Source organism: uncultured Lentibacter sp. (genome assembly GCF_937123735.1).
In the GTDB taxonomy this organism is placed as follows: Bacteria; Pseudomonadota; Alphaproteobacteria; order Rhodobacterales; family Rhodobacteraceae; genus Lentibacter.
The window spans coordinates 1-55,035 of the sequence record NZ_CAKZKL010000030.1 but is presented as its reverse complement, the minus strand read 5'-3'; the positions used below and the strand labels follow the sequence as shown (position 1 = coordinate 55,035).

General features: G+C 62.1%; 56 protein-coding genes and 1 tRNA gene (1 of these 57 only partly in view). 17 read left to right on the top strand and 40 right to left on the bottom strand.

Annotation, left to right across the window (positions count from 1 at the left end):
* The 15 genes from ftsH to ruvC form a co-directional block, all read right to left on the bottom strand.
* Positions 1-1,883, bottom strand: the 5' portion of a protein-coding gene (ftsH, locus tag Q0478_RS09740; RefSeq protein ID WP_298678764.1) for an ATP-dependent zinc metalloprotease FtsH. The gene continues 40 nt to the left of window position 1, outside the view; 1,883 of the gene's 1,923 nt are visible here — the first part of the coding sequence; the start codon lies at positions 1,881-1,883; its stop codon lies off the left edge, out of view.
* Between the two features lie 123 nt (positions 1,884-2,006).
* On the bottom strand, positions 2,007-3,203 hold the full coding sequence (gene tilS, locus Q0478_RS09735; protein ID WP_298678762.1) for a tRNA lysidine(34) synthetase TilS: 1,197 nt from the start codon (positions 3,201-3,203) through the stop codon (positions 2,007-2,009).
* Positions 3,200-4,021, bottom strand: coding sequence for a tetratricopeptide repeat protein (locus Q0478_RS09730; protein ID WP_298678760.1), 822 nt, complete (start codon positions 4,019-4,021; stop codon positions 3,200-3,202). Before Q0478_RS09730 ends, tilS begins: the two co-directional genes overlap by 4 nt.
* Before the next feature lie 12 nt (positions 4,022-4,033).
* Positions 4,034-4,543 carry a peptidoglycan-associated lipoprotein Pal gene (gene pal / locus Q0478_RS09725; protein ID WP_298678758.1) on the bottom strand — a complete coding sequence of 170 codons (510 nt, stop codon included), beginning with the start codon at positions 4,541-4,543 and terminating at the stop codon, positions 4,034-4,036.
* Positions 4,544-4,639: 96 nt separating this feature from the next.
* Positions 4,640-5,956, bottom strand: coding sequence for a Tol-Pal system beta propeller repeat protein TolB (tolB, locus tag Q0478_RS09720; protein WP_298678756.1), 1,317 nt, complete (start codon positions 5,954-5,956; stop codon positions 4,640-4,642).
* A 4-nt stretch (positions 5,957-5,960) separates the two neighbouring features.
* Entirely contained in the window at positions 5,961-6,968 is a 1,008-nt protein-coding gene (locus Q0478_RS09715; protein WP_298678754.1) for an energy transducer TonB, read from the bottom strand.
* Positions 6,969-6,974: 6 nt separating this feature from the next.
* Positions 6,975-7,469 (bottom strand): protein TolR, encoded by a 495-nt coding sequence (tolR, locus tag Q0478_RS09710; RefSeq protein WP_298678752.1) that lies wholly within the window; start codon positions 7,467-7,469, stop codon positions 6,975-6,977.
* A gap of 1 nt (position 7,470) precedes the next feature.
* Positions 7,471-8,166, bottom strand: coding sequence for a protein TolQ (gene tolQ / locus Q0478_RS09705; RefSeq protein ID WP_298678750.1), 696 nt, complete (start codon positions 8,164-8,166; stop codon positions 7,471-7,473).
* A 95-nt stretch (positions 8,167-8,261) separates the two neighbouring features.
* Entirely contained in the window at positions 8,262-8,651 is a 390-nt protein-coding gene (gene ybgC, locus Q0478_RS09700; protein WP_298678748.1) for a tol-pal system-associated acyl-CoA thioesterase, read from the bottom strand.
* Positions 8,648-9,679, bottom strand: coding sequence for a transporter substrate-binding domain-containing protein (locus tag Q0478_RS09695; protein ID WP_298678746.1), 1,032 nt, complete (start codon positions 9,677-9,679; stop codon positions 8,648-8,650). Before Q0478_RS09695 ends, ybgC begins: the two co-directional genes overlap by 4 nt.
* Before the next feature lies 1 nt (position 9,680).
* On the bottom strand, positions 9,681-10,757 hold the full coding sequence (locus tag Q0478_RS09690) for a transporter substrate-binding domain-containing protein (protein ID WP_298678744.1): 1,077 nt from the start codon (positions 10,755-10,757) through the stop codon (positions 9,681-9,683).
* 120 nt (positions 10,758-10,877) lie between these two features.
* Positions 10,878-11,510 carry a hypothetical protein gene (locus Q0478_RS09685; protein ID WP_298678742.1) on the bottom strand — a complete coding sequence of 211 codons (633 nt, stop codon included), beginning with the start codon at positions 11,508-11,510 and terminating at the stop codon, positions 10,878-10,880.
* Positions 11,507-12,526, bottom strand: a complete 1,020-nt coding sequence (gene ruvB, locus Q0478_RS09680; RefSeq protein WP_298678740.1) for a Holliday junction branch migration DNA helicase RuvB — start codon at positions 12,524-12,526, stop codon at positions 11,507-11,509. The genes Q0478_RS09685 and ruvB overlap by 4 nt, the downstream gene beginning before the upstream one ends.
* A 3-nt stretch (positions 12,527-12,529) precedes the next feature.
* Positions 12,530-13,183, bottom strand: coding sequence for a Holliday junction branch migration protein RuvA (gene ruvA, locus Q0478_RS09675; RefSeq protein WP_298678738.1), 654 nt, complete (start codon positions 13,181-13,183; stop codon positions 12,530-12,532).
* Between the two features lie 6 nt (positions 13,184-13,189).
* Complete coding sequence (ruvC, locus tag Q0478_RS09670) at positions 13,190-13,687, bottom strand: crossover junction endodeoxyribonuclease RuvC (RefSeq protein WP_298678736.1); 498 nt, start codon at positions 13,685-13,687, stop codon at positions 13,190-13,192.
* Between the two features lie 328 nt (positions 13,688-14,015).
* Between ruvC and Q0478_RS09665 the strand changes: the two genes are divergently transcribed.
* On the top strand, positions 14,016-14,225 hold the full coding sequence (locus Q0478_RS09665; RefSeq protein WP_298678734.1) for a DUF1127 domain-containing protein: 210 nt from the start codon (positions 14,016-14,018) through the stop codon (positions 14,223-14,225).
* Positions 14,226-14,344: 119 nt separating this feature from the next.
* Here the strand turns inward: Q0478_RS09665 and Q0478_RS09660 are convergent, their stop codons facing one another.
* The 3 genes from Q0478_RS09660 to Q0478_RS09650 all read right to left on the bottom strand — a co-directional run bounded on the left by Q0478_RS09660 (position 14,345) and on the right by Q0478_RS09650 (position 16,917).
* Entirely contained in the window at positions 14,345-14,689 is a 345-nt protein-coding gene (locus Q0478_RS09660) for a hypothetical protein (RefSeq protein ID WP_298678732.1), read from the bottom strand.
* 103 nt (positions 14,690-14,792) lie between these two features.
* Positions 14,793-15,659 (bottom strand): 50S ribosomal protein L11 methyltransferase, encoded by an 867-nt coding sequence (locus Q0478_RS09655; RefSeq protein WP_298678730.1) that lies wholly within the window; start codon positions 15,657-15,659, stop codon positions 14,793-14,795.
* 22 nt (positions 15,660-15,681) lie between these two features.
* Positions 15,682-16,917, bottom strand: a complete 1,236-nt coding sequence (locus Q0478_RS09650; RefSeq protein ID WP_298678729.1) for an MFS transporter — start codon at positions 16,915-16,917, stop codon at positions 15,682-15,684.
* Positions 16,918-17,047: 130 nt separating this feature from the next.
* Between Q0478_RS09650 and Q0478_RS09645 the strand changes: the two genes are divergently transcribed.
* Positions 17,048-18,118 carry a YeeE/YedE family protein gene (locus Q0478_RS09645; RefSeq protein ID WP_298678727.1) on the top strand — a complete coding sequence of 357 codons (1,071 nt, stop codon included), beginning with the start codon at positions 17,048-17,050 and terminating at the stop codon, positions 18,116-18,118.
* Between the two features lie 162 nt (positions 18,119-18,280).
* Here the strand turns inward: Q0478_RS09645 and Q0478_RS09640 are convergent, their stop codons facing one another.
* Positions 18,281-20,476, bottom strand: coding sequence for a primosomal protein N' (locus Q0478_RS09640; RefSeq protein WP_298678725.1), 2,196 nt, complete (start codon positions 20,474-20,476; stop codon positions 18,281-18,283).
* 80 nt (positions 20,477-20,556) lie between these two features.
* On the opposite strand from Q0478_RS09640, the gene fsa reads away from it, so the two are divergent.
* From fsa to Q0478_RS09620, 4 genes are read left to right on the top strand one after another with little or no spacing between them, the layout of a single operon-like run.
* The gene (fsa, locus tag Q0478_RS09635) at positions 20,557-21,210 is read left to right on the top strand and encodes a fructose-6-phosphate aldolase (RefSeq protein ID WP_298678723.1); all 654 of its coding nucleotides are present in this window, start codon (positions 20,557-20,559) and stop codon (positions 21,208-21,210) included.
* A gap of 35 nt (positions 21,211-21,245) precedes the next feature.
* Entirely contained in the window at positions 21,246-21,953 is a 708-nt protein-coding gene (locus Q0478_RS09630; RefSeq protein WP_298678721.1) for a DUF484 family protein, read from the top strand.
* Positions 21,950-22,885 carry a tyrosine recombinase XerC gene (locus tag Q0478_RS09625; RefSeq protein ID WP_298678719.1) on the top strand — a complete coding sequence of 312 codons (936 nt, stop codon included), beginning with the start codon at positions 21,950-21,952 and terminating at the stop codon, positions 22,883-22,885. The genes Q0478_RS09630 and Q0478_RS09625 overlap by 4 nt, the downstream gene beginning before the upstream one ends.
* Positions 22,882-23,577 (top strand): CDP-alcohol phosphatidyltransferase family protein, encoded by a 696-nt coding sequence (locus Q0478_RS09620; RefSeq protein WP_298678717.1) that lies wholly within the window; start codon positions 22,882-22,884, stop codon positions 23,575-23,577. Before Q0478_RS09625 ends, Q0478_RS09620 begins: the two co-directional genes overlap by 4 nt.
* Before the next feature lie 4 nt (positions 23,578-23,581).
* Here Q0478_RS09620 and Q0478_RS09615 read toward each other — a convergent pair whose 3' ends face one another.
* The 5 genes from Q0478_RS09615 to Q0478_RS09595 all read right to left on the bottom strand — a co-directional run bounded on the left by Q0478_RS09615 (position 23,582) and on the right by Q0478_RS09595 (position 30,031).
* On the bottom strand, positions 23,582-24,010 hold the full coding sequence (locus tag Q0478_RS09615) for a YqaA family protein (RefSeq protein WP_298678715.1): 429 nt from the start codon (positions 24,008-24,010) through the stop codon (positions 23,582-23,584).
* Between the two features lie 32 nt (positions 24,011-24,042).
* Positions 24,043-26,949: an isoleucine--tRNA ligase gene (ileS, locus tag Q0478_RS09610; RefSeq protein WP_298678714.1), complete on the bottom strand. Its 2,907-nt coding sequence runs from the start codon at positions 26,947-26,949 to the stop codon at positions 24,043-24,045.
* A 198-nt stretch (positions 26,950-27,147) separates the two neighbouring features.
* Positions 27,148-28,197, bottom strand: a complete 1,050-nt coding sequence (locus Q0478_RS09605) for a YcjF family protein (protein ID WP_298678712.1) — start codon at positions 28,195-28,197, stop codon at positions 27,148-27,150.
* Positions 28,194-28,628, bottom strand: a complete 435-nt coding sequence (locus Q0478_RS09600) for a GNAT family N-acetyltransferase (RefSeq protein ID WP_298678709.1) — start codon at positions 28,626-28,628, stop codon at positions 28,194-28,196. Before Q0478_RS09600 ends, Q0478_RS09605 begins: the two co-directional genes overlap by 4 nt.
* Positions 28,625-30,031, bottom strand: a complete 1,407-nt coding sequence (locus tag Q0478_RS09595) for a YcjX family protein (protein WP_298678707.1) — start codon at positions 30,029-30,031, stop codon at positions 28,625-28,627. The genes Q0478_RS09600 and Q0478_RS09595 overlap by 4 nt, the downstream gene beginning before the upstream one ends.
* 126 nt (positions 30,032-30,157) lie before the next feature.
* On the opposite strand from Q0478_RS09595, the gene truA reads away from it, so the two are divergent.
* Positions 30,158-30,925 carry a tRNA pseudouridine(38-40) synthase TruA gene (truA, locus tag Q0478_RS09590; RefSeq protein WP_298678705.1) on the top strand — a complete coding sequence of 256 codons (768 nt, stop codon included), beginning with the start codon at positions 30,158-30,160 and terminating at the stop codon, positions 30,923-30,925.
* Between the two features lie 315 nt (positions 30,926-31,240).
* Here the strand turns inward: truA and Q0478_RS09585 are convergent, their stop codons facing one another.
* Positions 31,241-31,741 carry an Lrp/AsnC family transcriptional regulator gene (locus tag Q0478_RS09585; RefSeq protein ID WP_298678703.1) on the bottom strand — a complete coding sequence of 167 codons (501 nt, stop codon included), beginning with the start codon at positions 31,739-31,741 and terminating at the stop codon, positions 31,241-31,243.
* A gap of 193 nt (positions 31,742-31,934) precedes the next feature.
* Here Q0478_RS09585 and trxB point away from each other — a divergent pair, with 193 nt between their 5' ends.
* Complete coding sequence (trxB, locus tag Q0478_RS09580) at positions 31,935-32,879, top strand: thioredoxin-disulfide reductase (RefSeq protein WP_298678701.1); 945 nt, start codon at positions 31,935-31,937, stop codon at positions 32,877-32,879.
* 275 nt (positions 32,880-33,154) lie between these two features.
* Here trxB and argS read toward each other — a convergent pair whose 3' ends face one another.
* Positions 33,155-34,876 (bottom strand): arginine--tRNA ligase, encoded by a 1,722-nt coding sequence (argS, locus tag Q0478_RS09575; protein ID WP_298678699.1) that lies wholly within the window; start codon positions 34,874-34,876, stop codon positions 33,155-33,157.
* A gap of 128 nt (positions 34,877-35,004) precedes the next feature.
* Between argS and Q0478_RS09570 the strand changes: the two genes are divergently transcribed.
* Together Q0478_RS09570 and Q0478_RS09565 are read left to right on the top strand one after the other, a co-directional pair.
* Positions 35,005-36,186 carry a hypothetical protein gene (locus Q0478_RS09570; RefSeq protein ID WP_298678697.1) on the top strand — a complete coding sequence of 394 codons (1,182 nt, stop codon included), beginning with the start codon at positions 35,005-35,007 and terminating at the stop codon, positions 36,184-36,186.
* A 9-nt stretch (positions 36,187-36,195) separates the two neighbouring features.
* Entirely contained in the window at positions 36,196-36,648 is a 453-nt protein-coding gene (locus Q0478_RS09565) for a GNAT family N-acetyltransferase (RefSeq protein WP_298678695.1), read from the top strand.
* Between the two features lie 3 nt (positions 36,649-36,651).
* On the opposite strand, the gene modC is transcribed toward Q0478_RS09565, so the two are convergent.
* The 10 genes from modC to Q0478_RS09515 all read right to left on the bottom strand — a co-directional run bounded on the left by modC (position 36,652) and on the right by Q0478_RS09515 (position 46,706).
* Entirely contained in the window at positions 36,652-37,734 is a 1,083-nt protein-coding gene (gene modC / locus Q0478_RS09560) for a molybdenum ABC transporter ATP-binding protein (RefSeq protein ID WP_298678693.1), read from the bottom strand.
* Positions 37,731-38,423, bottom strand: a complete 693-nt coding sequence (modB, locus tag Q0478_RS09555) for a molybdate ABC transporter permease subunit (RefSeq protein ID WP_298678691.1) — start codon at positions 38,421-38,423, stop codon at positions 37,731-37,733. Before modB ends, modC begins: the two co-directional genes overlap by 4 nt.
* On the bottom strand, positions 38,420-39,172 hold the full coding sequence (modA, locus tag Q0478_RS09550; RefSeq protein ID WP_298678689.1) for a molybdate ABC transporter substrate-binding protein: 753 nt from the start codon (positions 39,170-39,172) through the stop codon (positions 38,420-38,422). Before modA ends, modB begins: the two co-directional genes overlap by 4 nt.
* A 72-nt stretch (positions 39,173-39,244) precedes the next feature.
* Complete coding sequence (locus tag Q0478_RS09545) at positions 39,245-40,615, bottom strand: aspartate aminotransferase family protein (protein WP_298678688.1); 1,371 nt, start codon at positions 40,613-40,615, stop codon at positions 39,245-39,247.
* A 119-nt stretch (positions 40,616-40,734) separates the two neighbouring features.
* Positions 40,735-41,307 carry a hypothetical protein gene (locus tag Q0478_RS09540; RefSeq protein WP_298678687.1) on the bottom strand — a complete coding sequence of 191 codons (573 nt, stop codon included), beginning with the start codon at positions 41,305-41,307 and terminating at the stop codon, positions 40,735-40,737.
* 95 nt (positions 41,308-41,402) lie between these two features.
* Positions 41,403-42,329 (bottom strand): hypothetical protein, encoded by a 927-nt coding sequence (locus tag Q0478_RS09535; protein ID WP_298678686.1) that lies wholly within the window; start codon positions 42,327-42,329, stop codon positions 41,403-41,405.
* A gap of 2 nt (positions 42,330-42,331) precedes the next feature.
* Complete coding sequence (locus tag Q0478_RS09530) at positions 42,332-43,645, bottom strand: TRAP transporter large permease (RefSeq protein ID WP_298678684.1); 1,314 nt, start codon at positions 43,643-43,645, stop codon at positions 42,332-42,334.
* A complete protein-coding gene (locus Q0478_RS09525; RefSeq protein ID WP_298678682.1) occupies positions 43,642-44,355 on the bottom strand; it encodes a TRAP transporter small permease in 714 nt (237 codons plus the stop codon). Before Q0478_RS09525 ends, Q0478_RS09530 begins: the two co-directional genes overlap by 4 nt.
* 84 nt (positions 44,356-44,439) lie before the next feature.
* Positions 44,440-45,423 carry a TRAP transporter substrate-binding protein gene (locus tag Q0478_RS09520; RefSeq protein WP_298678680.1) on the bottom strand — a complete coding sequence of 328 codons (984 nt, stop codon included), beginning with the start codon at positions 45,421-45,423 and terminating at the stop codon, positions 44,440-44,442.
* 35 nt (positions 45,424-45,458) lie between these two features.
* Positions 45,459-46,706: an FAD-binding oxidoreductase gene (locus Q0478_RS09515; RefSeq protein WP_298678678.1), complete on the bottom strand. Its 1,248-nt coding sequence runs from the start codon at positions 46,704-46,706 to the stop codon at positions 45,459-45,461.
* Positions 46,707-46,805: 99 nt separating this feature from the next.
* Here Q0478_RS09515 and Q0478_RS09510 point away from each other — a divergent pair, with 99 nt between their 5' ends.
* From Q0478_RS09510 to Q0478_RS09480, 7 genes are all read left to right on the top strand, one after another.
* Positions 46,806-47,723, top strand: coding sequence for a LysR family transcriptional regulator (locus Q0478_RS09510; protein ID WP_298678677.1), 918 nt, complete (start codon positions 46,806-46,808; stop codon positions 47,721-47,723).
* Positions 47,720-48,472: an aspartate/glutamate racemase family protein gene (locus Q0478_RS09505; protein WP_298678676.1), complete on the top strand. Its 753-nt coding sequence runs from the start codon at positions 47,720-47,722 to the stop codon at positions 48,470-48,472. Before Q0478_RS09510 ends, Q0478_RS09505 begins: the two co-directional genes overlap by 4 nt.
* Before the next feature lie 66 nt (positions 48,473-48,538).
* A complete protein-coding gene (locus Q0478_RS09500) occupies positions 48,539-49,327 on the top strand; it encodes an ABC transporter ATP-binding protein (RefSeq protein WP_298678675.1) in 789 nt (262 codons plus the stop codon).
* A gap of 26 nt (positions 49,328-49,353) precedes the next feature.
* Positions 49,354-50,103 carry a transporter substrate-binding domain-containing protein gene (locus tag Q0478_RS09495; protein ID WP_298678674.1) on the top strand — a complete coding sequence of 250 codons (750 nt, stop codon included), beginning with the start codon at positions 49,354-49,356 and terminating at the stop codon, positions 50,101-50,103.
* A gap of 53 nt (positions 50,104-50,156) precedes the next feature.
* Complete coding sequence (locus tag Q0478_RS09490) at positions 50,157-50,870, top strand: ABC transporter permease subunit (protein ID WP_298678672.1); 714 nt, start codon at positions 50,157-50,159, stop codon at positions 50,868-50,870.
* Positions 50,871-50,874: 4 nt separating this feature from the next.
* Positions 50,875-51,570: an ABC transporter permease gene (locus tag Q0478_RS09485; protein ID WP_298678670.1), complete on the top strand. Its 696-nt coding sequence runs from the start codon at positions 50,875-50,877 to the stop codon at positions 51,568-51,570.
* A 6-nt stretch (positions 51,571-51,576) separates the two neighbouring features.
* Positions 51,577-52,374: a dimethylarginine dimethylaminohydrolase family protein gene (locus Q0478_RS09480; protein ID WP_298678835.1), complete on the top strand. Its 798-nt coding sequence runs from the start codon at positions 51,577-51,579 to the stop codon at positions 52,372-52,374.
* On the opposite strand, the gene Q0478_RS09475 is transcribed toward Q0478_RS09480, so the two are convergent.
* The 4 genes from Q0478_RS09475 to Q0478_RS09460 form a co-directional block, all read right to left on the bottom strand.
* Positions 52,355-52,861, bottom strand: a complete 507-nt coding sequence (locus Q0478_RS09475; RefSeq protein WP_298678668.1) for a DUF4166 domain-containing protein — start codon at positions 52,859-52,861, stop codon at positions 52,355-52,357. The genes Q0478_RS09480 and Q0478_RS09475 overlap by 20 nt on opposite strands.
* 109 nt (positions 52,862-52,970) lie before the next feature.
* Positions 52,971-53,046 (bottom strand) — tRNA-Trp (locus Q0478_RS09470).
* 38 nt (positions 53,047-53,084) lie between these two features.
* Positions 53,085-53,834 (bottom strand): hypothetical protein, encoded by a 750-nt coding sequence (locus tag Q0478_RS09465; protein WP_298678666.1) that lies wholly within the window; start codon positions 53,832-53,834, stop codon positions 53,085-53,087.
* Positions 53,818-54,882 carry a GSCFA domain-containing protein gene (locus tag Q0478_RS09460; RefSeq protein WP_298678664.1) on the bottom strand — a complete coding sequence of 355 codons (1,065 nt, stop codon included), beginning with the start codon at positions 54,880-54,882 and terminating at the stop codon, positions 53,818-53,820. Before Q0478_RS09460 ends, Q0478_RS09465 begins: the two co-directional genes overlap by 17 nt.
* Between the last annotated feature and the right edge of the window lie 153 nt (positions 54,883-55,035).

Below are 55,035 nucleotides of genomic sequence, written 5' to 3'. Positions count from 1 at the left end.
TTTGGCTTGGCGCGTGGCTTGGTCTTGGGCACCGCCGTCAGGGACGAAGCATCGCCGCGCGTGTCATCCGCGTCATCGTCCTTGTGAGGCGGCTCGCCGCGCATCACCCGTTCAATCTCGGCCCCGGTCAGGGTCTCATATTCCAGCAGACCTTCGGCCAGAGCCTCCCAACCTTCGCGGTTTTCCATGATCAGCTTATGCGCATCTTCATAACCTTGGTCGATAATGCGCTTCACCTCGTCCTCGATCAGCTCTTTGGTATGTGCCGAAATCGAGAAACCTCCGGCGCCACCGCCACCACGGAAGGCTTCAGCCGCTTCCTGGTAATCAATGTTGCCCACCTTGTCAGACATGCCCCACCGCATCACCATGGCCCGTGCCAAAGCGCTGGCCTGCATAATGTCGCCCGACGGCCCGTTGGACACCGCATCCTCACCATATTTGATGACCTCCGCCGCCTTGCCCGCCATGGTCATGGCGATTTTCTGGGTCAGCTCGTCCTTGAAGTAGTTGAGCTGGTCCATCTCCGGCAGGCTCATCACCATACCAAGCGCTTGGCCGCGCGGAATAATGGTTGCCTTGTAAACCGGGTCACATTTGGGCAGCGTCATCCCGACAATCGCATGGCCGGCCTCGTGATAGGCGGTCATTTCCTTTTGTGCAGGCGTCATCACCATCGAGCGGCGCTCCGCCCCCATCATGATTTTATCCTTGGCCTGCTCGAAATCGACCATCGACACAAAGCGCCGCCCAACCCGCGCCGCCATCAGCGCAGCCTCGTTTACAAGGTTGGCCAGATCAGCGCCCGAAAAGCCCGGCGTGCCCCGCGCAATAATGCGCAGGTCCACATCTGGCCCAAGCGGGCTCTTGCGGGCGTGCACCCCGAGGATCTTCTCGCGGCCCTTGATGTCAGGGTTGGGCACCGTCACATTGCGGTCAAAGCGGCCCGGACGCAGCAACGCCGGGTCCAGCACATCCTTGCGGTTCGTCGCGGCCAGAATGATCACGCCCTCGTTGGCCTCAAAGCCGTCCATCTCCACGAGCAGCTGGTTGAGCGTTTGCTCACGCTCATCATTGCCCCCGCCATATCCGGCCCCCCGGTGACGGCCCACAGCGTCAATCTCGTCAATAAAGACAATACAGGGCGCATTCTTTTTGGCCTGATCAAACATATCGCGCACCCGGCTCGCGCCGACACCAACAAACATCTCGACAAAATCGGAGCCCGAAATAGTGAAAAACGGCACACCCGCTTCACCCGCAATCGCGCGGGCCAACAGGGTTTTGCCCGTGCCGGGAGGGCCAACAAGCAAGGCCCCCTTGGGGATCTTGCCGCCCAGGCGCGAAAACTTCTGAGGGTTGCGCAGGAATTCGACAATCTCTTCCAGCTCTTCCTTGGCCTCGTCGATACCGGCAACATCATCAAAGGTCACCCGCCCCGACTTCTCGGTCAGCATCTTGGCTTTGGATTTGCCAAAGCCCATCGCGCCGCCTTTGCCGCCGCCCTGCATCCGGTTCATGAAATAAATCCAGACACCAATCAGCAGCAGGAAGGGCAACAGGCTCAGCAGGAAGGATTGAAAACCAGAGGTCTCCTGTGGCTTGGCCGTCAAGGGCACATTGTTCTCGATGAGCAGGTCGGTCACAGCTGCATCTTCCGGCTTGATCGTGACATAGCTTTTGTTGTCAGAGGCGATAAAGCGCACATTCTCACCATCAATGGTGACCTGCTGCACAGCCCCGTCCTGCACCGCTTCCACAAAATCGCTGTAAGAGCGCGCAGCGCTTGGCTGCTCAGAGCCAGCACCGCTGAACAGGTTGAACAGCATCAGGATCATAACAAACAAAATGACCCAAAAAGCGACGTTTTTAGTATTGCCCAAGGAAGCTCTCCTGAATGAGGTGGCGCAGGTGGCGCGCCATGTTCCTGACTAAAATAGAGATCAAAGCGATATCTTCAACGCCATAAGCCACCTCGATGGCGCAATTCTGCTGTCAATTTTGCCTCAAGCCGGCAGATAAGGCGGTTCAGAAGAGAATTTCACCGAAAATTCGGGCCTCAGCCCAACACAAGGGGCGGCGAAAAGCCGCGTGCCTTGCCAGAGCGCCGGCGCCCCAAGAAGGGCCGCACGCGGCAACCCAAAGCTGCGCCACTCCGGCGCAAGCGCCAAGCCCCGCACGCCCAAAGCGCCCATCTGCGCCCCGGCAGGCCAGGGCCCCAGCAGGCTCAGCCCGTCCCAAGTGGTGCCATCTGTCGGGATTTGCGCGCCCGCTCTGGCCTCGCGCGCCACCACCACTTGCCCCTTATGGGCCAGAAGGGCGCAGCCGTTGACGGTGCTGTTCTTGCCGGCCAGCGCCCGCGCGAGCGCCCCGGCGAGGGCCTCGCGGCGTGCGGGATAGGGGCTGCGGCCCTGCCACATGGTCCAGGCGCTCATCAGACGGTGAGAAATCTCCCGGGGCAGGGCCGCCAGCGCTTGCGCCTCGATCACGATGTTGCGCCCCACAAGCTGCGCCACACGCTGTGCTGCGCCGGTGGCCATCTCTTCCAGCGCCTCATCCGCATCCGCCAGACGCACCGCCGTCTCTGCCAGCTGCGCGCCCGACAAGCCCATGGCCCCCATCGCCTGACGCATCCGAACCCGCTCAAACCGCGGGTCTTCATTGGAGGCATCTTCAGCCCAGACCTGCCCGGACTGGCTGAGAAACTGGCGCAGTTCCGCGCGCGAAACCTCCAGCAGCGGGCGTTCAAAGCCCATACCATGCGCGCGCCAGCTGGGGCGCATCCGCGCCAGCCCCTTCACCCCGGAGCCACGCGCCACGCGCATCAGGAAAGTCTCCGCCACATCATCTTGCGTATGTCCCAGCAAGACAGACCCAAGCCCCTGCGCACGGGCCCAATGCGCGAGCGCCTCATAGCGCCCTGCGCGGGCCGCCGCCTGCAAATTGCCTTCGCCCGACCAGTGCCAGCTCAATTCCGTATGAGACAGCCCGAGCCGGGCGCATACCTCGGCCACAAGGGCGCATTCGGCCTTGGCCTCGGCGCGCAACCCGTGATTGACCGTTGCACAGGCCAGCTTGCCTTCCCCGAGCTGCGCCACCAGATGCAACAGCGCCAGCGAGTCACTGCCACCCGAGACAGCCAGCCCAAACGGGCGCGCCGCACCCGCGAGGGCCGCGCGAAGCCGGTCCTGAACAGGCTTCACGAACAGCCAAGCCGGCTGCGCTCCGCCGCAGCTTTGGCCGCCGCTTCGCCGCCCACAAACCGCAGCTCGACTTCGGCAAGTGTCTTGCAGGCCTCAAGCGTCTGGCCCAAACGGCCCAATCCCTGCCCCAGGCGAAACAACGCCTCTGGCGCATCCTCACCCGTGGGCGCACGCCGGAAGGCATCCAGATAGGCCCGCGCCGCGCCGGTCAGATCGCCCTGTCCCTCCAGTGCCGCACCATAGGCCAACGCCACCTTGCTGGCCACGGGCGAGCCGGGGTAGGTTTCGTTAAAGCTTTCAAGCCGGGCCGCCGCATCGGCAAACTCGCCGGCCTCAAGCGCGCGGCGCGCGGCCTCAAAATCAGCAGCCTCCCCCACCGCAAGCTCCGGAGCCGGCGCAGCACCCGCCTCGGGCAGAACCACCCCGGCCGCAACGCCAGCAGGGATCTCGCCGCCCAGCGTGCTTGTCTCGGCGAGCTGGCTCAGATCACCGCCCTCAAGCTCCACGAGCCGAAACTCAAGATCAGCCACCCGCCGGGTGCCGTCGGCGGCAATCGCCTCGATCCGTAACCCAAGCTCTTCGGTCTTTGCCGTCAGCCGGCGCAATTCGGCCTCAAGGCCATCAACCCGCTCCAGCACAGACGCCCCAAGAGTCACACCCTCCAGCGCGCCGGTGGTTGACAGCTCGCGCTTGAGCTTTTGCATCTCGACATTCAGCACCGTCAGCTGTTGGCGGATGTCAGCCAGCGTCTCGTTGGTCTGGGCCGTGGCAAGGCCCGCCCCCAGACACAGCGCCAAAGCCGCAAGAAAGATGCGCATACCCCGGCTCCCTTAACTGTTGAACCCGTTGGCCAGCAATGTGACAGCGCGGCGGTTCTTGGCATAGCACGCCTCTTGTGAGCAAATCTCAAGCGGGCGCTCCTTGCCATAGCTCACAGTTTGCAACCGCCCTGCGGGCAACCCCTTGGCCATCAGGTATTCACGCACCGCATTGGCGCGGCGCGCGCCAAGGGCCAGGTTGTATTCGCGCGTGCCCTGCTCGTCGGCATGGCCCTCAATCACCACGTTGTAATCGGCATTTGTGGTCAGCCATGAGACCTGACCATCCAAAACACGCATCGCCTCATCCGTCAGGCTGGATTGGTCCACGGCAAACACAACCCGATCCCCGATGGTTTGCTGGAAATACAGCGGCGATTGGGGGTCTTGCGCTGATCCGGGCTCATAAGAGGTGATCCCTCCCCCCATCAGGCTCGGGTCATTGTCAAAACGGTTGGCATTGGTGCAGGCCGAAAGCGCAAGCACCGCAGGGATAACAAGTGTAATCAGTTTCAATTTCATGCTCTTTGCCTCTTTTTTTCAAGCCTGTGTAACACAGACACGGCCTTGTGTGAATTCTCTAGATTGAGCAGGCAGTGGCCCGCTCAGCTCTTTGGTTTAGCGCTGCAAGGGGCTCCAGGACGGGTCCGAAGCACCGCCCTCGGTGCGCACACGTTTCAAATTGCGCCCCGAAATATCCACGGAATACAGGCTTGATTGTCCTGCCGCCCCTTGGGTTTCCCGCGTGAACATAATCACCCGCCCGTTGGGCGACCAGGTGGGCCCCTCCTCCAAAAACGAGGCCGTCAACAGTTTCTCGCCACTGCCATCGGTGCGCATGATGCCGATATGAAACCGCCCCTTGGATTGCTTGGTAAAGGCCACAAGATCGCCGCGTGGCGACCAGACAGGCGTGCCATAGCGGCCCGGCCCGGTGCTGATCCGGCGGGCCTCCCCCCCCGTTGCAGACATAACATAAAGCTGCTGGCTTCCGGAGCGGTCGCTCTCAAAAACAATCTGACGGCCATCAGGCGAGAAGCTCGGTGCTGTCTCGATCGAGGGGGCAAAGGTCAGCCGCCGCTCGGCCCCGGTGTTGACATCGGTGACGTAAATATCGGTGTTGCCCCCGCTTTCAAGCGAAAATACCACCGTCTGGCCATCCGGTGCAAAGCGCGGCGCAAAGCTCATGGTCCCCGCACGGCTCTGCAAGACCCGGCGGTTCACACTGGCCACATCCAGCACATAAATCTTGGGGAACCCCGTTTCATAGCTCGTATAAAGAACCCGATCACCCGTGGGTGAAAAGCGCGGGGCCAGCACTATGGACCGGCTGTCGGTGAGAAACTGGGTGTTGGCCCCATCATAATCCATGATCGCCAGGCGCTTCTTGCGGTCGTCTTTTGGCCCGGTCTCGCTCACATAAACCACACGGCTGTCAAAATAAGGCGCCTCACCGGTGAGACGGGTGTAAACCTGGTCTGCCACCTTATGCGCCATGCGCCGCCAGCCGGTGCGGGTGCCCACCAGTTGCAAGCCCTTGCCCATCTCCTGCCCGGCAAACACATCATAGAGACGAAATTTCACCGTGATCTGCTCTCCTTGCAATGTGATCGCCCCGACAATCAGCGCCTGTGCGTTGATCGCTTTCCAATCTGCAAACTGAACCGGCGCGGCAAACGTGCTGAGCTGGGAAATAAAGGCCCCACGGTCAAGCTCGCGAAACAGCCCCGTCCCTGTCAGGTCTTCCGCAACAACCCGCGCGATATCGCGCGCCAAAGGGCCCGCGGCGGCATTTTCCGCAATGAAATCAGGCACAGCAATCGGCAGTGGCTCGATCACCGCATCGGTGATCTCGATCCGCAGGGGTTCGGCCTGGGCTTGAGAGGCCACGCTCCACAGGACAAGGCAGACAAGGCCGTATATTCTCAAGATCATCTGCTTACCTCATGCTTTCTGGGTTAAACTTAATTTCAACCGTCTTCCACTGGTCGTATTTTTCGGCCGGCAGATCAAATCCTGCATTGCCGCAAATGATAATCGCCCGGCGCGCTGCTTCATAGGCCTGCCGCGCGGCCGCTTCAGAGCCGTTTTCACTGCGCAGCAGAGTGATCGAATTGATCACCGGCTTGCCCGCGCGCGTCATCTCGACCCGCAGGTAGATGTTAACCGCCAAAGCCTCAGAAGAAAGAGCCCCGACATTATAGCAGCGGGAAATTGCCAGTTTCAGCCCCTCGCGCTCACCGCTGGTGAGCGGTGGCCCGCTGGGGGCATCGCCCGCCTCTGCTGCGCCCAGAGCTTGCTCCAGTGCGGCGTCAACATCCGCTTGCGCGGACCGTGCAGGGGCCTCGGCCGCGGGGGGTGTGTCCGGGCGCGGTGGACGGCCCTTGGGGCGCAGCGATTGGGCCGGTGCAAGCGTCACCTCATCCGCAGCCTCAGGGTTGATCTCGGTGGTGGCAGCTTCGGGCGCGGCGGCCTCTGTTTGCGGGGCGGGCTGCGCGGCGGCAAGGTCGGGGGCCGCCTCAGGGCTTGCCTCGGGCGCAACCTCGGCATCCAGCGGGCGGTCAGCGTCCACAGGCTCGGGGGCCACGCGCTCAAGCGGGCGCAATTGCGGCCGAGGGCTTGCACCCGGGCGCAAAACCGCCAAATCCTGCTCGGGCTGCACCAGAGGCGGCGGGCTTTCCACGCCGTCGACCTGCCCAACAGCCGCATCCTGGGGTGCCGCGAGCGGCGGGGTGTTCTCGGGCTGCGGTGGCACGGGCGCCGCCACCTCAGAGACAACCTGCGGCGCACGGGCCGCTGCCAGCGCCGCCTCGTAGTCGGCTTCACTGATCACCGAGACATCGGAAACTTCAAAAGGCAAAGGCTCACTGTTCCACCTCCCGCCAAAGAGAAGCAGTCCGATCAGCCCCAGATGGCCGATAAGGGATATGCGCTGACCCGTGTTCAAAACGCCCTACTGGTCGCTTGTGCCGCTGGGCGTGCTGCCATCCAGAGCCGGGCCGCCGGTCTCTGTGACCAGCCCGATGTTGGAAAACCCCGCACGGTTGAGCGCCCCCATGACCTGCACCACCTCGGCATAGGCCACAGCACCGTCCGCGCGCAAAAACACGCGGTCGCCCTCGCGCTCTGCCGCAATCGCGCGCATCCGCCCGATCAACTCTTCGCGCAGCACTTCGGTCTGCTGGATCATCACCACGCCCTCCGCCGTCAGCGTCACCGTCAGGGGTTCTTCAGCCTCTACAGGCAAGCTGTTGGCCGCCGTCTTGGGCAGCTCCACAGGCACCCCGACCGTCAGCATCGGAGCGGCCACCATGAAGATGATCAGCAACACCAGCATGATGTCGACAAAAGGCGTCACATTGATGTCAGACATGGGCCGCGAGCGGCCCCGCGCACGGCGGCGGCGGCTGCCCCCGCCCGTGTCTTTTTGCACAACACCCGCGCCCATATCAGCTGTCCAACTGGCGGCTGAGCAGGGTTGAAAACTCGTCCGCAAAGGCTTCATAGCCCGCCACAAGCCCCTCGCTGTCCGCGCTGAGCTTATTGTAAAAAATCACAGCCGGAATGGCCGCAAGCAAGCCCAGCCCAGTGGCCAGAAGCGCCTCGGCAATCCCCGGCGCCACCACCGCAAGATTGGTGTTTTGCTGCTCGGCAATCTCGATAAAGGCGTTCATGATCCCGATCACCGTGCCAAACAGGCCAATGAACGGCGTGGTCGAGCCAACCGTGGCAAGCACTTGCAAACCGCCGTTCAGCTTATCAGCCTCCTTGGCAATCGCCACATCCATGCTGCGGTCAATCCGCGAGTGCGCCCCGGCAATCAGCGCACCGTCCGATTTATGCGAGCGGCGCCACTCTGTCATGCCAGCGGCAAAAATCTTCTGGCTCTGGCCCTCCGGCTCCGCTCCGATCTGCTCATAAAGCGCATCCAGCGGCTCACCCGACCAGAAAGCCCGGTCAAACCATTCCGCCTCCGCGCGGGCGCGGCGATAGACGATGAATTTCTGGAGAATGATCGACCAAGACCAAAACGAGGCCAGGACCAAAACAATCATCACGAGTTTAACGGTAAAAGTTGCGCGCATGAAAAGCGCCCACATCGAGAAATCAATCTCATGCGCAACGGCCAATACTTCAGTTTCCATTATGCCTGCTCTCTTTGGGTGGCTTTTCGCCTTATTGCGTGCAAAATAACCGATTTGCTTTCAAAAAGCTATCCCAAGCCGCAGCGCCCTCCAGCTTAGTGCAGCATTTGGCGGATATTTGCTGGCAACCGCGTTGGCGCACCTTCCAGCGTCATGCAGACAACCGTGACAAAGGCATGAAACAAGACCTGTTCGCCCCGCTTAACCCATTGCTCCATAACCATTCTCACACCTGTCACAGATGTCACCTGGGTCTCGACAACCAGCGTATCATCCAGCTTGGCTGCGCCCAGGTAATCCGCTTCAACGCGGCGCACCGCAAAGACAATACCGTCGCGTTCCTTCATCACATTCTGGTCAAGCCCGACTTCACGCACCCACTCCGAGCGCCCCCGCTCGATATACCGCAGGTAATTGGCGTAATACACAATCCCCGCCATGTCCGTGTCTTCATAATAAACGCGGACCGGCAGGGAGTAGATCATTGGGCAAGCTCGTCTTGAAAGATTTTCAGATGTCTGGCCACAATCTCACCATATCGCCCCGAGGCTTTCAAGGCCGCTAGCCCGGCATTGAGCCGATACATCAAGGTCGTTCCGCGCCAGTGCTTTTTGGAAATGATCACATAAAGCGCCTCTCGGCTCAGCGGCGTTTCCAGCGGCAAGACCTGGCCTTTCAGGCCAAGCTCGACAACCTTGCGTGCCCCCAGAAAGATATTCACCGTCACCGCATCCACCTCGCCCGCCATCAGCGCTGCAAAACAGGCGTCAGGGCTATCGGCCTGCACGAGGGTGACCTTTTCTTGCGTCAGCCAGTGGCGGCCCGCGCGGTCCAGATCATGGGTGAAATAGCCTTTAGGGCGGCACAACCGCTTGCCAACAACATCTGCATCGCTCTCATAAACCAGCCCGCTGTCCACCTTGGCAAACAGCATGATCGGCAAGTCCATCAGCGGCTCTGAAAAATGGAAATTGGCACAGCGCGCATTGTCGGGCGTGGCGGCACAATCCGGCTTGAGCCAGGGAAAGCCCATGTCATGGGCCTTGCTGTCCAGAAGCGGAAACAGATGCTGCGCCCAGTCGTCTTCCCAGACAATCTCGTAAGGCACAGGCTGCGGCGCCAGCTCCAGCGCGGCGTTGACAAGCTCTGTTGCCATGCCCTGCCCCGGCCAGTCCCGATCGGTGAAGGGCGCATAATCGCCCCCTGTCAGCAGCGAAATCTCGGCCTTTCCACCGCGCAGGGGCGTGGCATCGGCGGCCGCGCTCCGGGCGGGACAAGGGATATACACCTCCGAGCCGACAACAACACGTCCCGTTGCCGCCTCCAGAACACCCTGATTGGCATAATAAATCAGGGTCCAGCCAGCGCTGTCGCCATAATGGGTCTGGGCAATCGAGAACAGCGTATCTTCAGGCTGCACCCGATAGCTCACGTTGCAAACGGCCTGCGCCATTTGTCCTGACATGACAACCCCAAGAAGGGCCAGCCCTGCCGCCTGAACAAGCCTGCGCATCTCAGAAATCCGCCCAGATGCGGCTCATATGGCGGTCAATGATCTTCTGATAGGTGCCGTTCTCCTTGATGTCGCGCAGCCCGCCGTTGATCGTTGCCAACATGGCCTCTGCCTCGGGGTGAGATTTGTGCACCAGCACATGCAGCCCTTCAATCGACAAGGGGCGCGCCTGCACGATCTCCACCTTGTCTTTCAAATTCAGAGTGTTGATGGCTGTGCGCCCCACAAATTCGTTGAGCGCCACCGCGTCCACCTCACCTGCCACGAGCATCTCAAAACACTCGGCCACCGCCTGTGGCTGGGCCAGTGTGATCTTGCCATCCGCCAGCCAGCGGCGGTCAGCGCGGTCCAGATCATGGGTGAAATACCCGTTGGGGCGGCACAGCCGCTTGCCGATCACATCTGCATCCGAAGCAAAGGGCATCGGATCGGCCTTGTTGGTGAACAACAAGATCAACATCTCAAACATCGGGTCGGAGAAATGAAAATTCTGGCAACGGTAAGTGTCGGCCATCACCGCACAATCAGGTTGAAACCACGGGAACCCCAGATCCAGCAGCGCATTTGACAGGAGCGGCTCCAGATGTGCGCCCCAATCATTGACCCAATGAATAGCATAGCCCTGCGCCGGCGCCGCCTGCGTCATGGCCGCATCCACCACCTCGGTCAGCAACCCGCCGCCGGGCAGCTCTGGGTCGGTGAAAGGGGCATAATCACCCGCTGTGAGCAGGTTGATCTTGTCGCGGCTCTGGGCCGTGCCGGGCGCAATGCGCACAGCCGGGCTGGCCACCGCCGCTTGCAGCGCCATCCCGTCGGGCAACCCGGCAGGCAGACCATCAATGCAGCCCAGTGTCAGCTTCATACCCACCCGCAGCGCATCCGGGCTCTCGCCAATCACCGCGAGGTTGGCTGCGTGAATGGCGGTCCACATGCTTGCATTTTTATACTGCGTATCGGCAATCACCGAGAGGCTGTCACCGCGCTGCACGGTGTAGGTGCCGCCACAGGTTTGCGCCAGAGCCGCAGTGCCAAACACCGCAGAAAACGCCAAAACAGCACCAAATATAGTGTTACTCATCAAAAAATACCCCCAAATCTGGCCGGGATACTTAGAAACAAAAAGATTCGGGTCAAGCGATTCTTACCCGCTGACACAAAGCCAGCACGCAGTCTTGCACCAGAAAGCAGGCCCCAAGGCCTAGGCCTTCGGCGTCATCCGCGCAAAGAGGCGCAGGGCCAATGCGCTGTCGCGAGAGGCATTGGGCAATTCGGGGGCATAAGCGGCGCGCAACAGATCGCCAATCTCCGGACGCACAACATCTGCCCCTCCGGGCAAGCGCGCCAGCGGCGAGTGCTCTGCAAAAGCCCCGGCACCCCACTTCAAAAACAGCTGCACCGCTTCTGTGAGCGCAAGGCTGTCGGCGGGCATCTCGGCCAGAGCCGTGTCCAGCCGCAAAAAGGCAAACCCCGCCTTCAGCCCACCATCGGGCTCAAAGCGAAACAGCCGGTAGCGGTTGGCCCCCCGCGCTTCAAGGCGTGGCACCAGGTCGTGCAGCTCGGGCACCAGATGGTGCAAATCGGGCACATCAATCAACTCGGCCCAATCGCGCATCACAAAAATCATCACATTCGCGCCCAGCTCCGGGTCGGTTTCGGCAAGCGGATGGCGGGTCAGAGCCGAAAGAGCCTCCAGCGCCCCCTTGAAAACCGCAATGGTTTCTTCTTCCACCCCAAAGACAATCGGCGCAATCGGCCGCGCCCAGCGCGCAAAATCAAAGCGCTCCGCACTGTCGCAAAACAGCGTCTCGATCTCGTCAGGTGTTAAGGTCATTCAAACAGGTCGCTCTGGCTTTTGGGCGGGGTCATCCCCAGATGGGTCCACCCCTTCTGGGCCAACATACGGCCGCGCGGTGTGCGCTGGATCAAACTTTTTTGCAACAAGAAAGGTTCAATCACTTCTTCCAGCGCATCGCGGCTTTCCGAGAGGGCTGCGGCGAGGGTCTCTATGCCAACAGGTCCGCCCGCATAATTCTCGGCAATCAGCTTGAGATAGCGCCGGTCGGCCCCGTCCAGCCCAAGGGCGTCCACACCAAGCCGCAACAGCGCACGGTCGGCCAGCGCGCGGCTCACAACCCCGTCTGCCTCCACCAGCGCAAAATCAACAACCCGCCGCAACAGCCGCCCGGCAATGCGCGGCGTGCCCCGCGAGCGGCGGGCAATTTCATGGGCCCCTTCGGCATCGGCCTTCACACCCAGTTTCTGCGCATTGACACTCACAATCCGCTCCAGCTCTTCCACCGCATAAAACTCAAGCCGGGTCGGAATCCCGAACCTGTCGCGCAGAGGCGTGGTCAAAAGGCCCAAACGGGTGGTCGCTCCCACCAGCGTGAAAGGCTGCAACTCTATGCGCACGGTGCGCGCCGCCGGCCCCTCGCCAATCACCAGATCAAGCTCGAAGTCCTCCAGCGCGGGGTAAAGCACTTCCTCCACAACAGGGTTCAGCCGGTGGATCTCGTCAATGAACAGCACATCATTGCGCTCAAGATTTGTCAGGATCGCAGCCAGATCACCCGCCTTGGCCAGCACTGGTCCGCTGGTCATGCGAAACCCCACCCCCAACTCTCGGCTGATAATCTGGGCCAAAGTGGTCTTGCCCAGCCCGGGGGGGCCATAAAACAGCGTATGGTCCATGGCATCCTTGCGCATCTTGGCGCTCTCGATGAAGACCTTGAGGTTGGCGCGCGCCTCGGCCTGACCGACAAACTCGCTCAGGGTCTGGGGCCGCAGGGCGCGCTCCACATCTTCGGGCAGCTCGCTGGGGCTCACAATAGGATCTCTCTTGCTCATACCCTAGCCCTTCGGTGCCAACAGGCGCAGCGCTTCGCGGATCAGAGCAGCCGTTTCGGCGCCACCGCCGTTTTCCTGCGCCTGCGCAATCGCGCTCGCAGCCTCGCTGGGGGCATACCCAAGGTTGGTGAGGGCCGAAAGCGCATCCGATTGCGCCGCGCCGCCGGAAGCAGCCGCGCGCACAGGGGGGATCTCCTCCAGCACATCGTCCAGCTCCCCCGCCTGCGCCACCGGGCCCGCGCCCAGCGCCATCAGCGAAGGGGCCTTGTCTTTGAGCTCGTTGACGACGCGCTGCGCCGTTTTGGGACCAATGCCCTTGGCAGCCTTCACCGCACCCCAATCGCCCAGCGCAATCGCGCGGCTCACCCCGTCAGGCCCCAAAGCGCCCAGCATGGCCAGCGAAGCTTTTGCGCCCACGCCCTGCACAGTCATCAAGAGCCGGTGCCATTCTTTTTCCACCAGTGAGACAAAACCGAACAGCTGCAAATTGTCCTCGCGCACAAGCAGGTCCGTATAGAGGGCCACAGCCTCCCCGGCCTGCGGCAAGGCCCGCAAACAGCGCTCCGAGCAATACACCAGATAGCCCACACCGCGCACATCAATCAGCACATGATCTTCCGCGATGTAATCCACCCGTCCGGCAATCTTCCCGATCATAGCGCGTCAACTTCCTGTTCTGGCCAGCGTGAGCTCGGCATATTTGTGGTGATGCGCATGGCAAATGGCAATGGCCAAAGCATCCGCCGCATCCGCTTTGGAAACATCGGCCCCGGGCAGCTGCATCTTGACCATATGCTGGATCTGTTCCTTGCTGGCATGGCCCACACCCACCACAGTTTTCTTGATCTTGTTGGGCGCATATTCCGCCACGCGCAAGCCAAATTGGGCCGGCACCAACAGCGCAATGCCACGCGCCTGCCCCAGCTTGAGCGTGCCTGCACCATCTTTGTTGACAAAGGTGTGCTCAACGGCGGCAGCCTCTGGCTGATGCGCCTGCACAACGGCGCTGAGCGCCACGTGCAACGAGCACAACCGCGCCGCAAGATCATCCCCCTCAGAATGGACAACCCCTGCCGCGACATAGCGCAGGCGCGGGCCATGCGCCTCGATCACGCCCCAGCCCATGTTGCGCAGGCCCGGATCGATTCCCAAAATACGCATCAATACCCGCTCCGCTGCCCAAATCTGTTGCTTTTTTGAAGCACTAGCACGAAAGGGGAACATCTGCCAAGGCCCTACGCGCGACCGGCCTAAAACCTCAAAAATGCCGCATTGCAGCAAAAAACGGCTCAAAATCGTCATTCTGCCCGCCAAAACCGACACCAAAACCACCGCAATTCGCCATAAAATTAAGGCGTCTTGGCAGTGTTTGACCTATGCAGAAAACGCATGGGACTTATGCAGAAAAAACCCCTTGCGCAGGGTGCATACGGCCCCCAAATGCCGCCAATCCGACGACAGACCATAACTCTAGAAAAGGAATACGGATATGGCCGCCATCGAGTATACACGCGCACAGCAAGTTGCTGCCTCTAACGGCCGTATCGGCCAGTTCTTTGTTCACCTGACAGCCGCTTTCGTGGCCTGGAACGACGCCCGCTCAACGCGCAAGGCCCTCTCCCAGCTCAGCGACCGCGAGCTTGAAGACATCGGCCTGTGCCGGGGCGATATCGACGCCATCGCCGAAGCGGCGCGCTGAGCGCACGTCCCAAAGAGCGCAGCCCAGATCAGCACGGGTCACAAAACCAAAAGCCGCGCCAGTGAGAGCGCGGCTTTTTTATTGGCACCAGTGGCTTTCCAGTGGCTTTCCGGCCGCTCTCAGCTCAAGATCCCGGAAAAGATATCTGCAAGCACAAAGGTCAGCGTGCCGGGCTCCATCAGCCAAGCACCCGCCTGTTCCACAAGCGTGCCCCCGCGCAGCGGCTCGAGCTTGGACATATACTTTTGAGGCCCGTAATTGGCAAAGACAACCGCCTTGAACAGCACCGCAATCAGCGCCACGCCCAAAAAGGCCGTCAACGGGCCAGAGCTCTTGGCGCGCTTGGGTTTGACGGTGATCAGCCCACTGCGATCCACCCGAAACCCATAGCCGTTGCGCAGCGAACGGTGCTTGCGCACAATGCGCGTCAGACGTCGATCAAATTTTTGCACGTTGGCAGACATGGCAAACTCCAGTGCCCCCACCGAAGTCCGTTACAAATTGATCTAAAATTGTGGCCAAACTTGGGCAACTCTCTCAAATGAACTGAAAAACAACACCGATTTGTCACGAACGGCGCAGCAAAAGCGTGCTCCAGTCACCAATCACCTGCTTCTCAACCAGATTGGTTCCATTCTGTGCATAAACCGCGATCACCTCTTCTGCCTGCTCATTGAGAATCCCCGACAGAATCGCATAGCCCCCGGGGGTGAGATTGGCCGCAATCTCCGGGGCAAGCGCCACAAGGGGGCCCTTGAGGATATTGGCAAAGATCAGATCAAAAGGCGCGGCCTCGGCCAAAACAGGGTGGCCAAAGCCCGCCGCTTCAAGGCATTCGATCCGCCCTTCCAGCCCGTTGGCGCGGGCATTGGCCAGCGCCACCTCGACAGCCACTTCGTCAATGTCGCTGGCCAGAATGCGCACATCCCAGATCCGCGCAGCCCCCATCGCCAAAACAGCCGTGCCACAGCCGATGTCGGCCACAGCCTTGGGCGAAAAGCCCGCGCTCACAAGCTTGTCGAGCGCCAGAAGGCAGCCCAGCGTGGTCCCGTGATGCCCCGTGCCAAAGGCCATGGCCGCCTCGATCAGGAGTGGCTCTGCCCCGTCGGGGAGCTTGTCGGCATCATGGCTGCCATGAACAAAGAAACGCCCCGCCACCACAGGCGCAAGATCGCGCTTCACCTTCGCCACCCAGTCGGTCTCCGGAATTTCAGAAACAACAAACCGCGCGCCGTGCAGCGCCTCCAATAGCGCCAGCCCCGCCTTGTCGGGCGCTTCGGTGAAATATCCCGCCACTTCCCACAGGCCCGAGCCGTCTTCCATCTCAAACACGCCCACACCCGTTGGCTCCGGCAGCATCCGCTCCAGTGCCGCGCCCAGCGCCTCTGCGTCGGCCTTGTTGTCAATGGTGGCAAATGCCGAATAGCTCGTCATGGTCTTATCCTGTTCGTGTCGGTTATTTCGCGGGCGCAGCCGCGGTAAATTTGGAGAAAATCGTCTCGTTGCCCGGCTCCGGGTGGCGCGGAATGAGCAGCGCCAAAAGGAAGGACACCCCGGCCATACAGGCCGCAAGGATAAAGACAGAGGTGGGGGAAACCAGCCAGAGATAGCCCAGAGAAGCAGGCAAACCCACCGCCGCGATGTGGTTGATGGTAAAGGCCACCGCCGCCGTGGGCGCAATATCGCGCGGATCGGCGATCTTCTGGAAATAGGTCTTCAGGGCCAGCGCCAGCCCGAAGAAAATGTGGTCAATCACATAAAGCGTGGCCGCCAGCACAACGCCCCAGCCAAACATGTAGATCCCGCCATAGGCCAGAAAGACGATCATCAGCCCAAGATACTCAAACAAAAGCGCGTTGCGCTCGCCAAACCGGTGCACCACATGCCCGAGCACCGGCGCAACGAACATATTGACCACAAGGTTGATGAGATAAAGCGAGGCCACCTCATGCACGGCAAAGCCGAATTTCTCCACCATCATGAAGCCGGCAAACACCATGAATATCTGCCGCCGCGCCCCCGCCATGAACTGTAGGCAGTAATACAGCCAGTAACGCCGCCGCAGGATCATCTTTTTCACCTGCGGATGCGGCGCTTCAAACTGCGGATAGGCAAACAGGCAGAACACCGCCAGCGCCGCCGTGATCCCACCGGAGATCATGTAAACAATATTATAGGTCAGCCCCAAGGGCTCCCACAGGGCGACAATCACCAAATAACACATCAAGGTGGCCGCCGAGCCTGTGGCCAGCAAATAGCCCAATACCTTGGGCGCGCGCTCCTTGCTCAGCCATTGCAGCTGGAGCGACTGGTTGACCGTCTCGTAATAGTGAAAGCCAATTGAAGAGATCATCGTGACCGTCAAAATCCCCGCCATGGAGGGGAACCATGCGGTGACAGCCGTGGCTGCGCCCAGCATGATGAGCGAGACAAGCCCCAAAACCTGCTCGCGCATGAATATGATGATGGCAATCACCCCGACCGCCAGAAACCCCGGAATCTCGCGCACCGTATGCAGCCAGCCGTTGTCAGAGCCGTCAAACCCGCCGACCTCGATCACGAAGTTGTTGAGCAAGGCGCTCCAGGTGGCAAAGGCAATGGGCATGGCAAAAGCCATCACAAACAGCAGCGCTTGCGGGCGTCGCCAAAGCGCAAGATCGGATGTATCTTTGAGGTGTATAATCCGGGCCATGGCTTCGCTTAGACCTTTTCAAGGGGCTTGCACAGGCCAAAAAGCCCGCCCAATGCAGCGCGCAAACCTGATCCAAATCAATGCAACACACGCCCACTGGCGCTAGGAGCAGGTCAGAAAGCGAGGACAGATGGACATTATCCCCCTTATCGAACGCATCGGCGAAGCGCCCACGGCGGCGCTTTTCGGACTCATCACCGGCATGGTCTTTGGCATTGCCGCGCAGCGCTCGCGCTTTTGTCTGCGCGCCGCCTCGGTCGAATTTGCCCGTGGCATGATGAAAGACAAGGTCGCCGTCTGGTTCCTCACCTTTTCCACCGCCCTCGTCTGGGTGCAGGGCGCACAGCTTCTGGGGCTGATGGAAACACAGGAAGCGCGGATGATGGCCGTGCCGGGCAGCTGGTCCGGCGCGATCCTCGGCGGGCTGATGTTCGGGGTCGGCATGGTGCTGGCGCGCGGCTGCTCGGGCCGGCTGCTCGTTTTGGCCGCCACGGGCAATCTGCGCTCGGTGGTCTCGGGGCTTGTCTTTGCCGTGGTGGCGCAGATGTCGCTCTCCGGTGTGCTCTCGCCCGCGCGCGACACGCTCGCCGCCCTCTGGATCACCGACGGGGGCCGCAACATGGACCTTCTGGCCAGCCTCGGCCTGCCACAGGTTTCCGGCTTTGTCCTTGGGCTCGGTTTTGCGGCGCTGGCGCTGTTCTTGTCCATCAAAGAACGCATCGGCATCGCCCGGCTTGTCTTTGCCTCGGGTGTGGGCTTTGCCGTCGCACTGGGCTGGGTGCTCACCTATAGGCTCTCGCAAGTCGCCTTTGACCCGGTGCAGATCGAAAGCGCGACCTTCTCCGGCCCCTCGGCCCATACGCTGATGTTTTTTCTCGACCGCACCTCTGTCTTGGAGTTTGACGTCGGCCTCGTGCCGGGCGTTGTGCTCGGCTCCCTGCTCGCTGCGCTCGTGAGCCGCGAATTCAAGTTTCAGGGGTTCACCGACGAAAGCAACATGCGCCGCTCCATGACGGGCGCTGTGCTGATGGGCTTTGGCGCCATGCTGGCCGGCGGCTGCGCCATCGGCGCGGGCGTCACGGGCGGCTCGATCTTTGCAGGCACAGCCTGGCTCGCGCTCTTTTGCATGTGGGTCGGGGCTATGGTGACGGATATGGTCGTGGATCAACGCGGCCTGAGAGGCGCACGCGCAGCGCAGTGATCAGGGTTCGAATTGCACTGCGTGCAATCCGACCCGCTGGGGGCTTTGCCCCCAGACCCCAGCTAAGCTGGGGGACCAGTCCCCCAGACCACAGATTTTACTGGGGGACCAGTCCCCCAGACCCCCTGGGATATTTTGAGCAATAAGAAAGAGCCTGTCGGCTCAGTAGAAACTCTGTGGATCTATATCAATGGACAGGCGGAGCTGGTTGGGCAGCTTGAGCCCCTGTGTCCAGGCGCGCAGGGCGGTTTGCAGCGGCGCATCCTTGGGTGCTTTCACAAGCAGGCGCACGCGGTGACGCCCGCGCACACGGGCCACGGGCGCAGGCGCAGGCCCGAAAACCTGCGCCCCGATCTGGGCCAGCGGTGCGGCGTTGCGCGCCAGATGCTCGCCCAGATCAAAGGCATCGCGCTCCTCGGGAGCGCTGATCACCACACCCGCAAGCCGGCCAAAGGGTGGCATACCAGAGAGACGGCGCTCGTCGGATTCCGCCCGCCAGAAGGCGCGCTCCTCCCCCGACATGATGGCGCGCAACACGGGATGTTCGGGCTGATAGGTCTGCAACATGGCAACCCCGGCCTTGTCCGCCCGCCCCGCCCGGCCCGAAACCTGCCGCATCTGTTGGAAGGTGCGCTCGGCGGCGCGCATGTCACTGCCTTGCAAGCTCAGGTCGGCATCAATCACCCCCACAAGCGTGAGCAGCGGAAAGTTATGGCCCTTGGCCACAAGCTGCGTGCCGATGATGACATCCGCCCCGCCCTCGGCAATCTCCACAATCTGTGCCTTGAGCGCGCGCGCCGAGCCGAAGAGATCGGAGCTGAGCACCGCCACCCGCGCCGCAGGAAAGCGCTCCGCCGCCTCTTCGGCCAGCCGCTCCACCCCGGGGCCCACAACAGCCAGGGTGCCCTCGGCCTCGCAAGCGGGGCACACCTCGGGGATCGGCCGTGTCGCGCCACATTGATGGCACATGAGCTGCTTGAGAAAGCGGTGCTCAACCATGCGCGCATCGCAATCGCTGCAAGCGATCTGCTCGCCACATTTGCGGCACAGTGTCACCGGCGCATAACCGCGACGGTTGAGAAACAAAAGCGACTGCTCGCCCTTGAGCATCCGCGCTTTCACCGCACTCTCAAGCTGCGGTGAGATCCAGCGGTTGGACGGCAGCGTCACCTGCCGCATGTCCACCGTGCGCAGCTCGGGCAAAACGGCTGCACCATAGCGCGACGTGAGCTCGATCAGCGCGTATTTGCCGCTCTGCGCATTGACCCAGCTCTCAAGGCTTGGCGTGGCCGAAGCCAGAACAACCTGCGCCCCGGCCAAAGCTGCACGCAGCACGGCCATATCGCGCGCATTGTAAAGCGCGCCGTCTTCCTGCTTGTAAGAGCTGTCATGCTCCTCATCGACAACAATCAACCCGAGGTTCTGAAACGGCAAAAACAGCGCCGAGCGCGCGCCGATCACCAGCTGCGCGCCGCCCTCGCCGACCATTTTCCACACCCGCCGCCGCTCAGTCATGGTCACGCCAGAGTGCCACTCGGCCGCCTTCGCCCCAAAGCGGGCCTCCACACGGCGCATGAAATCGGCCGACAGCGCAATCTCGGGCAAAAGCACCAAAGCCTGCCGCCCCTGCCGCAGCGCCTCGGCGATGGCCTCAAGGTAAACCTCGGTCTTGCCCGAGCCGGTGATGCCCCACAACAGCGTGGCCCCGTATGCCCCGGCCCTTTGCTGCGCCACGAGCTGCTCAGCCGCTGCGGCCTGATCTTCTGTCAGAACCTTGCCCGCGCGCGCGGCATCCAGCCGCGCAAAGGGCAAATCGCGTGGCGTATCTTCCTCGCGCACCGCGCCCTGCTTGACCAACCCCTTGATCACCGAGGGTGTCACCCCCGCCTGCTCGGCCAGCTCGCGCTGCGTAAAACCCAGCGCGCCAAATTCCTCAAGCACAGCCAACACCCTCTGGCGCGCCTCGGTCACACGGTCCGGTGCTGCGCTGCCCATCCGATAGATCTTCTGCATCGACGGCGGGTTGCTCAGGCCCGGCGCGCGTGTGGCCAGCCGCAGCATCTGCGGCATCGGTGTGAGCGTGTAAGCCCCGCATTTCTCCAAGAAAGCGCGCATCTCCTCGCGCATCGGGGCCACATCCAGCACCCGCACAATGCTGCGGGCACGGCTCAGGTTAAACCCGCCAACCCCCGCGCCCCAAACCACCCCCAAAACCTTGCGCGGCCCCAGCGGCACCTCGACAAATGCGCCGCGCATGACACCGCCCTCAGGCGCTTTGTAGTCAAGTGTCTGATCCAGCGGTTGCGTTGTCAGCACCGCCACGAGCGCACCTTCGTCAAAATAATCAGGCTGGCCCACGCGCCCTCCGCTTTTGGGTTTCAGAGCCCCTTTCTATGGGCTAAGCTCATGGGCGACAATTCAAATTGGGTAAATGCACCATGAAGTTCTTTGTAGACACCGCCGAAATCGCCGAAATTGCCGAGCTCAATGCCCTCGGCATGGTTGACGGCGTCACAACCAACCCCTCGCTGATCCTGAAGTCGGGCCGCGATATTCTTGACGTCACAAAAGAAATCGCCGATCTCGTCGATGGCCCCGTCAGCGCCGAGGTGGTCGCGCTTGAGGCTGACGCCATGATCGCAGAGGGGCGCAAGCTCGCCGCGCTGGCCGAAAACATTGCCGTGAAAGTGCCGCTCACATGGGCCGGGCTCACCGCCTGCAACACGCTCTCAAGCGAGGGTTTCATGGTGAATGTCACGCTTTGCTTCTCCGCCAACCAGGCGCTGCTCGCGGCCAAGGCCGGGGCCACCTTCATCAGCCCTTTCATTGGCCGGCTTGATGACATCAACCTTGACGGGCTCGAGCTCATCTCCGACATCCGCACCATCTATGACAATTACGGCTACGGAACCGAGATCCTCGCCGCCTCGATCCGCACCGTGAACCACGCCTTTGAATGCGCCCGCATCGGCGCCGATGTGATGACAGCGCCGCCCAAGGTGATCAAGGCAATGGCCAACCACCCGCTCACCGACAAAGGCCTGAGCGACTTTATGACCGATTGGGAAAAAACCGGTCAAAAAATTCTCTGAGACGTGTTATAAAGCACGAAACAAACGAGGCACATATGAGCAGCAAGGCCCGCATGGACGATGTCCTGCGCGAAAAAATCATTACAGAACCTGATGTTATCTTGGATGATCAGGATGTCATGCGCGCGCTCATCGCCGCCAACGAGCGCACCATGGGTGGCAATATCGTTGATCTGCGTGGCATCGCCATGGAGCGCCTTGAGGCCCGCCTTGACCGCCTCGAAGACACCCACCGCAGCGTGATTGCCGCCGCCTATGAAAATCTGGCCGGCACCAATCAGGTGCACCGGGCCATTCTGCGGATGCTGGACCCGGTGGCGTTCGAGAGCTTCCTCTCTGATCTGGCCGGCCCCGTTGCCGAAATCCTGCGGGTGCAAAGTATCCGCCTCGTGCTGGAATCTGTCACCCATGACAGTGATCCCGCCGTGGCCCGGCTGGGCGATGTGCTGAGCGTGGTGGCTCCGGGCTTTGTAGACGCCTATCTGCGCACGGGGCGCAACGGTGGCGCATCGCGCCAAGTCACCCTGCGCCAGCTTGAAGAAGGCCCCCCCATCTATGGCGAGGCCGCCGCCTGGATCCGCTCTGAGGCCTGCCTCAAGCTGGATTTCGGCGCAGGCCGCCTGCCGGGCATGTTGCTGATGGGCGGCGAGGATCCGCACCAGTTCACGCCACAACAAGGCACCGATCTGCTGGCCTTTTTTGCCGGCGTCTTTGAACGGGCCATGCGCCGCTGGCTGTCATGACACCAGTGTCCCCCGCCCTGACAGAGGCGGTTGAGAGCTGGCTGGCCAGCCGCAGCGCGCTACAGGGCAGTGCCCAAAACACCCACACCGCCTATGCCAATGATGTCTTGGGCTTTCTGGGGTTTCTGGCCCATCACAGCGGCGGCGAAACGGGGCTGGCGGCCTTCAAGGCTCTCACCATCACCGATCTGCGCGCCTGGATGGCCGATTTGCGCCGTGCAGAGCTCGGCTCGCGCTCAATCGCGCGCAAGCTTTCCGCTCTCAAGAGCTTTGCCCGCTGGCTTGGCGCGCGCGAGGGCTTTGAGGCCACTGCCGTGCTCAACGCGCGCGCGCCCAAGTTTCAGGCCAAATTGCCCCGTCCGCTGCCGGAGGCCGACACCCGCAACCTCATCGGCGCGCTGGAACTGCAATCGCGCGAGCCCTGGGTCAGCGCGCGCGATGTCGCCGTTGTGACACTGCTCTATGGCTGCGGCTTGCGGATTTCGGAAGCCCTCAGCCTGACCATGGGGGATGCCCCCCTGGCGCAGGTGATCCGGATCACCGGCAAAGGCGGCAAGGAGCGTGTGGTGCCTGTCATCGACGCGGCGCGCAAAGCGGTGCAACAATACCTCAATCTCTGCCCGTTTGCCGCACAGGACAGAGGCCCGCTCTTTCGCGGCGTGCGGGGCGGCGCGCTCAATCCGCGTCTGGTCCAGAAAGCCATGCAAGCCGCGCGGATGCAGCTTGGCCTGCCCGCCTCGGCCACGCCCCACGCCATGCGCCACAGCTTTGCGACACATCTTCTGGCCGCAGGTGGCGATCTGCGGGCCATCCAAGAGCTTTTGGGCCATGCCTCGCTTTCCACCACGCAGGCCTATACGGCGGTTGATGCCCGCCATCTGCTTGATGTATACGAAACCGCCCACCCCAAGTCTGCGAGTAACCGGTCATGACAGCCCAAGCCAAAGCCCTTGCCGTTCACCTTCTTACGGCAACAGGGGCCGTCTTTGCCATGCTGGCCATGCTCGAAGCGATCCAGACAGATTGGGCCATGATGTTTGTCTGGCTGATCGTGGCCTTCGCGGTGGATGGTGTCGATGGCCCGCTGGCGCGGCACTTCAATGTCAAGACCAACGCGCCCCAATTTGATGGGGTCCTGCTCGATCTGATCATTGATTATCTCACCTATGTCTTCATCCCGGCCTATGCGCTCTATGCTTCGGGCCTGATGGATGGCTGGTCCGGCTGGGTCGCCATCATCGTGATCACCTTCGGCTCGGCCATGTATTTTGCCGACACCCGCATGAAAACCGCCGACAATTCTTTCGCCGGCTTTCCCGGCTGCTGGAATATGGTGGTGCTCGTGCTGTTTGCCCTCTCGCCGCCCTGGCAGCTCTGTCTGGCGCTGGTCACTGTGCTCACAATCGCCATGTTCGTCCCCGTCAAATTCGTGCACCCCGTGCGCACCGACCGCTGGCGCGCGCTCACCCTGCCCATGGCTTTGGTCTGGACAGTCTTCGCCGGCCTCGCCGCCTGGGAAGGGTTTGAGCCAATCCCAGTGGTGTTCTGGGGGCTTGTGCTCAGCTCGGTCTATCTGTTGCTGGCCGGGGCCCTACAACAACTGCTGCACGGGCCCAACGGCTAAAGGGCTAGAGCCAGGCCAGCGTGAGCGCTGCCAGCACCAAATACCGCCCGCCCTTGGCCACCGCCACCAGAAGCAGAAACGGCACAACCGGCATCCGCATCATTCCGGCCGCAACAGTGAGCGCATCGCCCACGATCGGCAACCAGCTGCCCAGAAGCGAAAGGCGCCCATAGCGCCTATACCAGCCCTCTGCGCGCGCAAGCTGGGCCTCTGAAGCCGGAAACCAGCGCCGCGCGCGATAGCGCAGCAAGAAGCGCCCCAAGCCCCAGTTCACAAGCGCGCCAAGCACATTGCCAAGGCTCGCCACCAGCAAAAGCGCGGCCACAGGCTGCGCACCCTGCACCAGAAGCGCTACCAAAAGCGCCTCTGATTGCATGGGAAACAGCGTCGCCGCCACAAAGGCCACGGCAAAAAGCAGCCCATAAGTGCTCATGTCTGCCCTTGCCCTGCCCGCTCAGCGCGCGCTCACCCGAGCGCCTCGCTGCACCGCCCGCACGTGCCGGCGTGCTTATGCGTGCCCACATCGGGCAGGATCTTCCAGCAACGCTCGCATTTGTCGCCCGCAGCCTTGGCAAAAGACACCCCAACGCCGGCCACATCCGCCATCGCAAAGGCCCCATCCGGTGCCGGGTCCGCGCTCAGCGTCACCCCCGAGGTGATGCAGATATCCTCAAACGGCACCGATCCGAGCGCCGCCAGCATTTCTGCCTCCTGCACATAAACCACAGGCGCCGCCTCAAGAGACGCGCCAATCACCTTCTCCGCGCGCTGCACTTCCAGCGCGGCATTGACCACGCGCCGCGCGCGCCGCACATGGGCCCACTTGGCCGCCAAAGGCGCGTCGTGCCAGTCGGCGGGGGTGTCGGGCATGTCCTGCAAATGCACCGAGCCTTCGCTCTGCGGGTAGCGCGACAGCCAGACATCTTCCATCGTGAAGACAAGCACCGGCGCAAGCCATGTGGTCAGCCGCTCAAAGAGCAGATCCATCACCGTGCGCGCCGCCCGTGCGCGCAGCGTGTCGCCGTCGCAATAAAGCGCATCCTTGCGGATATCGAAATAAAACGCCGAAAGCTCCACCGTGCAGAAGTTGAACACAGCCGAGAAAACCCCCTGGAAATCAAAGGCGCGGTAGCCCTTCTTCACCTGATGGTCGAGCTCTGCGAGCCGGTGCAAAACATAGCGCTCAAGCTCGGGCATCTCGGCCACGGCCACGCGCTCTTCTTCCTTAAAGTGCGCAAGCGCCCCCAGCATGTAGCGCATGGTGTTGCGCAGGCGGCGGTAGCTGTCGGCCACCCCTTTCAGAATCTCCGGCCCGATGCGCTGATCGGCGGTGTAATCGGTCTGCGCCACCCAGAGCCGCAGGATATCGGCGCCATATTGCTTGATGATTTCTTCCGGCACGATGGTATTGCCAAGCGATTTGGACATCTTCATGCCCTTCTCATCCAGCGTAAACCCATGCGTCACAACGTTGCGATACGGCGCGCGCCCCAGCGTGCCGCAAGCCTGCAACAGCGAGGAATGGAACCAGCCCCGGTGCTGGTCGGTCCCTTCCATGTAAACATCCGCAATGCCATCGGGCGCGCCGTCTGCACGGTCTCGCAAAACAAAAGCGTGCGTGGAGCCAGAGTCAAACCACACATCCAGCACGTCAAAGACCTGCTCCCACTCATCCGCGCTATAATCGCTCCCCAGGAAGCGCTCTTTTGCGCCCTCGGCATACCAGCAATCCGCGCCCTCGGCTTCAAAGGCCTCGGCAATGCGCGCATTTACCTTGGGGTCGCGCAAGAGGAAGCCCTCCTCCGTCGGCAGCTTGCCCACGCGGGTAAAGCAGGTCAGCGGCACACCCCAGGCGCGCTGGCGGCTCAACACCCAGTCAGGCCGCGCCTCGATCATGCTGTAAAGCCGGTTGCGCCCAGTTTGTGGCGTCCACTTTACCAGCTGGTCAATCGAGTTGAGCGCCCGCTCGCGGATGCTCTTGCCCATCTCGTCCTGCCCATCGCCCACCGCGCGGTCCACGCTGGCAAACCACTGCGGCGTGTTGCGGTAGATAATCGGCGCTTTGGAGCGCCAGCTGTGCGGGTAGCTGTGTTTGATCTTGCCGCGCGCGAGCAAACCGCCCACCTCGACAAGCTTATTGATCACAGCGGTGTTGGCATCCCCCTCGCCACCCTTGCGGCTGAGGATGTATTTGCCGCCAAAAAACGGCAGATCGGCGCGGAAAGAGCCGTCATCCATCACATTATAGGTGATGACCTGTTCCAGCATTCCAAGGTCGCGGTAAAGCTCGAATTCTTCCATCCCGTGGCTCGGCGCACAATGCACAAAGCCCGTGCCCTCGGTGTCGGTGACAAACTCCGCCGCGCGGAAATCGCGCAGATCGTCCCACTCGCCGCCCGCGCCTTCTGCGCCCGCGAGCGGGTGCTTGAGGCTGATCCCCGCAAGCTCATCCGCGCGCACATCGCGCACACGGCGCCACATGCCCTCCTCAAGCCGCGCCTTGGCAAAGACATCGGCGGCAAGGTTGTCGGCCAGCAAATATGTGTCACCCTCAGTGGCCCAGCATTCTTCCGGCGTGGAGGTGACCTCATAAAGCCCGTAAGAAATCGCAGCGCCATAGACCACGGCCTTGTTGGAGGGCAGTGTCCAGGGTGTCGTCGTCCAGATAACCACTTTGGCGCCCTCAAGCGCGCCCCCGTTCACAACCTCAAACTTCACCCAAACGGTAAAGCTCTCCTTGTCGTGATACTCGACTTCGGCCTCCGCCAGTGCGGTCTGCTCCACGGGGCTCCACATCACAGGCTTGCTGCCCTGATAGAGCGTGCCGTTCATGAGGAACTTCATGAACTCTTCCGCAATCACCCGCTCGGCGTGGTAATCCATCGTCAAGTAAGGGTCGGCCCAATTGCCGGTGATTCCCAGCCGCTTGAACTCCTCGCGCTGCACATCCACCCAGCCCTCGGCAAACTTGCGACACTCCTGGCGGAAATCGACAATGTTCACATCGTCCTTGTTCTTGCCCTTCTTGCGGTATTGCTCCTCGATCTTCCACTCGATCGGCAGCCCGTGACAGTCCCAGCCGGGCACATAACGCGCATCATGCCCCATCATCTGATGAGAGCGCACGATCATATCCTTGATGGTCTTGTTGAGCGCGTGCCCGATGTGCAAATGTCCGTTCGCGTAAGGAGGGCCATCATGCAGGATAAACGGCTTGCGCCCCTCCCCCTTCTCGCGCAGGCGGTCATAAACGCCAATCTGTTCCCAGCGCGCCAGCCAGTCAGGCTCGCGCTTGGGCAGCCCTGCGCGCATGGGGAAATCGGTTTCAGGAAGGTTGAGCGTTTCTTTATAGTCAGGCGTATCGGCGCACATGGTGGGCGTCCCTCAGATCAGTTTCTCAATATGGATGGTGGTGCGGCGTGGGCTCCCCAAGCGCCTTTTCCCGACAGCTCTGGCTCAGAGCGTCGGGCAAATAATTCGTATGATGATGCACGGCATACCTGTCATGCCCTGCGTTATAGGCCGCTCTGCGCGCGCCGTCCAGAGCGACAATCCGCCCCGCTGGCGCGCCTAATCCGCGGCCTTGGCGCTCCCAAACAGCCCCTTGAGCGCGCGCGCCACAGTGGCCGAAGCCGAAGGCCGCGCCAGCGCCTCAAAGGCCAGCGGGCGGCAAAGCTCCATCGCCGCCAAACCCACGCGGGCGCTCAAGGCGCCATTGATCACGCCTTCACCAAACCGGCGCGACACCTTTGACAAGACTCCGCCGCCCGCAAGGGAGCCGATCAGCTCATCGCCCAAAGCCACAGCCCCGGTGGCCAGCACATGCCCCAACACCGCGCGCAGCAAGCGCCAGTTGCCCAAAACCCCTGCGCGCCCGCCATAGATCTCGGCAATGCGGCGGATCATGCGCAGGTTGGCCACCAAAGCCACGGCCACATCGGCCAGTGCCAGCGGCACAAGCGCGCTCACCAGCGCCACCTGGCGCGCCGCCGCGTCCACCTCCGCCAGGGCCAGCTTGTCCAAAGGCTGCAACAGCTCGCGCTCTGCCACCCCGTAAAGCGCCGCCACATCCACGGCCTCGGCCGCATGGCTTTCATAGCGCGCACAGGCCCAGGACAGCTCGGCGCGCCCCGCATAAAGCGCCGGAAGCTGCGCCAGAGCCCGGCGCGCTGCCGCCAGGTCCGTGCCGGCGCGCATCGGTGCACACCGCGCGCGAATACGCTCCAAACGGCGCAACCGCCCGTAAGCCAAAAGCTCGCGCAGCGCCATCACCCCGGACAGGGCCAAAAGCCCCGTAAGCGCGAGGGCCACCGCATAGCCCAACACCGGCAGCCGTGTGATCAGCCCCGCAGCGAAATCATAGGCCGCCACCGAAAGCGCCGCCAATGCAAGGCCAAGCAGGAGCGCCGCGCCCCAGCCAAACAAGCGCGCAGGCTTGCGGCGCGTCAGCCTAAGCAGCTGCGCCATGCGGCCCGCCTGCGGCTCTGCGCGGTGGGCACCACCGTGCCTTGGGCGCTCTGGCGCCTCTGGCACCATGGGGGCTTGGGCCGGGTTAACGGCCGGGGCCTGCTCCAGATCAATCAGGACAGGCCCCTTCGCGGCGGTGCGCTCTGTGCTCATAGCTGTGGCCTTTCCCATGCCATGAAGAGATCAGCTATCCCTTCGTCATTGCCCTGTCCCACGCCGGAACGCAGAACCTGAAATCCGTGCCGGCCATAAAAGCGCTGCGCGCCGCAGTTGTCTGTGGCGGTGAAGAGCTCAAGCCGTGCGCTCTCGCTCTGCGCCGAGGCCAGAAGGGCCGCCCCCGCGCCCTGCCCGCGCCAGCCCGGACACACATATAAAGCATGAAGGCGCACCCCGTCGCGCGCCAAGAAGCCCCGCAGCCGCCCGCCAGCGCGCCAAACGAGAACCTTGCGCCGCCAAATGAGCCCGCCCAGCGCGCAGACATCCTCATGGCGCGCCCGCGCCACCGGGCCCATGCCCCGCGTCGCCTGCCACAAGATGCCAAGCAGCCTCGGCAGATGCCATATCCGGGCCGGCTCCACGCTCACAAGCGGTCTCCAATCAGAAACTGCGCCGCCTGATCCAGCCGGATATGCGGCGGCCCATCGCCCGGCGCAAGCTCCAGCCGGGCCGGGGCAAAGCGCATGATCTCGTAATCCTGATCCAGCCAGCGTGTCGCCCCCGCCTGGGCAGGTTGCAAAATCTGGTTGGGGTTCTGCGGCAAATCGCCTGCAAAAAAAGCGGCCTGCCGCCCGTCTTCGAGCAATTGACCGCGCACCAGCTTGAGGCGGCGGCCCGCGTGGCTGCGCTCTTCTTCCACGGTTGCGCGCCAGGACGCCAGCGACATCGCCTGCACCTCTGCCCCGGCAAACCGCGCCTGATCTGCGGCCTTGCGCACCATCGCCTCGGTGATCGCCGTCAGCGCGCCATGCTGGACATGGTGCAAATGATCCGCCTTGGTGGCCGCAAAGAGGATTTTCTCAACCCGCCGTCCGCGCAAGAGACGGGCCAGAAAGGGGTTTTGCCCGGGCTTGAAAGCGGCCAGAACCTCTGCCATGGCCCGCTGCATATCCGCCAAGGCTTGCGGCCCACTGTGAATCGCCCCAAGCACATCCATCAAAACGACCTGCCGGTCGATCTGTGCAAAATGGGCCCGAAAAAAAGGCGCAACAACCTTGGCCTTATAGGCTTCAAAGCGCCGGTCCATCTCGCGCCAGAGGCTGGCACGCGTGGCCTCTGGCGGCGCGGCCAAAGGGGCAAATGTCAAGACAGGCGACCCCTCCAAAGCACCGGGCAACAAAAACCGCCCCGGCGTGCAATCATAATAGCCCGCCGCACGCGCCGCCGAGAGCGCAGCGCCAAACCCAGCGGCCAAAGCCTGCGCCTCAAGCTCCTCAAATGGGCTGGCACCATCACATCGTGCAGCCTGGGCAAGATAGGCCGCGGCTTCAGGCCGCCCCGCAAACCGCGCCAGCACCTCCCCCGACCAGGCCGCATAACTCTTGCCCATCAGGCCCAGATCCAGCAACCACTCGCCCGGATAATCCACAATATCCACATGCACAACGCGCGATCCGCCCAACGCGCCCCTGAGCCCGCGCGGGGCCAGCCTCAGCGACAGGCGCAATTGGCTCACAGCCCGCGTCGAATTGGGCCAGACAGGCTCCTGCGACAGCAACGCCCCCAAATGGCGCTCATATTCAAAGCGCGCCACTGTGTCGTTGGGCTGGGGCTGCAAATAAGCCGCTTCTATCCGCCCCTGAGCGGCCAGCCCGCCCATGCGCCCACGATCCAACAGATTGGCCACCAAAGAGGTGATGAACACGGTCTTCCCCGCCCGCGCCAGCCCGGTGACCCCGATGCGGATCACCGGCTCCGTCAAAGCCTGCGTGGCCGACCGGCTCAGCCCCTCCGCCCGCCGTGCAACGCTGTCTGCAAACTCACTGATCACCTGATAGGCCCCTCTGGCACTGTTCTGCCTCCAAGATAGGCCCTTGAGGGCCCGCGTGCCAGAGGGGAGCTTTGCGACGCACTTCCCCCCCTTGCCGCAGCTCGCATGGCGCGCTAAAGCCTGCCCATGCCCAGATATGCTCTAAAAATCGAATATAATGGCGCCCCCTTTGCAGGCTGGCAGCGCCAAACCGACCAAACCACCGTCCAAGGCACGATCGAGGCCGCATTGGCCAATCTGGAGCCGCGCAGCCACCAAATCGCCGCTGCCGGGCGCACGGATGCAGGCGTGCACGCACGCGGCCAAATCGCCCACGCAGATATGGAAAAGGCCTGGGATCCGTTCCGCCTCAGTGAAGCGCTCAACTATCACCTGCGCCCGGCACCGGTTGCCATCACCGCCTGCGCCGAAGTCGCGCCGGACTGGCACGCACGCTTTTCAGCCCTTGAACGGCGCTACCTCTTCCGCCTTCTGGTGCGCCGCCCCCCTGCCGTGCATGAAAAAGGCGCCGTCTGGCAAGTGAAAAACCGACTGGATCTTTCTGCCATGCAAAAGGGGGCAAACGCGCTCGTCGGCAAACATGATTTCACAACCTTCCGCTCGACAATCTGTCAGGCCGAAAGCCCGGTGAAAACACTGGACGAACTTAGCATCAGCCAACACCCCGTGCCCGCAGGAATGGAATTCCACTTCTTCCTGCGTGCGCGCTCGTTTCTGCACAACCAAGTGCGCTCCATCGTCGGCACGCTCGAACGGGTCGGCGCAGGCGCCTGGACACCCGAAGATGTCACAAAAGCCCTCGCCGCACGCAACCGCGCCGCCTGCGGCCCCGTCTGCCCGCCCCAAGGGCTGTATTTGCAAAGCGTGCTCTACGAAAACGATCCTTTCGCCTGATCTGATTTCGAATTTTCGCTGCGCGAAAATCCGACCCATGCGGGGGCCAGCCCCCGCACCCCCGGGATATTTCTGGCAAGAAAAAAAGGGGCGCCGATCAGGCAACCCCTTTAAAAGACTATGCGCCTTTTTCCTTGCGCGGCCATCGGCGTCCCCGCCTGTTCCGCAAAGACACTTTGCCAAAACAAGGTTAAAAAAGTCTTTTTTCTTGCCCTAAATATCCTCAGGGGGTGAATGCCGAAGGCAGAGGGGGCGCGAGCGCCCCCTACCTGAAGAAACCTGTGTGCCGCAGGCACGCCTTTTGGAAACCGGACCCTAGGCCTGCCGCGCGAGCCGCGCTTCCAGCACGTCAAAAGGCACACCCGGCTCATCTTTCGCGCCTCGGATCACCAGAGATGTTTTCACGCTCGCAACATTGTCCGCCGCCGTCAGGTCTTCTGTCAGAAAGCTTTGAAAACTTGATAAATCGGGCGCCACGCACTTGAGGATAAAATCGACCTCGCCGTTGAGCATGTGGCATTCGCGCACCAGCGGCCAAGCCCGGCAACGGGCCTCAAAAGCCGAGAGGTCAGCCTCCGCCTGGCTCATCAACCCCACCATGGCGAAGACCTGCACTTCAAAGCCCAGCTCACGCGGGTTGACCTGCGCATGATACCCGCGAATAAAGCCCGCCTCTTCCAGCGTGCGCACCCGGCGCAGGCACGGCGGCGCCGAAATCCCAACCCGTTTGGCCAGCTCCACATTGGTCATGCGCCCATCCGCCTGCAACTCGGCCAGGATTTTCCGGTCAATCTCGTCCAAACGCGTATGTGGCATGGGTCACCTCTGAATTTTTTCCAATTCTTATAGCCTGCCCCCGCCAAGCGCAACAATATTTCAACCACACGCAAGAAAGTTAAAGCGCTCTCCCCCATGGCAAAAGCCCGCCACCGCAGGCTCTTTTCTTCCTCCCTGCGGCCCGATATATCCCGTTCAAGACCGTCACACCTCAGATATCCGGGAGCCCGAAATGGCCGCTACACGTCACACCAAAGTTCTGATCATCGGCTCAGGCCCCGCCGGCTATACCGCAGGCGTCTACGCCTCGCGCGCCATGCTGGAGCCGATCCTCGTGCAGGGCATCGAGCCGGGCGGCCAGCTCACCACCACAACCGAAGTCGAGAACTGGCCCGGCGACAGCGAGGTGCAGGGCCCCGACCTGATGGTGCGCATGGAGGCCCACGCCAAGGCGATGGGCACCGAAATCATCGGCGATATCATCACCAACCTCGACCTCTCCGAGCGCCCTTTCAAAGCCCAGGGCGACAGCGGCACGCTCTACACCTGCGACGCCGTTATCCTCGCCACGGGCGCGCGCGCCAAATGGCTCGGCCTGCCCTCTGAGGAGAAGTTCAAGGGCTTCGGTGTTTCCGCCTGCGCCACCTGCGACGGCTTTTTCTACCGCGGTCAGGAGATCGTCGTGGTCGGGGGCGGCAACACCGCCGTCGAGGAAGCGCTCTTTCTCACCAACTTCGCCAGCAAGGTCACCCTCATCCACCGCCGCGACACCCTGCGCAGCGAGAAAATCCTCGAAAACCGCCTGCTCAAAAACCCAAAGATCGAACCCCTCTGGTTCCACGAAATCGACGAGGTCTACGGAACCGACAGCCCGCTGGGGGTGGAAGGCGTCAAAGTCAAACACACCAAAACCGGCGAGATCACGGACATCCCCTGCAAAGGTGTCTTCATCGCCATTGGCCACGCGCCGGCCAACGAGCTGGTCAAGGACGTGCTCGAAACCCATATGGGCGGCTATGTCGTCACCAAACCCGACAGCACTGAAACCTCGATCCCCGGTGTCTTCGCAGCCGGCGATCTGACCGATCACAAATACCGTCAGGCCGTCACCTCGGCAGGCATGGGCTGCATGGCGGCGCTTGAGGCCGAGCGCTTCCTCGCCGAAGACAAAAGCTGACGCCGGCATCTTCTCGTCAAAATATCCTGGGGAGAGTCTCTGGAGGGAGTCTGCGGTGCAGATGGGGGCAAAGCCCCCCCACTGGGGTTGTGCGACAAATCCTTGCCAAAGCCTTGCCGTGGCGCGCGCGCCCTTCAGATTTGCCGAGCCCTAAAAAAGCTGTTTTCGCCGGTGCACGCGTGGTGCACGCCCTGTGCACGCTTTTCACCCCCCCTTGAGGGCGCAAAGCCGCAAGTCTTAACGCAGCCGCTAAGGCGCGAAAAAAATCGCGCAGCTTACATTTTGGCCGGAACGTCGATCCCGAGAAGGCTGAGACCCAGCTCAAGCTGCCCCTTGGCCGCCGCCAGCAAACCAAGATGCGAGGCGGCCACTTTCGGGTCCACCCCTTCGGCCAGAACGCGGTTGGACTGATAAAAAGAGTTGGTCGCATTGGCGAGCTTGTAGACATGCAGCGCCATATTGCTCGGCTTGCGGGTCTCCACCGCGCGGGCCAGCTTGGCGGGGAACTCATCGAGCGTCAGAACAAGCGCGCGCGCGCCATCGCTCAGCTCGCTGAATGCGGCTGTCTCAAGTCCTGCCGCGCGCGCATTTTCCATCAGCGAGGCAATCCGCACACAGGTGTATTGAATATAGGGGCCCGTCTTGCCTTCAAACTGCAAAAACTGTTCCATATCAAATATGTAGTTGCTCTCGCGGTCGTGGCTCAGCTCGCCGAACTTGATTGCGGCAATGGCAATCTGCTCGGCGGTTTTCGCCAGCTCCTCGCCCGCGAGCTTGCCCATCTCTTCCAGCCGCGCACGGGCGGCGGCGTGCATCTCCTCCATCAGGTCATGGAGCCGCATCACCCCGCCCTCGCGGGTCTTGAAGGGCTTGCCATCGGTTCCGTTCACTGTGCCAAAAGCGGTGTGTTCCAGCCGCGTGTCGCCCAGAAGGCCGGTCTTTTCCATGCCGAGGAATACCTGCTGGAAGTGCATTTTCTGGCGCGCGTCCACAACGTAGAGGATGTAATCGGGGCTGTCGTGCTCAAGGCGGTCCACGATGGTCGCAAGGTCGGTCGCGCCGTATCCATAGCCGCCGTTGGAGTTGCGCAGCATCAGCGGGGGAAGCTTCTTATCCTCTTGTAAATGAACAACAATCGCGCCATCCGATGGCTCTGCAACGCCTTTGTCTTCAAGGCTTTGCACCAGCGGGCCCAGCATCTCCTGATAGCGGCTCTCGCCGTAAAAATAGGTGAACTCACACCCGAGCCGGTTGTAGTCGCGCCGCAGGCTGGCAATGCTCACATCCACGATCCGCTGCCAAAGCCGCAGGTAGCGCGCATCCCCCGCCTGAAGCGCCGAAGTGGCCACACGGGCGCGCTCGCGAAAGGCTTCATCCGCCTTTGATTTGGCCGAGGCCGCCGGATACCATTCTTGCAAATTATCCATTGTAATCGGGGCCTTGACCACCTCGTCAAACAGATCGGGGCGCACCTGCTCGATCTGGGTGATGAGCTGGCCGAGCTGCAAGCCCCAGTCACCCAGATGCACATCACTGACCACGTCATGCCCGGCAAATTCCAACAGCTTGATCAGCCCATGCCCCACAATGGCCGAGCGCAGATGGCCCACATGCATTTCCTTGGCAAGGTTCGGCCCGCCGTAGTCCACCATGATCTTTTGGCGCTCAATGCGCCCTGCCAGCGCCCGCGGATCAGCCGCTGAGGCCGCAACAAAGGCCCGCAGCGCCGCATCCGTGGCCTTGAAATTCAGAAAGCCGGGCTTGACAAAGTCCGCCTCAAAAAGCCCTTCAAGATCAAGCGCTTCCATCACAACCGCACCAGCCTCCATCGGGTTCATCTTCTGGCTCTTGGCCACGCCCATCAGCCCGTTGCACTGAAAATCGGCCAGATCCGGCCTATCTGACACGCGCACGGAGGCAAATTTGCGGTCATATCCGGCGCGCTCGAAAGCGGCATTGACCATCTGTTGCAGCGTTTCAATCAGCGTCTTTTGCATGGGCGCGCGCCTTCTTGGAGGGGGTTTCAAAGTGACGCTTTGCATATCGGGCTTGGGCCGGAAGGAAAAGAGCCAATTCACCACAGCAAGGCTTCCCCTCGCGCCGGAATTGCTGCTATCAGATCTGCATGACAAGCCAAGCGCCCCTGCGTATCAACATCGAATTCGTCTCGGCCTACCCCTCCCGTCCCCTGCGTGGCGAGGATGCCTATGCCGCCATCATCGGCGATGTGCTGGCGCGCATGGCGGGCCAGCTCGGCCATCAGGTCAGCCGCGAATACTATGTCAACGATGCCGGCCCGCAGGCCGATGCTCTGGCGCGCGGGGTCTATGCCCGCGTGCTCACCCCCAGCGCTTTTGAGGATGATGAAATCACCGCGCTCGCCACCACCGTGCGCAAGCGCTTGCCCGAGGCGCTCTTTGATAGCCCTGAGGCCAGCTGGCTTTCCCCCCTGCGCAGCGCCACAGTGGCTGCGGCCATGGAGCGCATCACAGCCGATCTGGAGGCGCTTGGTGTTGCCTTTGATGTCTTTACCGCCGAGAGCAGCCTTGAAACAAAAGGGGCGTTGCGCAAACTCTTGGATGATTTTGCAAGCAAAGCCGCGCTCATGGATGCCGCGGGCAACCTCTTGCAAACAGCCCCGGAGCCGCCGCTTGCACGGCTGATGCTGGATACAACCGCCCGGGGCGATCTGCGCCCGCGCGCGCTCACAGACTCCGACGGGCGCTACACATATTACGCCGCTGATCTGGCTTATCATGCCGATAAAATGGCACGCAGCTTTGATCTGATGATTGATGTGTTTCGCAAAGATCATGCCGCCTATGCTCCGGGGCTCGTGGCAGGGGTCGACCTTATCAGCGCCAGCCAGACAAAGCTCTCGGTCTGCCTGATAGATCCGGTCCGCCCGCCCAGCGAGGCCGACCCGTCGCCGCGCGTTGCCGCTCCTTTGGCCGCATTGCCCAAACTTGAGGCTTTGCTGGCCTTTTACGGCGCGCCGCTGTTGCGCCGCCTCTTCCTGTCTCATGCGCCGGGCAAGCCCTTGGCGCTGGCCTGTGACCCGGCCACACGCCGCGCGCTCAAAGCGGCTGAAGAGAGGCAGCTCGCCGCCCTGGCGCTGCCCGAAACCGGGGCAAGCGACGCGCCCGACGCCCTTGCCGAAATCGCATCCGCTTTTGAGGCGCGCACCCCGCACAAGCTCATGGCCGCAACAGATGCCCTCGCCAGCGCCAGCCTCGCGGCGCGGTCTCTCTCCAAAGAGGCCAAGTCAGGCCTTCTCGCAATGCGTGCCGCCTTGGGCTTCACATAAGGAAACCCGATGTCCCAGCTCATTCTGCGCCCCCCAACAGCCCAAGACCGCCCGGAATGGGACCGCCTGTTCACAGCCTATCTGAGGTTTTATGAAACATCGCGCCCCAAAGAGGTCTTTGACAGCTCCTTTGCGCGGCTCTTGTCGGGCGCGGACAACGAATTCAAAGGTCTGATTGCGCTGAAGGATGGGCAGGCCATCGGCTTCACCCACTATCTTTTTCACCGCCACATGTGGTCGGTTGAAAACACCTGCTACCTGCAAGACCTCTTCGTTGACCCCGCCGCGCGCGGCACGGGCGCGGGGCGCGCACTCATCGAGGCGGTGCATCACGAGGCCCGCGAAGCCGGCGCCAGCGGGGTTTACTGGATGACGCAGGCGTTCAACACGACCGCCCGCCAGCTCTATGATCGCGTGGCCGAGCTGACCCCGTTCATCCGCTACAACAAACCCATCAAGTAGCGCTCAGCCGCCCACATCTTCCTGGGCAATCGACACGGTTTTCACAATCGCATAGGCCTCAAGCCCCGCCGCGAGGCCCAGGGCGCGGGCAGAGCGCCGCGTGATCCGCGCCTGCAACTTGCCCGCAGGCGTCTCAAGCGCAACAAGCGCCCCAGGCCCCGCGCCCTCGCGCAAGCCCGTCACGCGGGCCTTGAGAATATTGAGCGCGCTGAGCCCCTCCGGCTTGCGGCGCGACAAGATCACATCGCTCGCCGCAATCCGCACCCGCAAGCGCGCACCCACCGGCTGCGCCACCTTGGGCAAAAAGAGCGGCACACCGCCCGCGCTGAGCTCGCTCAGCCCATCTTCGTGGTGCGCCACCAGCTGCGCGCTGATCACAGCGCCCACCCCGCGCACGCCACCGGGCACAAGCCCCGGATCTGCCAGCACATCTTGAGGGCGGCGCAGCCCCCGCGCCTGCCCCGCCTCAAAGCTCAGCACATGGTCCGCCAGCCGCCCCAGCTCGCTCACCGAATGGGTAACATAGAGAATGGGGATATCCTGTGCGTCGCGCAGCCGCTCGAAATAGGGCAAAAGCTCCGCCTTGCGCGCGCCGTCCAGCGCCGCCAGCGGCTCATCGGCCAGAAGCATCTTCGGCCCGCTCAAAAGCGCGCGGCCCAGCGCCACGCGCTGCGCCTCCCCGCCCGAAAGCCTGGCCGGGCGGCGCGCCATCAGCCCGCCGATGCCCAGCAGTTTCACGATACGGTCAAATTCCGGCTCCGGCACAGGTGTTGGCGCCAGCTTGCGCCCGTAGTTGAGGTTGGCTTCCACAGTCAGATGTGGAAACAGCCGCGCATCCTGAAACACATAGCCCGCCCCGCGCTTGTGCGTGGGCAGGCTCACGCCCGATTTGCTGTCATAAAGCACACGCCCCCCCAGCCCGATATGCCCCGCATCCGGTGGGGTCAAACCGGCAATCATATTGATCAGCGTGGTTTTTCCAGACCCCGAAGGGCCAAACAGAACCGTTATGCCCAAAGGCGCTTCAAACCTGGCAGCAAGCTCAAGCCTACCAAGAGATTTTGTGACATCCACCTTGAGGCTCATGCGCCCGCCACCTTCCGCGCCATGCGCCGCGCCAGCCATTCCGAGAGCAGCAGCGCCCCCATCGCAATGACCACCGCAATGATCACCAGCCGCGCCGCAGCGCTTTCCCCACCCGGCACCTGCAAGAAGCTGTAGACAGCCGAGGGCAACGTCTGCGTCTCGCCGGGGATGTTGGACACAAAGGTAATCGTCGCGCCAAACTCGCCCATCGCCTTGGCAAAGCCGAGCACCGCCCCCGCCAGAACACCGGGCAGCGCCATCGGCAGCGTCACCGTAGCAAACACTCTCAAAGGCGAAGCTCCCAGCGTGGCGGCCGCGTCCTCCAGCCGCGCATCCACGGCCTCGATAGACAGGCGGATCGCCCGCACAACCAGCGGAAACGCCATAATGGCCGCCGCCAGAACTGCCCCCGTCCAGCGAAAGGCCAGCGGCAGGCCAACGGCCTCCAGCACCCGCCCGCCAAGCCCTTGCGAGCCAAAGAAAACAAGCAGCAAATACCCTGTCACAACAGGGGGCAAAACAAGCGGCAAATGCACAAACCCGTTGAGCAGCCCATGCCCCCAGAAGCGCCCCCGCGCCAGCGCATAGGCCACCGCAATCGCCAGCGGCAGGCTCAAAAGCGTGGCCCAGAACGCCACCTTGAGCGAGAGCAGCACCGCCTGCCATTCCTCAACGCCAAGCCAACTCATGGACGCGGCTCCACTTTCAAAAACCCCTGCGCCTCAAACACGCGCCAAGCCGCAGCACTCTGCAAATAGGCCAGCACCTCACCCGCAGCGGCCCTGTCAGAAACCAGCGCTGCGGGGTAAATGATCGGGCTGTGCAAACTGGCCTCAAAGGCTTTCACAACCTGCACCCTTGGCTCTGCCAGCGCGTCACTGGCATAAACAATCCCGAAGCGCGCCTCGCCGCGCGCCACAAGTGCCAAGGCCGCGCGCACATTGTCTGTCTCAACCACCTGCGCCTTGAGCGGCGCCCATAGCCCCAGCGCCTCCAGCGCCTCGCGGCCATAAATCCCCGCCGGCACAGCCCGCGTCAGCCCCATGGCAATCCGCGCGCCTTCAAAGCTCTCGGGCGCATTGAGCCGCAGTGCGGGCGCAGCCTCACGGCTGATCAAAACGAGCCTGCCTGAGAGCAAATCAACACGGCTCCCCGCCACAAGCTTGTCGCGCGCCTCCAGAGTATCCATCCAATCAGCATGGGCCGAAATAAACAGATCCGCAGGCGCGCCCTGTTCTATCTGGCGCGCCAGCGTGGAGGAGCCCGCATATACCAGCCGCAGTTCATGGCCCGTGGCCGCTTCAACGGCAGGCTCAAGCGCATCCAGCGCAGTCTTCAGGCTCGCGGCGGCAAAAACGCTCACACGCTCCGCCGCCGCCGCACTGGCCAGAAGCCCCACGCAGCACGCCGCCAAAATCAAACTGCCAAGCCGAGCCAAGGTTACCTCACCCCATGAAAAAGCCCCGATGCTTTTGCAAACATCGGGGCCAATATGTCAGAGCTGGGCGCCTTAGCCCAGAACCGATTTCACCGCCTTGACCGTCTTGCCGACCACCTCGTCAGCCTCCGCATGGGTGAGGCAGAAGGGCGGCGCAAAACCAAGGATATCACCCTGCGGCATCGCGCGGGCAATCACCCCCTCCGCCAGCAAGGCAGCGGCAACCTGCGGCCCGATCTTCTCTGAAGCCTCAAAGAAAATTCGCCCCTCGCGCGCCTTGACGAACTCCACAGCACAGAGCATCCCCTCGCCGCGAATGTCGCCCACATGGACATGATCGCCGAGGGCATCCTTCATCGCAGCATTGAGATAAGCGCCTGTTTCGCCTGCGTTCTGAATGAGTTTCAGCGCGTCAATCAGCTTGAGGTTGGCAACGCCAGCCGCCGCCCCGATGGGGTGGGCCGAATAGGTCCAGCCATGGCCGATGGGGCCGTTCTCGTCCGTGCCCTGCTCCAGCACCTTCCACATCTTCTCGCTCACAATGCTGCCCGACAGCGGCGCATAGGCCGAGGTCAGCCCCTTGGCGATGGTGATGAGATCAGGCTTCATCCCGTAGTGCTCGGAGCCAAACATCGTGCCGAGGCGGCCAAAGCCTGTCACAACCTCATCGGCCACAAGCAAGATGTCGTGGCGCTCCAGCACCTCCTGAATGGCGGCCCAATAGCCCGCAGGCGGCGGCACAATGCCCCCGGTGCCCAGCACAGGCTCGCCGATAAAGGCTGCAATGGTGTCAGCCCCCTCGCGCTCAATCAGCGCTTCGAGTTCGGCCACGCAATGCGCCACAAACTGCGCCTCGCTTTGTTCAAGATTCTCACGGCGGAAGTAATAGGGCGCTTCGGTATGCACCACCTGCGCCAGCGGCAAATCAAATTTCTTGTGAAACAGCTCCAGCCCGGTCAGAGAGCCGGTCATCAGCCCGGAGCCATGATAGCCGCGCCAGCGCGAGATAATCTTCTTCTTCTCGGGGCGGCCCAGAATATTGTTGTAATACCAGATCAGCTTCACATTGGTCTCATTGGCGTCCGAGCCGCCGAGGCCGAAGTAGACCTTGCTCATGTGCTTGGGCGCACGGTCCATGATCATCTTGGCTAGCGTGATGCTCGCCTCGGTCCCGTGGCCAACGTAGGAGTGATAATAGGCCAGCTCCCTGGCCTGCGCGGCAATCGCCTCGGCAATCTCCTGGCGCCCGTAGCCGACGTTGACACAGTAAAGCCCCGCAAAAGCATCGAGCAGGCGGTTGCCCTCGCGGTCTTCAATATGGCAGCCATGCGCGCCCGTCACCACGCGCTGTGGCAGGTCTCCGCGCGCAAAATCAGCCAGATGGGTCGAGGAATGGAAAAAATTGTCACGATCCCACTGTTCAAGATGATCGTTTTTAAGCATGAAAAAAGCTCCAATGGTTGGCATCTCACCTTTATGCCGGAGCTCAGCGTGCAGATGGTTGGGTTAATGCGCGCCCCATACCTGCCAAAACAGCGCAGCCATTTCCAGAGGAAATTTCCTCACTGGCCAATTTTTGCAGCCATCTCGCCCATCATCCGTGCAACCTTGGCACTCGGGATCAGGGCCTGCTCACCCGCACCGGAAAGATCGCAAAGGGTGATATCGGCCTCGCCGCGCCGCCCTCCGGCTGCGCCACCGATGACATCGTCCAAGGCAACACCAGCTTCCCCAACCAGCAAGTCAACGCGCTCAAGCACCTGCGGATCAATCTCGCCCGCATCGCCCACAAGCGTCACATGCAACCCCCTGTGAAGCCAGTCTGCGCGCAGCTCTGCGGGTGCGCCCACCACAAAATCGCAGCTTCCCACAAGCGCCATCGCATTGGTCATAATCTCGCCGTCCAAGCCCAGCTCCGCCCCGATCTGGGCTGCACAGCGTGCGGCAGCCTGCGTGTCGCGCGCAAAAACCACCACCCGCTCAAACGGGCGAACATGTGCCGCCGCACGCAGCTGCGCGCAAGCCTCCGGCGCATCGCCCAGAAGCCCAGCCACCCGCGCCTTTGAAGGCGCAAGCCACTCGGCCGCCAAAGCGCCCTTGGCCGCAGCCCGAAGTTGAGCAGTCTCTTCTGGCATATGCGCCCCCCTGTACTGACCCCGTCAAACCACAGCCGCCTGCCTGTGTCAGCCCCCATCACGGTAAACACTCTGTTGATACCTCCGCTGCCCGCTCAGGGCCGGCGCAAAAACAGTGGGCGCATGACAATGGCTGTAAGATACATGGGGATCTGGTAGCAGCCCAGAAAAATGAGGAATTCCGGCGAATGAACCACCGGAAGCGCCACGAAAAACAGAGCCACATTGCGGTTGCCCGCAACAATCGCAAAGGGCACAGCCTCTGGCGCTGAAACATGGCGGCGCAGCCAGCCAAAGGCCAGCCCCTGCAAGCCCAGATTGGCCACGAGCACGAGCAGCAACCAGCGCAAGACCTCCCAAGGCTGGCTCTGCAAGGCCGGCCCGACAGCGCTCATCAGCCCGACCACGATCACCGCCAGCGCAATTGACATCACCCCGTCCAACGCGTGGCTTTGGGCGGCCTTCAGCTCCGGCTGCACCAGATGTCGGACTCCAAAGGCCAGCCCGATGGCCAGCCAGATCGAGAGCAAAAGCTTTGCCGCAGCCCAAAGCGCCGCCGCGAGGTCTCCCAGCGCCGGGCTGAGCCAGAACACAGGCACAACCGTCAGCGGCAAAAGGGCTGTGCCCAAAATGAGCAGACGAAACGCCGGTTCGGGCGCATGGCCCAGCAGGATGGCGATATTGGGGCTGCCCGTCACCGACGGGGCGGCCAGCATCAGCGTGAACGCGACCGCATAGGGCGTGCCGGCAAGGCCAAGGGCCGCAAAGGCCGCCAGCGCCAGAAGCGGCAGGGCAAGCTGGTAGCCCAGCACCACAGCCAGCGTGCGCCCGATCCCCTTCAGCCCGCTCAGCGCCTGCTGCGGTCCAACCCGCAAGCCGGTGAGAAACAACAACACCAGCACAAGCTCGGCGAGCCAGGGTTTGAGCGCCGCCGCGAGCGACGGCACCAAAAGCCCGCACAAGAGCCCCAACACAAGGGCCCAACGCCCGTGGCGCGCCACAAATCCCAGCGCGCCCAGCATGGCTACCCGGCGCCGCCCTGCCGGATGTTGTCAGGCAGCCAGGTTGCAAGCTCAGGGAAGATCACCAGGATCACCACCATCAGAAGCATCAGCCCCACCATGGGTATGGCCGTCTTGGCGATATAACTGATCTCATGCCGGGTCATCCCTTGCAGCACAAACAGATTAAACCCGATCGGTGGTGTCACCTGCGCAGTCTCGATCACCACCACCAGGAAGATCCCAAACCAGATCACATCAATCCCTGCGGTGCGGATCATTGGTTCCACAATCGCCATGGTCAGCACCACCGAAGACAGACCGTCCATGAACATCCCCAAGATCAGGTAAAAGACCGTCAGCACCGCAATCAGCGCAACAGGCGAAAGATTGTAGCTGTCAATCAACTCGGCCAAGGCCCGCGGCAAGCCCGTAAAGCCCATCGACAACGAAAGGAAAGCCGCCCCCATCAGGATGAAGGCAATCATGGCGGAGGTCTTGGTTGCACCCATCAAGGCCTGCTTGAAGGTCGCCCAATCCAGCGAGCCCTGCACCGCCGAAAGCGCCAAAGCCCCGACAACTCCCACAGCTGCGGCCTCTGTCGCCGTCGCATAGCCCAGATACATCGAGCCGATGACCACGAACACCAATCCGAATATCGGCAGCAGAAAGCGGCTCTCCGCGATCCGCTTTGACAGCGGCATTCTGGGCTCCGGTTCGGGCCGCTGGCTTGGGTAGGCATAATGCCAGCCAATGATGTAAAGCATGAACAGCCCCGCCAGAACTAAGCCAGGAAAGACCCCGGCCATAAAGAGCTTGGTGATGCTCTCATTGATCGTCACCCCATAGACAATCAACGTCAGAGACGGCGGAATCATCAACCCCAGCGTGGCCGCACCGGCAAGGGTTCCGATGATCATGAACTCAGGATAGCCCCGCTCACGCAGCTCGGGGATCGACATCTTGCCAACCATATTCAGCGTCGCCGCCGAGGAGCCTGAGACCGCCGCAAAAATGGTGCAGCCCGCGATATTGGTGTGCAACAACCCCCCCGGCAGATAGCGCATCCAGGGCGCAAGGCCGCGAAACATATCTTCTGACAAGCGGGTGCGGTAGAGAATTTCCCCCATCCAGATAAACAACGGCAGCGCCGTGAGCGTCCAGCTTGAGGCCCCCGACCAGATGGTGGTGATCATCGCATCGCCCGCCGGGCGCATGGTGAACAGCTCCATGCCCACCCAGGCCACCCCCATCAGCGCAAGCCCGATCCAGACAGACCCGCCCAAAAGCGCAAACAACACGAAGAGAAAAATAACCGTGGCGTAGACTTCGCTCATTCCAAAACCTCCCCGTGAATTTGTGTCTCCCGCAAGCACAACAGCCGCAGCAGATAGTCCCAGATGGCCACCGCCAGCAGCACCGTGCCCACCGACATGGGCAATTGTGGCAACCAGACAGGCGTATACACCCAGCCCGCGCCCGCATTGGCCCACAGCTTGCCCCACTCAAGAGGCGAGGTGGCAAACATCTGGAAAAAGGTGATCAGCCACTCGGGCGTAAAATCCTGCCCCTGCGTGCGGTCATTGAGCATCTCGGACATGATATTGGTCTTGATGGCGTAGCGGGCAAAATAGGTCGCCGTCACAGCCGCAATCCACATCGCGAGCGCATCGAGCCAGAATTTCGTGAAGGTATTGAGATTGAGAAAAATCGACACCCGGATGTGCGCGCCCTGTGTCAATGTGTAGGCCAGCGCAAAAAACGAGGTCGCCGCCATGGCATAGCCCGCATATTCGGTCGAGCCGGGGAAGGTGACATTTGACCACCGCGCAATCATTTGCCCGATGATCAAGAGCAAAATCAAGACCATGAACACCGCCGCCAAAGCGCCTGCCGCCGCGTAGATCCGGTCCAATATCCGCCAGACCGGGCGCAACTGCACCGCCGCCGCAGGGCCTTTCCATAGGCAATACAGCGCCAGAATGCTCGGAAATACAAACAGCCAGACCCAAAGGGGCAGCCCCAGAAATGCTTGCCAGTCTCGCATGGCCCTCCCTCTCTTCTTTTATGTGGTGTGCGCCCCGCCAGCTGTTTGGTGGCGGGGCGACATGCTGTCAATCAGGGCAAGATCTTACTTGGAATTGTAAGCATCCAGAATATCCTGCGCGTCAGACCCGGCTGTGGCAATCCAATCCGCCTGCATCTTGGCACCGATTTTTTGCAGCTCGGCCAAGAACTCGGGCCCCGCATCCTGAACGGTCATACCATTGGCTTCAAGCTGTTCGAAATACCAGTTGGCCAGCTCCGCAGACTTTGCGTTACAGGCCGCGCCGGTTTCGTCGGCTGCCTTTTGAACGGCCGCCTGCATATCGCTGCTCAAGCCGTCCCAGATCCCCTTGTTCACCATCACATAGTTGCGCGGATGCCAGGCGTTGACCTTGTAGTAATGCGTCAGCGTTTCCCAGACCTTGCGGTCATAGCCCGTTGAGCCAGAGGAGATAAAGGCCTCCGCCACACCCGTCGCCAGCGCCTGGCTCAGCTCGGCAGCTTCCACCTGCACAGGGATCATGCCCAGCTCTTCCGCAAAGGTTGCGGTGGCGGTGTTATAGGAGCGGAACTTGACCCCCTGTGTGTCCGCCGAAGAGGCCACAGGCTTTTTGAAATAAAACCCCTGACCCGGCCAGGCACAGGTATACAGCGTGACCAGGTTCTGATCGGCCAGCTGGGCGTTGACCTTGTCTTTCGCGGCAGCCCAGAGCTTCTCGTTGTCTTCATAGGTGGTGGCAATGAACGGCACATTGTCCCAGCCCAGCAGCGGCGCTTCATTGGCATGGGCGCTCATGAAACGCTCTCCGATCGGGGCCTGCCCGGTTTGCACGGCGCGCTTGATCTCGCCCCCCTTAAAGAGCGAGCCCCCGGGATGCACCGTAATATCAATCTCCCCGCCGGTGTAATCGCGCACCTTATCCGCAAAAACCACACCCATCTCGGAGTGGAAATTCGTGGCCGCATAGGCCATGGGCATATCCCATTTCTCCGCCATCGCCGCATTGGCGGCCATGCTCAACGCCACCGTTGCAGCGGCTGTGCCCAGTTTTTTCGTCAGTTTTTTCATGGTCTTTCTCCCGTTGGTTTCAGTTTCTTTTCTTGTCAGCCCTTGGCAAAGCGCTTGGGCTGGAAGGGCCGCATATCATGGTTGGAATGTTGCCCGGTGATCATATCGGCAACAAGCCGGCCCGTCTTGGGCCCGCCCGTGAGGCCGATATGATGGTGGCCAAAGGCCGCAAAGACCCCGCTCTGCCCCAGCTCGCCAATCAGTGGCAAACTGTCGGTGGGCGCGGGGCGAAAGCCCAGCCACTCTTCCTCTCCCGTTGCGGTGAGCGCGGGGAAAAACTCTTTGACCTTCTTGCGCAACAGCGCCAGCGGTGCCTTGGAGCGGGTTTCGCTCAAACCGCCAAACTCCACGATCCCGGCACAGCGCAGCCCCTGGTCCATGGCGGTGGCCACAAATTTGCCCGCCGCCAACATCATCGGGTTGTTCGGCCTCTGGCTCGGTTCCCGATACACAATGTGATAGCCCCGTTCAGCCTCAAGCGGCACGCTGAGGCCCAACTTGCCCATCAGCGCTTTTGACCACACCCCCGAAGAGATCACAGCCTTGTCGCAGGCAATGCGGCCCACGGTGGTCTCCACGGCAGAAATCTGGCCGCCGCTCACATCAAAATCCTTGACCTCAGCGCGCACAAACCGTCCGCCAAGCTGTTCCAGAAGCCCCACAAGCGCTTGCACATAGGCCCCCGGGTTGAGGATAAACCCGTGGTTCTTGAGCACCGCCAAGAGCCCGGCGTTTGGGCCCAGAATCGGCTCTCTCTCCTGCACAGCGCCGCCCTCGACAAGCTCTGGCACAAAGCCCGCGTCCGCGCGCAGCTGCCAGCTAAAGGCATCCGCCTCAAAAGCGGCACGGTCCTTGTAAACAAACGAATACTCTGACTCACAAACCCATTTCGCCACATCGGTGCCCCGGGTCAGCGCCTGGTGCTGCTCCAGGCTGTCACCCACAATCGTGGTGAGCCCCTGGCTGATCCGGCGGGTGTCGCCGCTGTTGGCGTGAGACAAATAGCGCACAAGCCAGGGCACAAGCTTTGGCAAATAGCTCCAGCGCAAAAACAGCGGGAAATTGGGGTCTGCCAGATAGGCCGGCCCCTTGGCCAAAAGCCCCGGCCCCGTGACCGGGACCACAGAGGAGCTCGCCAGAATGCAGCCGTTGCCATAAGACGCGCCCATGCCGGGTGCGCCCTTGTCAACCAGCGTAACCGCCATGCCAGCGCGCCGCAGCCAGATCGCCGTGGCCGCGCCCACGATCCCTGCGCCAACAATCACGATATGCTCTGACGTCATCTTGGCCCCCGTTGCAGGCCTTCACTCTGGCGAAGCGGTCACATCATTTCAAATACAATTATCTCTCGCACATATCATTTTTTGTGATAAGAAGCCCCCATGCGTCTCAGGTTCAGACAGCTTCAGGCCTTTCATGCCATCGTCGAAAGCGGCACCGTCACCGGCGCAGCAGAGGCGCTTGGCATTTCCCAACCGGGCATCTCAAATCTGCTCGCCCAGCTGGAACGCCAAACGGGACTGCCGCTGTTTGAACGCATCCACGGGCGTCTCTTGCCCACCCCGGAAGCCGCCATGTTGCACCGTGAAATCGACACGGTGGTGCGCGGGCTGGATCACGTCACCCAAACCGTTGTCGATCTGCAAAACAAGCAGGCCGGCCAGCTTCAGGTGGCCTCGCAACATTCCATGTCCTTCGGTTTCATTCCCGCCGTGATTGCCAAATTCGCCAAGAGCCGCCCGGATATGAACATCTCCTTTCAGTCGCAATATTCGACCAAAATTCAGGAATGGGTCACCTCGGGGCTGTTTGAAATCGGCATATGCGAGCACCCGCTGCTGTATGACACCCTCACCGCCTACCCCTTGCAGGTCGAAACCCGCCTCGCGCTGCACCGCGATGACCCTTTGGCACAGCACGCCCAGCTCACGCCCGAGCTGCTCGCCGGCGCACCGGTGATCTCCATGGGCCCCGATCACATGACCCACCGCCGCCTGCGCGACGCCTTCACAGAAGCCGGGCTGAAAATGCGCACGCGCGTCCATTCCCACCTGTTCAAAAATCTGCTCAGCTTTGTGAAAGAGGGCATGGGCGTGTCCCTGCTGGATCCCTTCGTGTTGGAACATGATTGCGACCCGCGCTTTGTGAGCCGGCCCTTCGCGCCCAAAATCCATATGGACATGGCCGTGATCACCTCCGCCACCCGCCCGCTGTCGCAGACGGCGAAAGAGTTTCTCGCGCTGCTCCTGTCCGAGCTTGAGCCCTATCAGAGCGCACAAGGCGCGCCATCCCGCCCATGACAGATAAAACCATCCCCCGCCTCGGCATCCTTTTGCTCGACACCGCCTTTCCGAGGGTGCCCGGAGACATCGGCAATGCCGCCAGCTGGCCGTTTCCGGTTGCCTATGAGGTGGTCAGCGGCGCAACGCCCGAGGCGATCGTTGCCAATGATCCGCGCAAGCTGCTGGCCCAGTTTGTCAGCGCCGGCAAAAAGCTTGTCGCCCAAGGCTGCACGGGCATCACAACAACCTGCGGGTTTCTGTCGCTGTTGCAAGATGATCTCAAATCGGCGCTGGGCGTGCCCGTGGCCACCTCGGCACTGATGCAAATTGCCTCAATCAACGCACTCTTGCCCCCCGGCCAGCGCACCGGCGTGGTGACCATATCAGCCCAGAGCCTCACCGCGGCCCATCTTCTGGCCGCAGGCGCTCCGGCCGACACCCCCCTGATCGGCACCGACACGGGCAGCTTCAGCGCCTCCATCCTGAACAACCTGCCCGAGCTTGACACACAGGCCGCCGCCCAAGAAATCCGGCGCGCGGCCCTCACGCTCTGCGCCGACCACCCCGAGCTGGGCGCGCTCGTGCTGGAATGCACCAACATGCCCCCCTATGCCGCCGCCGTGGCCCGGGCCACAGGGCTGCCAGTCTATTCGATCCACAGCTTTCTCTGCTGGTTCCATGCCGGGCTCGCTCCGCCCACCTTTGGCGCTCCCTTCCCAAGGGTCACCGGCCCGGGCCTTGAGAAAAAGATTGCCAATCAACCCTAAAAAACTAATCTCAAAGGGCTGCACGCCGGGATTCTCCGGGCAGACGGGAGAAAAGATATACACCACATGACCGACCCAGCATCCGCCAGTGGCACCGCTGCCACGCTGCAAGTGGAAGACCTGCACAAATCCTTCGGTGACCTGGAGGTTCTCAAGGGTGTGTCCATGTCCGCGCGCGAGGGCGATGTTGTCTCGCTCATTGGCTCTTCCGGCTCCGGAAAGAGCACTTTCCTGCGGTGTATCAACCTGCTGGAGCTGCCCACAGCCGGGGTTATCCGCTTGTCGGGCGAAGAGGTGAAATTCAAGGGCAGCGGGCCAAACCGTGTGCCCGCCGACAAAAAGCAGGTGGCGCGCTTGCGCTCCCAGCTGGGGATGGTGTTTCAAAGCTTCAATCTCTGGCAGCATATGACCGTCTTGCAAAACGTCATGGAAGGCCAGGTGCAGGTGCTGGGCGTGCCCAAAGCCGAAGCGCGCGCGCGCGCCGAGGCCATCCTGGAGCGCGTCGGCCTCTATGACAAACGCGCGCAATACCCGGCCTTTCTGTCCGGCGGGCAGCAGCAACGCGCCGCCATCGCCCGCGCCGTGGCCATGGAGCCCAAAGTCATGCTCTTTGATGAGCCGACGTCCGCGCTCGATCCGGAACTGGTCGGCGAAGTGCTCAAAGTTATCCGCGGCCTCGCCGAAGAGGGGCGCACCATGATCCTTGTGACCCATGAAATGAGATTTGCGCGCGATGTCTCGTCTGAAGTGGTCTATCTGCACGAAGGCCGCGTCGAAGAGCGGGGCGCGCCGGATGAGATTTTCACACATCCCAAAAGCGAACGCTTCGCCGCATTCATTCAAAACACTCACTAAACCGTAAACCAACAGGAGACCAAACCATGACCATCAAATCCATTCTTGGCACAGTCGCCGCTCTGGCGCTTACCGCCACAGCCGCCTCCGCCGACATCAAAATCGGGTTCGCGGCCGAAGCTTACCCCCCCTTCACCGCCAAAAATGCCGCCGGTGAATGGGAAGGCTTCGAAGTAGACCTCAAGAATGCGCTCTGCGCAGCCATGAAAGAAGAATGCACCGTCGTTGATGTGGCCTGGGACGGCATCATCCCGGCCCTGCTCGCGGGCAAGATCGACGCAATCGTCGCCTCCATGTCGATCACCGAAGAGCGCCTCAAAACCATCAACTTCTCGGACAAATACTACAACACGCCCGCCGTGCTTGTGGCCCCCAAGTCGTCAGACATGAGCGCCGACAGCACCGATGGTAAAATCATCGGCGTGCAAGTCTCCACAATCCACCAAAACTATGCCGAGAAGCATTTTGGCGGAGCTCAGATCAAAACCTACTCGACATTTGACGAGCACAACCAGGATCTCACAGCCGGCCGTGTCGATGCGGTTGTGGGTGATTCCATTGCCTTCTCCGATTACCTCGCCTCCGCCCCTGACATGGAAGTGAAAGCCGAGCTTTCAGACGAAGAGGTCTTTGGCCCCGGTGTTGGCGTGGGAATGCGCAAGGAAGACACGGAGCTGGCCGAAAAGTTCAACGCGGCAATCAAACAGATCCGCGCAGACGGCACCTATGATGCCATCGGCAAAGCCTATTTCGACTTTGACATCTACGGCGGCTAAACGCCTCCTGCGCGCGCCAAAACTCTGGCGCGCGCCTTTTTTGATCGGACCCCATGGAAAACGCGCTCGAACTCCTCGCATTGTCGCCGCCCGGCTGGGGCGGCAACCTCTTGCGCGGGCTGTGGAGCACGTTCCAGATCGCGCTGGGCGCCTATATCCTCGGCCTTGCCCTCGGCCTCTTTGGCGCCTTTGGCAAAATCTACGGTGGCCCGGTGCTGCGCGGTGTGCTCACGGTTTACACCACCGTCATCCGCGCCGTTCCTGAGCTCGTGCTGATCCTCTTGCTCTATTACCTTGGCACCGATCTTCTCAACATGGCGCTCACCTCCATGGGCTTTGAGCGCATGGACATCTCCGGCCTCTGGGCGGGCATCTATGTCATCGGCTTTGTGCAGGGCGCCTACTCCACCGAAGTGCTGCGCGGCGCGTTTCACGCGGTCCCCTTCGGGCAGATCGAGGCCGCCCGCGCCATTGGCATGTCGGCCTTCACCGCGCACTGGCGCATCATCCTCCCCGCGATGATCCCTTTCGCACTGCCCGGCCTTGCCAATCTCTGGCTCATCGCCACGAAGGAAACCGCGCTTCTGGCGGTTGTCGGCTTCTCCGAGCTGGCGCTGGAAACCAAGCAGGCCGCCGGCGCAACCAAGGCCTATTTCATGTTCTACCTCGCCGCAGGCGCGCTCTATCTCATGCTCTCGCTCGCCTCCACAGGCGTCTTTGCACTGGTCGAGCGGCGCTTCCGCCGCGGCCAGCCGAGCCAGAGTTGAGCCCATGGATTGGTCCTGGCTCCCCGAATATCTGCCCCGCTTCGTCGAAGGTCTCTGGCTCACACTCCAGCTTCTCTTCTGGTCGATCCTCATCGGCATGTCGCTGGCCATTCCCATTGGCCTTGTGCAGGTCACTGGCCCGCGCCCCTTGGCATGGCTCGCGCGCGGCTTCACAACGGTGATCCGTGGCACACCGCTGCTCATTCAGCTCTGGCTGATCTACTACGGCGTCGGCTCGCTCTTTCCCTCCATTCCGGGGATACGCGAAAGCTTCCTCTGGCCCGTGCTGCGCGATGCTTTCCCCTATGCGGTTCTGGCCTTCTCGCTCTCCGTGGCGGGCTATGAAGGCGAGATCATGCGCGGCGCGTTCCGGGGCGTGCCCAAGGGCGAGCTGGAGGCCGCCCGCGCTGTCGGCATGAGCCCCTTTCAGGTGCTGCGCCGGGTCTGGCTGCCGCGTGCTTTGCAAAACACCTTTCCCACCCTCACAGGCGAGTTCATCCTCACCCTCAAGGCCACGCCACTGGCCGCCACGATCACGGTCTTTGAGGTCTACGGCATCGGCTCCATCGTGCGGCAGGAAACCTACAAAATCTACGAGCCCCTCCTGTTTGTGGCGGCGATCTATCTCTGCCTCACAGGTATTCTTGTGCTCGGGTTCCGCTATCTGGAAAACCGCATTCCCAAACAGTCCCGCAGCTAAAGGCGCATCATGTCCCGGTCCTACACCTTCACCCACGCCATCTCGCGCGTGCCGTCCCAAAGCATCACAAACGGCCTGCGCGCCGTTGACACGGGCACGCCCGATCTTGCGCTTTTCGCGCAGCATCACGCCGATTATGTCGCCGCCCTGCGCTCCACAGGCGCGCATATCGAGCTGCTGGATGCGCTCGAAGACTACCCCGACAGCGTCTTTGTCGAAGATGCCGCGCTGTGCCTGCCCGAAGGCGCGGTTGTCATGCGCCCCGGCGCGCCCACCCGCTTGGGCGAGGCCGCGCTCATGGCCCCGACACTGGCCAAGTTCTACCAAGACATCCGCACCATCCAAGCGCCTGATTTCATCGAAGGGGGCGACATCCTCACCACCGAAACAGAAATCCTCGTCGGCACATCGGCCCGCACCACATCAGGCGGCATAGAGGCGCTGCGCCGCGCCACCGCCGATTGGGGCTACACCGTGCGCGAAGTCGCCACCCCCGCCGGGGTGCTGCACTTCAAAACCGATTGTTCGCTGCTCGATGAAGAGACCATCCTCTCCACCAAGCGCCTCGCCGCCTCGGGCTGCTTTGAGGGCTACCGCGTGCTGCACACCGCCGAGGGCGAAGACGCCGCGGCCAACACCATCCGCTTCAACGATCTGGTGATCATGCCCTCAGGCTTTCCGCGCACCGCCGAGGCGCTCGACAAGGCCGGCTACACCATCCGCGAGGTTGGCAATTCAGAGGCTGCCAAGCTTGATGGCGGCATGTCCTGCCTCAGCCTGCGCTTCAGCCCGCCGCAGGGTTGAGCCAGCCCTCATAGGCCAGCAAGACAAAGCCGGCAATCGGGGCGCGCACTTCAACCTTGAAGTGGTATCTCCCGCGCTCCCCCCACTCCTGCGCCGTGATCTGCGGCCAAAGCACGCGCGGCACAGGCATGTCAAACAGGCGCACCGCCGTCGTCACCTGTATCAAGCGCCCCGCGACGAGCTCCAGACGGGAGGTGATGGTGGCCGCGCCCATGCGCTCGCTCACCTCTTCACCACTCTGCCACAACAGGCTCACAAGCTCGCGATCCTTGATCTGGCGCCGCCAGATCGCGGTATTTTCCTCCTCGCGGGTGCCAAACCACAGGGGCGCATCCTTGCAGGGCGGCGGATACCCCAGAAGCCGCATCACAGGCGCGCTGTGCAGCGTAATTTCCCCCTCGCGAATGCCCACACCCGCGTGCAGCGCCTGCACCTCCGGCGCCAGCTCGGCAAAGCGCCCGGCCAATATACGTTGAAAAAGCCTCATCCTGTCTCCCCTCTCTCACCGCTGTCTTGCGCAAAACGCACAAGAAGCCAAGCCTAAGCCTACGCCCAAGCCCAAAAGGGCGCGCAGCAATCCAACGCTGGAAAGGAAGTGGCAGGGGCACACAGACTCGAACTGTGGGCCTACGGTTTTGGAGACCGTCGCTCTACCAACTGAGCTATACCCCTAAGGCCGACCTGTGAGATAAATCGGCACGGCGCGAAAATCAAGGCGCTTTTTGCCCGCCAAAGCGCTTTTCCAACACCAAGGCCGCATAGCTGGGCGCTTTGTGAATGGCGTCCTGTTTTTGCACGGCCCCCTCTATTGCAAACTCCGGCCGGGTGAACATCCCCTCCATCACCGTCTTCTCGGGCTGCGCCACCAACTCAAGCCCCAAATCTGCAAAAGCGCCCTCCAGAGCCTGCCAAAGCCGGGCGCGCGCCTCAACGGGGGCCTCGCGCAGCTTTGGCGCCGCGTGTAGCAAGCCGCCCTCGGCCTCTTGGTCCACAACTCCCCAACAAGGAAAGCCCGCCGCCACAAACACAACTGTGTCCGCACCATCCGCCTTGAGCTGCCGCGCCCACCGCACGGCCCGGCGCTCGCTCAGAAATTGCGCCGCCGCATAGGCCAGCGCCGCCGCGCTCACCGCGCGCTCCGGATCGGTCAGCACAGCAAGATAGGCCGCAAAAAACTCTGCAAGCCTGAGCCGACCACCATAAAACACAAATGTCTCAAAATCATCGGGCCGCAACGCCAGCCGCCCCGCTTCGTTGATGGCCAAAACCGCCGCCTGCCCCGCCGGGCCAAGCGCGCGCAAGGCGCCGTCGCGGTAGTCCAATTGCCGGTAAGCCGGCCCCGCCGCGCCCCAGAATTCCGGCGGTGCGCTGAGAAATCCGAGCAAACCGGCATCCTGCGCCCGCCGCACCGTGGCGATGTTGCTATCGCCAAAAATCACCATGCTATTTGGCAAAGGCATCCAGAAGCGCCTCCTCGCATATCAGCTCCATCTGCCGCCCGGCCGCTTTTCGCCGGCCCCGCCCAGACTTTTCTGCCTTCTTTGGCGCGGGCGGTCCAAAAACACGGGCCTGCTCTGCAAAGAAATGGCGCATCACCAAAGCCACGCCCTCAGGCACCACCCGGCGCATATCCGGCGCAAAAAACATGCCCCGTGCCACCGGCTGGGTGAGGATCTCGTAGGCGGGAAAATAATCCACTGCCGGATCCTGCGCCGCCACCGCGCCAGCAACCGCGCGCAGCAGCGCCTTGGCGTGGCTCGTGGCCGTCAGCACATGTTGGCCCGAAGCGCTCGCAACCGGCGGCACAGGCGAGACCGTGAGCACAACCCGCAACTCTGGAGTCTGCGCCCGCATCAGGGCCAAGGCTGCGGCGATATCCGCATGCAGCGCGTCATACCCTGCGTTGTGAAACTCATGTGCCTGAGGGTCAAACGCCGCCCCGGCCACCGTGCCGGGACAAAGCGCATATTCCAGCCCGCTCTGACGGTTGCGCCAGGACTCCGTCCGCCCGAGTGTGAAGACAAAAACATGGGCGTCACGAACGGCTCTGCGCAGGCCCGCCAGGGTCGCGGCACGCGCGTCCAGAAGCTCGCTCTTGCTGGCAAACCCCTCAGGTTCGATACACGGGCGCAAAGGGTCATACCAACGCCCATTGGCCTGCCAAAGCTCAGTGTCTCCGCCTTCAAAGGCGAGCCGCAGCCACTGCAACAACATATGCGGCGTATAGATATTGCCGGTGCGACAGCTGAAAACCCCGTAATTAAAACGCTGCGCCCCCGCTTCGCGCAGCCAGGGCGGGGTTGGCTCTGTTTGCAGCCAGTGATAGCCCCGCGCATCCAAAGCAGGACCAATGTGTTGCGCAAAACAACTTCCCGCCGTCGCAATCGGGGTGTCCGCGTCAATGGGAAACTTGGGCTGCCAAAGCTGCTCCAGGCCCAAAACGCCTGTCTCGGCAACAGCAGAATGCCAAAAGGCATGGGCGGGCAGAGCCTGATAGGGATGGGTCATGAACCGGGGCCACTTGTGAAAAAACGCAAGCCAACCCTAGCAAGCCTGACATCACGCAGCAACCACCCAACCCGTGGTCACTGTGCCGGAAGGTGCGCAGTCAATGCGCACCCTACCACCGTGCGCAAAAGGGCTGCCCCTTCGGGCAGCCCT

Excerpts from the sequence above, each read along its gene's own strand:
- ruvB (WP_298678740.1), bottom strand. The coding sequence starts at position 12,526 with ATGAGCAAGAGAGATCCTATTGTGAGCCCCAGCGAGCTGCCCGAAGAT.
- Q0478_RS09490 (WP_298678672.1), top strand. The coding sequence starts at position 50,157 with ATGGAAAACGCGCTCGAACTCCTCGCATTGTCGCCGCCCGGCTGGGGC.
- Q0478_RS09615 (WP_298678715.1), bottom strand. The coding sequence starts at position 24,010 with ATGAGCACTTATGGGCTGCTTTTTGCCGTGGCCTTTGTGGCGGCGACG.
- ruvA (WP_298678738.1), bottom strand. The coding sequence starts at position 13,183 with ATGATCGGGAAGATTGCCGGACGGGTGGATTACATCGCGGAAGATCAT.
- Q0478_RS09505 (WP_298678676.1), top strand. The coding sequence starts at position 47,720 with ATGACAGATAAAACCATCCCCCGCCTCGGCATCCTTTTGCTCGACACC.
- ruvC (WP_298678736.1), bottom strand. The coding sequence starts at position 13,687 with ATGCGTATTTTGGGAATCGATCCGGGCCTGCGCAACATGGGCTGGGGC.
- modC (WP_298678693.1), bottom strand. The coding sequence starts at position 37,734 with ATGAGCCTCAAGGTGGATGTCACAAAATCTCTTGGTAGGCTTGAGCTT.
- tolB (WP_298678756.1), bottom strand. The coding sequence starts at position 5,956 with ATGATCTTGAGAATATACGGCCTTGTCTGCCTTGTCCTGTGGAGCGTG.
- Q0478_RS09500 (WP_298678675.1), top strand. The coding sequence starts at position 48,539 with ATGACCGACCCAGCATCCGCCAGTGGCACCGCTGCCACGCTGCAAGTG.
- Q0478_RS09655 (WP_298678730.1), bottom strand. The coding sequence starts at position 15,659 with ATGACGAGCTATTCGGCATTTGCCACCATTGACAACAAGGCCGACGCA.
- pal (WP_298678758.1), bottom strand. The coding sequence starts at position 4,543 with ATGAAATTGAAACTGATTACACTTGTTATCCCTGCGGTGCTTGCGCTT.
- Q0478_RS09620 (WP_298678717.1), top strand. The coding sequence starts at position 22,882 with ATGACAGCCCAAGCCAAAGCCCTTGCCGTTCACCTTCTTACGGCAACA.
- Q0478_RS09515 (WP_298678678.1), bottom strand. The coding sequence starts at position 46,706 with ATGACGTCAGAGCATATCGTGATTGTTGGCGCAGGGATCGTGGGCGCG.
- modB (WP_298678691.1), bottom strand. The coding sequence starts at position 38,423 with ATGAGTTGGCTTGGCGTTGAGGAATGGCAGGCGGTGCTGCTCTCGCTC.
- Q0478_RS09665 (WP_298678734.1), top strand. The coding sequence starts at position 14,016 with ATGGCCGCCATCGAGTATACACGCGCACAGCAAGTTGCTGCCTCTAAC.
- fsa (WP_298678723.1), top strand. The coding sequence starts at position 20,557 with ATGAAGTTCTTTGTAGACACCGCCGAAATCGCCGAAATTGCCGAGCTC.
- Q0478_RS09545 (WP_298678688.1), bottom strand. The coding sequence starts at position 40,615 with ATGCTTAAAAACGATCATCTTGAACAGTGGGATCGTGACAATTTTTTC.
- Q0478_RS09525 (WP_298678682.1), bottom strand. The coding sequence starts at position 44,355 with ATGCGAGACTGGCAAGCATTTCTGGGGCTGCCCCTTTGGGTCTGGCTG.
- ybgC (WP_298678748.1), bottom strand. The coding sequence starts at position 8,651 with ATGATCTACTCCCTGCCGGTCCGCGTTTATTATGAAGACACGGACATG.
- Q0478_RS09645 (WP_298678727.1), top strand. The coding sequence starts at position 17,048 with ATGGACATTATCCCCCTTATCGAACGCATCGGCGAAGCGCCCACGGCG.
- Q0478_RS09460 (WP_298678664.1), bottom strand. The coding sequence starts at position 54,882 with ATGACCCATCCCTATCAGGCTCTGCCCGCCCATGCCTTTTGGCATTCT.
- truA (WP_298678705.1), top strand. The coding sequence starts at position 30,158 with ATGCCCAGATATGCTCTAAAAATCGAATATAATGGCGCCCCCTTTGCA.
- Q0478_RS09570 (WP_298678697.1), top strand. The coding sequence starts at position 35,005 with ATGACAAGCCAAGCGCCCCTGCGTATCAACATCGAATTCGTCTCGGCC.
- Q0478_RS09585 (WP_298678703.1), bottom strand. The coding sequence starts at position 31,741 with ATGCCACATACGCGTTTGGACGAGATTGACCGGAAAATCCTGGCCGAG.
- Q0478_RS09605 (WP_298678712.1), bottom strand. The coding sequence starts at position 28,197 with ATGAGCACAGAGCGCACCGCCGCGAAGGGGCCTGTCCTGATTGATCTG.
- Q0478_RS09495 (WP_298678674.1), top strand. The coding sequence starts at position 49,354 with ATGACCATCAAATCCATTCTTGGCACAGTCGCCGCTCTGGCGCTTACC.
- ileS (WP_298678714.1), bottom strand. The coding sequence starts at position 26,949 with ATGTGCGCCGATACGCCTGACTATAAAGAAACGCTCAACCTTCCTGAA.
- Q0478_RS09535 (WP_298678686.1), bottom strand. The coding sequence starts at position 42,329 with ATGCTGGGCGCGCTGGGATTTGTGGCGCGCCACGGGCGTTGGGCCCTT.
- Q0478_RS09730 (WP_298678760.1), bottom strand. The coding sequence starts at position 4,021 with ATGCGCATCTTTCTTGCGGCTTTGGCGCTGTGTCTGGGGGCGGGCCTT.
- Q0478_RS09685 (WP_298678742.1), bottom strand. The coding sequence starts at position 11,510 with ATGACCTTAACACCTGACGAGATCGAGACGCTGTTTTGCGACAGTGCG.
- Q0478_RS09695 (WP_298678746.1), bottom strand. The coding sequence starts at position 9,679 with ATGCGCAGGCTTGTTCAGGCGGCAGGGCTGGCCCTTCTTGGGGTTGTC.
- Q0478_RS09485 (WP_298678670.1), top strand. The coding sequence starts at position 50,875 with ATGGATTGGTCCTGGCTCCCCGAATATCTGCCCCGCTTCGTCGAAGGT.
- Q0478_RS09520 (WP_298678680.1), bottom strand. The coding sequence starts at position 45,423 with ATGAAAAAACTGACGAAAAAACTGGGCACAGCCGCTGCAACGGTGGCG.
- argS (WP_298678699.1), bottom strand. The coding sequence starts at position 34,876 with ATGCAAAAGACGCTGATTGAAACGCTGCAACAGATGGTCAATGCCGCT.
- Q0478_RS09465 (WP_298678666.1), bottom strand. The coding sequence starts at position 53,834 with ATGCCTTTGCCAAATAGCATGGTGATTTTTGGCGATAGCAACATCGCC.
- Q0478_RS09530 (WP_298678684.1), bottom strand. The coding sequence starts at position 43,645 with ATGAGCGAAGTCTACGCCACGGTTATTTTTCTCTTCGTGTTGTTTGCG.
- Q0478_RS09690 (WP_298678744.1), bottom strand. The coding sequence starts at position 10,757 with ATGAGTAACACTATATTTGGTGCTGTTTTGGCGTTTTCTGCGGTGTTT.
- Q0478_RS09650 (WP_298678729.1), bottom strand. The coding sequence starts at position 16,917 with ATGGCCCGGATTATACACCTCAAAGATACATCCGATCTTGCGCTTTGG.
- Q0478_RS09510 (WP_298678677.1), top strand. The coding sequence starts at position 46,806 with ATGCGTCTCAGGTTCAGACAGCTTCAGGCCTTTCATGCCATCGTCGAA.
- Q0478_RS09630 (WP_298678721.1), top strand. The coding sequence starts at position 21,246 with ATGAGCAGCAAGGCCCGCATGGACGATGTCCTGCGCGAAAAAATCATT.
- trxB (WP_298678701.1), top strand. The coding sequence starts at position 31,935 with ATGGCCGCTACACGTCACACCAAAGTTCTGATCATCGGCTCAGGCCCC.
- tolQ (WP_298678750.1), bottom strand. The coding sequence starts at position 8,166 with ATGGAAACTGAAGTATTGGCCGTTGCGCATGAGATTGATTTCTCGATG.
- Q0478_RS09540 (WP_298678687.1), bottom strand. The coding sequence starts at position 41,307 with ATGCCAGAAGAGACTGCTCAACTTCGGGCTGCGGCCAAGGGCGCTTTG.
- Q0478_RS09475 (WP_298678668.1), bottom strand. The coding sequence starts at position 52,861 with ATGAGGCTTTTTCAACGTATATTGGCCGGGCGCTTTGCCGAGCTGGCG.
- tolR (WP_298678752.1), bottom strand. The coding sequence starts at position 7,469 with ATGGGCGCGGGTGTTGTGCAAAAAGACACGGGCGGGGGCAGCCGCCGC.
- Q0478_RS09660 (WP_298678732.1), bottom strand. The coding sequence starts at position 14,689 with ATGTCTGCCAACGTGCAAAAATTTGATCGACGTCTGACGCGCATTGTG.
- Q0478_RS09625 (WP_298678719.1), top strand. The coding sequence starts at position 21,950 with ATGACACCAGTGTCCCCCGCCCTGACAGAGGCGGTTGAGAGCTGGCTG.
- Q0478_RS09565 (WP_298678695.1), top strand. The coding sequence starts at position 36,196 with ATGTCCCAGCTCATTCTGCGCCCCCCAACAGCCCAAGACCGCCCGGAA.